The organism is Rhizobium sp. M1, from assembly GCF_002531805.1.
Classification (GTDB): Bacteria; Pseudomonadota; Alphaproteobacteria; order Rhizobiales; family Rhizobiaceae; genus Rhizobium; species Rhizobium etli_C.
Genome location: NZ_NWSW01000003.1, coordinates 286,668 through 341,639 on the forward strand (window position 1 = coordinate 286,668; position 54,972 = coordinate 341,639).

Annotated in this window: 59 protein-coding genes and 1 pseudogene (2 of these 60 running past the window's edge); 22 read left to right on the forward strand and 38 right to left on the reverse strand. The window is 63.2% G+C overall.

Annotated features, from left to right (window positions below):
• The 3 genes from CO655_RS05295 to CO655_RS05305 all read right to left on the reverse strand — a co-directional run.
• Nucleotides 1-73, reverse strand: the 5' end (the start) of a protein-coding gene (locus CO655_RS05295; RefSeq protein WP_097664025.1) for an FAD-containing oxidoreductase. 1,289 nt of this gene lie to the left of the window's left edge; 73 of the gene's 1,362 nt are visible here — the first part of the coding sequence; its start codon is at nt 71-73; the stop codon falls past the left edge of the window.
• Nucleotides 70-531, reverse strand: a complete 462-nt coding sequence (locus CO655_RS05300) for a DUF4126 family protein (RefSeq protein ID WP_097664026.1) — start codon at nt 529-531, stop codon at nt 70-72. Before CO655_RS05300 ends, CO655_RS05295 begins: the two co-directional genes overlap by 4 nt.
• Before the next feature lie 91 nt (nt 532-622).
• Nucleotides 623-1,810 (reverse strand): acyl-CoA dehydrogenase, encoded by a 1,188-nt coding sequence (locus tag CO655_RS05305; protein WP_097664027.1) that lies wholly within the window; start codon nt 1,808-1,810, stop codon nt 623-625.
• A 172-nt stretch (nt 1,811-1,982) separates the two neighbouring features.
• On the opposite strand from CO655_RS05305, the gene CO655_RS05310 reads away from it, so the two are divergent.
• Nucleotides 1,983-2,321, forward strand: a complete 339-nt coding sequence (locus CO655_RS05310; protein WP_097582174.1) for a cupin domain-containing protein — start codon at nt 1,983-1,985, stop codon at nt 2,319-2,321.
• Here the strand turns inward: CO655_RS05310 and CO655_RS05315 are convergent, their stop codons facing one another.
• The gene (locus CO655_RS05315) at nt 2,322-3,275 is read right to left on the reverse strand and encodes a LysR family transcriptional regulator (protein WP_097664082.1); all 954 of its coding nucleotides are present in this window, start codon (nt 3,273-3,275) and stop codon (nt 2,322-2,324) included. It abuts the gene before it with no gap.
• A 252-nt stretch (nt 3,276-3,527) separates the two neighbouring features.
• Here CO655_RS05315 and CO655_RS05320 point away from each other — a divergent pair, with 252 nt between their 5' ends.
• The 8 genes from CO655_RS05320 (at nt 3,528) to mmsB (ending at nt 11,295) form a co-directional block, all read left to right on the forward strand.
• Complete coding sequence (locus CO655_RS05320; protein WP_010028714.1) at nt 3,528-3,767, forward strand: hypothetical protein; 240 nt, start codon at nt 3,528-3,530, stop codon at nt 3,765-3,767.
• 332 nt (nt 3,768-4,099) lie between these two features.
• Nucleotides 4,100-5,305 carry an ABC transporter substrate-binding protein gene (locus CO655_RS05325; RefSeq protein WP_097608549.1) on the forward strand — a complete coding sequence of 402 codons (1,206 nt, stop codon included), beginning with the start codon at nt 4,100-4,102 and terminating at the stop codon, nt 5,303-5,305.
• A gap of 5 nt (nt 5,306-5,310) precedes the next feature.
• On the forward strand, nt 5,311-6,093 hold the full coding sequence (locus CO655_RS05330; RefSeq protein ID WP_097608550.1) for an ABC transporter ATP-binding protein: 783 nt from the start codon (nt 5,311-5,313) through the stop codon (nt 6,091-6,093).
• On the forward strand, nt 6,093-6,794 hold the full coding sequence (locus CO655_RS05335; RefSeq protein ID WP_097608551.1) for an ABC transporter ATP-binding protein: 702 nt from the start codon (nt 6,093-6,095) through the stop codon (nt 6,792-6,794). Before CO655_RS05330 ends, CO655_RS05335 begins: the two co-directional genes overlap by 1 nt.
• Nucleotides 6,795-6,798: 4 nt before the next feature.
• Nucleotides 6,799-7,686 carry a branched-chain amino acid ABC transporter permease gene (locus CO655_RS05340; RefSeq protein WP_097664028.1) on the forward strand — a complete coding sequence of 296 codons (888 nt, stop codon included), beginning with the start codon at nt 6,799-6,801 and terminating at the stop codon, nt 7,684-7,686.
• A gap of 1 nt (nt 7,687) precedes the next feature.
• Complete coding sequence (locus CO655_RS05345; RefSeq protein ID WP_097608553.1) at nt 7,688-8,677, forward strand: branched-chain amino acid ABC transporter permease; 990 nt, start codon at nt 7,688-7,690, stop codon at nt 8,675-8,677.
• Between the two features lie 131 nt (nt 8,678-8,808).
• Nucleotides 8,809-10,404 (forward strand): GMC family oxidoreductase, encoded by a 1,596-nt coding sequence (locus tag CO655_RS05350; RefSeq protein WP_097608554.1) that lies wholly within the window; start codon nt 8,809-8,811, stop codon nt 10,402-10,404.
• Between the two features lie 9 nt (nt 10,405-10,413).
• A complete protein-coding gene (gene mmsB, locus CO655_RS05355; RefSeq protein ID WP_097608555.1) occupies nt 10,414-11,295 on the forward strand; it encodes a 3-hydroxyisobutyrate dehydrogenase in 882 nt (293 codons plus the stop codon).
• Between the two features lie 270 nt (nt 11,296-11,565).
• Here the strand turns inward: mmsB and fhuB are convergent, their stop codons facing one another.
• From fhuB to CO655_RS05420, 13 genes are all read right to left on the reverse strand, one after another.
• Nucleotides 11,566-13,560: a Fe(3+)-hydroxamate ABC transporter permease FhuB gene (fhuB, locus tag CO655_RS05360; protein ID WP_245423758.1), complete on the reverse strand. Its 1,995-nt coding sequence runs from the start codon at nt 13,558-13,560 to the stop codon at nt 11,566-11,568.
• The gene (locus CO655_RS05365; RefSeq protein WP_097664030.1) at nt 13,544-14,428 is read right to left on the reverse strand and encodes an ABC transporter substrate-binding protein; all 885 of its coding nucleotides are present in this window, start codon (nt 14,426-14,428) and stop codon (nt 13,544-13,546) included. The genes fhuB and CO655_RS05365 overlap by 17 nt, the downstream gene beginning before the upstream one ends.
• A 2-nt stretch (nt 14,429-14,430) precedes the next feature.
• Nucleotides 14,431-15,210, reverse strand: coding sequence for an ATP-binding cassette domain-containing protein (locus CO655_RS05370; RefSeq protein WP_097664031.1), 780 nt, complete (start codon nt 15,208-15,210; stop codon nt 14,431-14,433).
• A gap of 95 nt (nt 15,211-15,305) precedes the next feature.
• Nucleotides 15,306-17,465 (reverse strand): TonB-dependent siderophore receptor, encoded by a 2,160-nt coding sequence (locus tag CO655_RS05375; protein ID WP_097664032.1) that lies wholly within the window; start codon nt 17,463-17,465, stop codon nt 15,306-15,308.
• 161 nt (nt 17,466-17,626) lie between these two features.
• Nucleotides 17,627-18,511, reverse strand: a complete 885-nt coding sequence (locus tag CO655_RS05380) for an AraC family transcriptional regulator (protein WP_097664083.1) — start codon at nt 18,509-18,511, stop codon at nt 17,627-17,629.
• 130 nt (nt 18,512-18,641) lie between these two features.
• Nucleotides 18,642-19,400 (reverse strand): fumarylacetoacetate hydrolase family protein, encoded by a 759-nt coding sequence (locus tag CO655_RS05385; RefSeq protein ID WP_097664033.1) that lies wholly within the window; start codon nt 19,398-19,400, stop codon nt 18,642-18,644.
• Between the two features lie 88 nt (nt 19,401-19,488).
• Nucleotides 19,489-20,868, reverse strand: coding sequence for an FGGY-family carbohydrate kinase (locus CO655_RS05390; RefSeq protein WP_097664034.1), 1,380 nt, complete (start codon nt 20,866-20,868; stop codon nt 19,489-19,491).
• Nucleotides 20,865-21,185, reverse strand: coding sequence for an L-rhamnose mutarotase (gene rhaM, locus CO655_RS05395; protein ID WP_097608561.1), 321 nt, complete (start codon nt 21,183-21,185; stop codon nt 20,865-20,867). The genes CO655_RS05390 and rhaM overlap by 4 nt, the downstream gene beginning before the upstream one ends.
• Entirely contained in the window at nt 21,182-22,192 is a 1,011-nt protein-coding gene (locus CO655_RS05400; RefSeq protein WP_097608562.1) for an ABC transporter permease, read from the reverse strand. The genes rhaM and CO655_RS05400 overlap by 4 nt, the downstream gene beginning before the upstream one ends.
• Nucleotides 22,189-23,190 carry an ABC transporter permease gene (locus tag CO655_RS05405; RefSeq protein ID WP_097664036.1) on the reverse strand — a complete coding sequence of 334 codons (1,002 nt, stop codon included), beginning with the start codon at nt 23,188-23,190 and terminating at the stop codon, nt 22,189-22,191. The genes CO655_RS05400 and CO655_RS05405 overlap by 4 nt, the downstream gene beginning before the upstream one ends.
• Nucleotides 23,191-23,199: 9 nt before the next feature.
• The gene (locus CO655_RS05410; protein ID WP_245423759.1) at nt 23,200-24,696 is read right to left on the reverse strand and encodes a sugar ABC transporter ATP-binding protein; all 1,497 of its coding nucleotides are present in this window, start codon (nt 24,694-24,696) and stop codon (nt 23,200-23,202) included.
• A 196-nt stretch (nt 24,697-24,892) separates the two neighbouring features.
• On the reverse strand, nt 24,893-25,888 hold the full coding sequence (gene rhaS / locus CO655_RS05415; protein ID WP_097582193.1) for a rhamnose ABC transporter substrate-binding protein: 996 nt from the start codon (nt 25,886-25,888) through the stop codon (nt 24,893-24,895).
• A gap of 46 nt (nt 25,889-25,934) precedes the next feature.
• Complete coding sequence (locus CO655_RS05420; protein ID WP_010027273.1) at nt 25,935-26,747, reverse strand: DeoR/GlpR family DNA-binding transcription regulator; 813 nt, start codon at nt 26,745-26,747, stop codon at nt 25,935-25,937.
• 198 nt (nt 26,748-26,945) lie between these two features.
• Here CO655_RS05420 and CO655_RS05425 point away from each other — a divergent pair, with 198 nt between their 5' ends.
• Nucleotides 26,946-29,042, forward strand: coding sequence for a bifunctional rhamnulose-1-phosphate aldolase/short-chain dehydrogenase (locus CO655_RS05425; protein WP_097664038.1), 2,097 nt, complete (start codon nt 26,946-26,948; stop codon nt 29,040-29,042).
• On the opposite strand, the gene CO655_RS05430 is transcribed toward CO655_RS05425, so the two are convergent.
• Entirely contained in the window at nt 29,043-29,201 is a 159-nt protein-coding gene (locus tag CO655_RS05430) for a YqaE/Pmp3 family membrane protein (protein ID WP_088689959.1), read from the reverse strand.
• 79 nt (nt 29,202-29,280) lie between these two features.
• Between CO655_RS05430 and rhaI the strand changes: the two genes are divergently transcribed.
• A complete protein-coding gene (gene rhaI / locus CO655_RS05435; RefSeq protein WP_097664039.1) occupies nt 29,281-30,573 on the forward strand; it encodes an L-rhamnose catabolism isomerase in 1,293 nt (430 codons plus the stop codon).
• 64 nt (nt 30,574-30,637) lie between these two features.
• Here rhaI and CO655_RS05440 read toward each other — a convergent pair whose 3' ends face one another.
• The gene (locus CO655_RS05440; protein WP_004675835.1) at nt 30,638-31,096 is read right to left on the reverse strand and encodes a carboxymuconolactone decarboxylase family protein; all 459 of its coding nucleotides are present in this window, start codon (nt 31,094-31,096) and stop codon (nt 30,638-30,640) included.
• Between the two features lie 108 nt (nt 31,097-31,204).
• Here CO655_RS05440 and CO655_RS05445 point away from each other — a divergent pair, with 108 nt between their 5' ends.
• Both CO655_RS05445 and CO655_RS05450 read left to right on the forward strand, forming a co-directional pair.
• A complete protein-coding gene (locus CO655_RS05445) occupies nt 31,205-32,071 on the forward strand; it encodes a sigma-70 family RNA polymerase sigma factor (RefSeq protein ID WP_097664040.1) in 867 nt (288 codons plus the stop codon).
• A 246-nt stretch (nt 32,072-32,317) separates the two neighbouring features.
• The gene (locus tag CO655_RS05450; RefSeq protein ID WP_097664041.1) at nt 32,318-33,526 is read left to right on the forward strand and encodes an amidohydrolase/deacetylase family metallohydrolase; all 1,209 of its coding nucleotides are present in this window, start codon (nt 32,318-32,320) and stop codon (nt 33,524-33,526) included.
• Between the two features lie 20 nt (nt 33,527-33,546).
• Here CO655_RS05450 and CO655_RS05455 read toward each other — a convergent pair whose 3' ends face one another.
• The 4 genes from CO655_RS05455 to CO655_RS05470 form a co-directional block, all read right to left on the reverse strand.
• A complete protein-coding gene (locus CO655_RS05455) occupies nt 33,547-33,993 on the reverse strand; it encodes a type II toxin-antitoxin system VapC family toxin (RefSeq protein WP_097664042.1) in 447 nt (148 codons plus the stop codon).
• Nucleotides 33,990-34,244, reverse strand: a complete 255-nt coding sequence (locus CO655_RS05460; protein ID WP_097664043.1) for a plasmid stabilization protein — start codon at nt 34,242-34,244, stop codon at nt 33,990-33,992. Before CO655_RS05460 ends, CO655_RS05455 begins: the two co-directional genes overlap by 4 nt.
• 71 nt (nt 34,245-34,315) lie before the next feature.
• The gene (locus tag CO655_RS05465) at nt 34,316-35,149 is read right to left on the reverse strand and encodes an IclR family transcriptional regulator (RefSeq protein ID WP_097664044.1); all 834 of its coding nucleotides are present in this window, start codon (nt 35,147-35,149) and stop codon (nt 34,316-34,318) included.
• A gap of 128 nt (nt 35,150-35,277) precedes the next feature.
• On the reverse strand, nt 35,278-35,706 hold the full coding sequence (locus CO655_RS05470) for a hypothetical protein (RefSeq protein WP_097664045.1): 429 nt from the start codon (nt 35,704-35,706) through the stop codon (nt 35,278-35,280).
• A gap of 236 nt (nt 35,707-35,942) precedes the next feature.
• Between CO655_RS05470 and CO655_RS05475 the strand changes: the two genes are divergently transcribed.
• Together CO655_RS05475 and CO655_RS34250 are read left to right on the forward strand one after the other, a co-directional pair.
• Nucleotides 35,943-36,800 (forward strand): SDR family oxidoreductase, encoded by an 858-nt coding sequence (locus CO655_RS05475; protein WP_097608628.1) that lies wholly within the window; start codon nt 35,943-35,945, stop codon nt 36,798-36,800.
• Nucleotides 36,800-36,923 (forward strand): annotated as a pseudogene (locus CO655_RS34250) (transcriptional regulator); the annotation flags it as partial. The gene CO655_RS05475 and the pseudogene CO655_RS34250, both read left to right, overlap by 1 nt.
• 53 nt (nt 36,924-36,976) lie before the next feature.
• Here CO655_RS34250 and CO655_RS05485 read toward each other — a convergent pair.
• Nucleotides 36,977-37,192: a hypothetical protein gene (locus CO655_RS05485; protein ID WP_097588444.1), complete on the reverse strand. Its 216-nt coding sequence runs from the start codon at nt 37,190-37,192 to the stop codon at nt 36,977-36,979.
• A gap of 128 nt (nt 37,193-37,320) precedes the next feature.
• On the opposite strand from CO655_RS05485, the gene CO655_RS05490 reads away from it, so the two are divergent.
• Both CO655_RS05490 and CO655_RS05495 read left to right on the forward strand, forming a co-directional pair.
• Nucleotides 37,321-37,941: a TetR/AcrR family transcriptional regulator gene (locus CO655_RS05490; RefSeq protein WP_097608574.1), complete on the forward strand. Its 621-nt coding sequence runs from the start codon at nt 37,321-37,323 to the stop codon at nt 37,939-37,941.
• Nucleotides 37,942-38,007: 66 nt separating this feature from the next.
• Nucleotides 38,008-38,205 (forward strand): hypothetical protein, encoded by a 198-nt coding sequence (locus CO655_RS05495; RefSeq protein WP_010028403.1) that lies wholly within the window; start codon nt 38,008-38,010, stop codon nt 38,203-38,205.
• Here the strand turns inward: CO655_RS05495 and CO655_RS05500 are convergent.
• Both CO655_RS05500 and CO655_RS05505 read right to left on the reverse strand, forming a co-directional pair.
• Nucleotides 38,189-38,626, reverse strand: coding sequence for a DUF1810 domain-containing protein (locus tag CO655_RS05500; protein WP_097608575.1), 438 nt, complete (start codon nt 38,624-38,626; stop codon nt 38,189-38,191). The genes CO655_RS05495 and CO655_RS05500 overlap by 17 nt on opposite strands.
• Before the next feature lie 90 nt (nt 38,627-38,716).
• Nucleotides 38,717-38,995: a hypothetical protein gene (locus CO655_RS05505; protein WP_097582211.1), complete on the reverse strand. Its 279-nt coding sequence runs from the start codon at nt 38,993-38,995 to the stop codon at nt 38,717-38,719.
• A gap of 271 nt (nt 38,996-39,266) precedes the next feature.
• Here CO655_RS05505 and CO655_RS05510 point away from each other — a divergent pair, with 271 nt between their 5' ends.
• Both CO655_RS05510 and CO655_RS05515 read left to right on the forward strand, forming a co-directional pair.
• Entirely contained in the window at nt 39,267-40,637 is a 1,371-nt protein-coding gene (locus tag CO655_RS05510) for an amidase (RefSeq protein WP_097664046.1), read from the forward strand.
• Between the two features lie 61 nt (nt 40,638-40,698).
• A complete protein-coding gene (locus CO655_RS05515) occupies nt 40,699-41,562 on the forward strand; it encodes a TIM barrel protein (protein ID WP_097664047.1) in 864 nt (287 codons plus the stop codon).
• Between the two features lie 9 nt (nt 41,563-41,571).
• Here the strand turns inward: CO655_RS05515 and betC are convergent, their stop codons facing one another.
• Nucleotides 41,572-43,086: a choline-sulfatase gene (gene betC / locus CO655_RS05520; RefSeq protein ID WP_097664048.1), complete on the reverse strand. Its 1,515-nt coding sequence runs from the start codon at nt 43,084-43,086 to the stop codon at nt 41,572-41,574.
• A gap of 97 nt (nt 43,087-43,183) precedes the next feature.
• Between betC and CO655_RS05525 the strand changes: the two genes are divergently transcribed.
• From CO655_RS05525 to CO655_RS05535, 3 genes are all read left to right on the forward strand, one after another.
• The gene (locus tag CO655_RS05525) at nt 43,184-44,089 is read left to right on the forward strand and encodes a LysR family transcriptional regulator (RefSeq protein ID WP_097608579.1); all 906 of its coding nucleotides are present in this window, start codon (nt 43,184-43,186) and stop codon (nt 44,087-44,089) included.
• A gap of 90 nt (nt 44,090-44,179) precedes the next feature.
• Nucleotides 44,180-44,380 (forward strand): hypothetical protein, encoded by a 201-nt coding sequence (locus tag CO655_RS05530; protein WP_010032807.1) that lies wholly within the window; start codon nt 44,180-44,182, stop codon nt 44,378-44,380.
• Nucleotides 44,381-44,442: 62 nt separating this feature from the next.
• On the forward strand, nt 44,443-45,237 hold the full coding sequence (locus tag CO655_RS05535; RefSeq protein WP_097608580.1) for an aldolase/citrate lyase family protein: 795 nt from the start codon (nt 44,443-44,445) through the stop codon (nt 45,235-45,237).
• 6 nt (nt 45,238-45,243) lie between these two features.
• Here the strand turns inward: CO655_RS05535 and CO655_RS05540 are convergent, their stop codons facing one another.
• The 11 genes from CO655_RS05540 to thiM all read right to left on the reverse strand — a co-directional run.
• Complete coding sequence (locus CO655_RS05540; RefSeq protein ID WP_097664049.1) at nt 45,244-45,924, reverse strand: hypothetical protein; 681 nt, start codon at nt 45,922-45,924, stop codon at nt 45,244-45,246.
• A 69-nt stretch (nt 45,925-45,993) separates the two neighbouring features.
• Nucleotides 45,994-46,893: an ATP-binding cassette domain-containing protein gene (locus CO655_RS05545; RefSeq protein WP_097664050.1), complete on the reverse strand. Its 900-nt coding sequence runs from the start codon at nt 46,891-46,893 to the stop codon at nt 45,994-45,996.
• On the reverse strand, nt 46,890-47,693 hold the full coding sequence (locus tag CO655_RS05550; RefSeq protein ID WP_097664051.1) for an ABC transporter ATP-binding protein: 804 nt from the start codon (nt 47,691-47,693) through the stop codon (nt 46,890-46,892). The genes CO655_RS05545 and CO655_RS05550 overlap by 4 nt, the downstream gene beginning before the upstream one ends.
• Nucleotides 47,690-48,568 carry an ABC transporter permease gene (locus CO655_RS05555; RefSeq protein ID WP_097664052.1) on the reverse strand — a complete coding sequence of 293 codons (879 nt, stop codon included), beginning with the start codon at nt 48,566-48,568 and terminating at the stop codon, nt 47,690-47,692. The genes CO655_RS05550 and CO655_RS05555 overlap by 4 nt, the downstream gene beginning before the upstream one ends.
• A 1-nt stretch (nt 48,569) precedes the next feature.
• A complete protein-coding gene (locus tag CO655_RS05560) occupies nt 48,570-49,547 on the reverse strand; it encodes an ABC transporter permease (RefSeq protein ID WP_097608585.1) in 978 nt (325 codons plus the stop codon).
• A gap of 58 nt (nt 49,548-49,605) precedes the next feature.
• A complete protein-coding gene (locus CO655_RS05565) occupies nt 49,606-51,252 on the reverse strand; it encodes an ABC transporter substrate-binding protein (protein WP_097664053.1) in 1,647 nt (548 codons plus the stop codon).
• Between the two features lie 43 nt (nt 51,253-51,295).
• Nucleotides 51,296-52,318: a glycoside hydrolase family 3 N-terminal domain-containing protein gene (locus CO655_RS05570; RefSeq protein ID WP_097664054.1), complete on the reverse strand. Its 1,023-nt coding sequence runs from the start codon at nt 52,316-52,318 to the stop codon at nt 51,296-51,298.
• Nucleotides 52,319-52,342: 24 nt separating this feature from the next.
• Nucleotides 52,343-52,822, reverse strand: coding sequence for a GNAT family N-acetyltransferase (locus tag CO655_RS05575; protein WP_097582232.1), 480 nt, complete (start codon nt 52,820-52,822; stop codon nt 52,343-52,345).
• A gap of 223 nt (nt 52,823-53,045) precedes the next feature.
• Nucleotides 53,046-53,879 (reverse strand): bifunctional hydroxymethylpyrimidine kinase/phosphomethylpyrimidine kinase, encoded by an 834-nt coding sequence (gene thiD, locus CO655_RS05580; protein ID WP_097664055.1) that lies wholly within the window; start codon nt 53,877-53,879, stop codon nt 53,046-53,048.
• The gene (gene thiE / locus CO655_RS05585; RefSeq protein WP_097664056.1) at nt 53,876-54,511 is read right to left on the reverse strand and encodes a thiamine phosphate synthase; all 636 of its coding nucleotides are present in this window, start codon (nt 54,509-54,511) and stop codon (nt 53,876-53,878) included. Before thiE ends, thiD begins: the two co-directional genes overlap by 4 nt.
• Nucleotides 54,508-54,972, reverse strand: the 3' portion of a protein-coding gene (thiM, locus tag CO655_RS05590; protein WP_097664057.1) for a hydroxyethylthiazole kinase. It continues 339 nt past the right edge of the window; the window shows 465 of its 804 coding nt (coding positions 340-804); its start codon lies off the right edge, out of view; the stop codon is at nt 54,508-54,510. Before thiM ends, thiE begins: the two co-directional genes overlap by 4 nt.

A 54,972-nucleotide genomic window follows, 5' to 3' on the forward strand; every position in this document is an offset into this window, starting at 1 on the left:
TTTCGACCATGCGGGCGGCGAGGAACGGGCCGGCCTGGCCGGCGCCGATGACGATGGCGTCGAAGCTTTTCATGACATGGCCACCACGATCAGCGCCGCGCCGACGACGGCGACGGCATCCTCGATGAGGGCGGCCGGCAGGTCCTTGCCGAAGGAGGCGGCGAGCCTGGCGCGGACGGCGGCACCGCCATAGGTGCCGATGACGGCGCCGATCACGCCGGCGATCAGCCCGCCGAAGAGCAGGCCGCTGGCGGCGCCGATTGTCGCCCCGGCGAGCGCCCCGGTGACGATACGGGCGGAAAACTGCACCGGCACCTTGCGTGACGGCGTCGAGGGCAGCTGATCGGTGATCAGCTCGACGATGGCGAAAACCGTGAAGATCCACGGCGTCCAGCGGTAACCCATGAAGGCAAGCGGCGTTTGCGAGACGTCGAACCAGCCGAGTGCTGCGCCCCAGGCGACGGCAGCGGGCGCGGTCATGGCGCGCAGGCCGGAGATGACACCGATCAGCAATGCAAGAAGCAGAAACATGCGCGATCCCCCTCATTGCCGGCGTCGTGCCGCGAGAGGGAAGGTTGCATATTGTCAGGCGCGTGGCAATTCGCCTTGCCGCGCCGGGAGTTTAGTTCGCGAAGGCGGCGATGCCGGTGATCGCCCGGCCGATGATCAGCGCGTGGATGTCGTGCGTGCCCTCATAGGTGTTGACCACTTCGAGGTTGACGAGATGGCGGGCGATGCCGAATTCGTCGGAGATGCCGTTGCCGCCGAGCATGTCGCGGGCCGCGCGCGCGATCTCCAGCGCCTTGCCGCAGCTGTTGCGCTTGAGGATCGAGGTCAGCTCCACCGGCGGATGGCCTTCCTCCTTCATGCGGCCGAGCCGCAGGCAGCCCTGCAGGCCGAGCGAGATCTCCGCCGCCATGTCGGCGAGCTTCCTCTGGATCAGCTGATTGGCGGCAAGCGGCCGGCCGAACTGCTTGCGCTCGAGCGTGTACTGCCGTGCCCTGGCATAACAATCCTCGGCGGCCCCGAGCGCGCCCCAGGCAATGCCGAAACGGGCCGAGTTGAGGCAGGTGAACGGCCCCTTGAGGCCGGTGACGCCGGGCAGAAGATTTTCCTCCGGCACGAAGACTGCGTCCATCACCACTTCGCCGGTGATCGAGGCGCGCAGGCCGACCTTGCCGTGGATGGCCGGGGCCGAAAGCCCCTTCCAGCCCTTTTCGAGGATGAAGCCGCGGATGAGGCCGTCCTCGGTCTTGGCCCAGACGACGAAGACATCGGCGATCGGTGCATTCGAGATCCAGGTCTTCGAGCCGGTGAGGCTGTAGCCGCCGTCGACCTTCTTGGCGCGGGTCGCCATCGAGCCGGGATCGGAGCCATGATCGGGCTCGGTCAGGCCGAAGCAGCCGATCCATTCGCCGCTGGCAAGCTTCGGCAGGTATTTCTGCTTCTGCGCCTCAGACCCGAAGGTTTCGATCGGCACCATGACCAGCGAGGACTGCACGCTCATCATCGACCGGTAGCCGCTGTCGACCCGTTCGACCTCGCGGGCGATCAGCCCGTAGGCGGTGTAACCGAGGCCGGCGCCGCCGTAATCGGGGGAAATCGTCGGACCGAGCAGGCCGAGTTCACCCATTTCGCGGAAGATTGCGGGATCGGTCTTTTCATGGCGGAAGGCGTCGAGGACGCGGGGCGCGAGCTTTTGCTGCGCGTAGGCATGGGCGGTATCCTGCACCATGCGCTCCTCGTTGGTCAGCTGCTCCACCAGGCGGAACGGATCGGCCCAGTCGAAAACCTCGCGCGTCTGCTGCATGGCGGCGTCTCCTCACCCACGATTCAGGCTTCCTCGCTCAAGGTCGCATAGACCCGCCAGCCGACCGCGTCAACAGAAGCCAGCCTATCGAAAATACGGGGCGCGCCATCTTTTCAAAAGCGTCGGCATGCTCCACTTTGCCCGCGTTCGATTCTGGAACGAGGAGGCGGAAATGACGTCAAGCGATCTGTTCGTATCGGCCGAAGGCGCCGAATGGGTCAATCCGGAGCCCGGCGTTACCAGGCGCATCATGACCTATCTGCCGGAGATGATGATGGTGGAGGTGGTGTTCGAAAGCGGCGCTGTCGGTGCGGCCCATTCGCATCCGCATATCCAGGCAAGTTATGTCGCCGAGGGCAGTTTCGAGGTGACGATCGACGGGCGGACCGAGGTGCTGCGGCAGGGCGGCAGCTTCATCGTGCCGCCCAATCTTGTCCATGGCGTCAAGGCGCTGGAAAAGGGCCGGCTGATCGATGCCTTCACGCCGCACCGGGCCGAGTTCCTCAAATAGTCACGTTTCGGCGTCCGATCGGCGCGCCGGGCCGGCGGCGGTGACATAGGGCGGCACGAAGCGCGCATCCTTGCCGCGCACCGCCTCACGCAGGAAGTCGATGACGGCGCGTACGCGCGGCGCCTGTTTCAGGTCGCGATGGCAGGTGATCCAGTACTGGCGCTTGAGGTCGATTTCCGCGGGCAGCACCCGCACCAGCTCGGGATAACGGCTGGCGAAGAAATAGGGCAGGATGCAGAGGCCGAGGCCGTTTCGCGTGGCGGTCAGCTGCGCGAAGATGCTGGAGCTCTGGAACTGCGGCTTGATGCGCGGATGCACATCGCTGAGGTAATCCAGGCCCGGCGCGAAAATCATCTCCTCGATATAGCTGACGAAGGGATGCTCAAGCAGATCGTCGCGGCAGGTAATCGCCGGCGCCTTCGCCAGATAGTCTCGAGAGCCGTAAATCTGCAGATGATAGTCGGTCAGCTTCTCGGCGAAATAGGGCCCGCCCTTCGGCTCGTCGAGCACGACGGACAGATCGGCCTCCTTGCGCGACAGCGACATGATCTGCTGGATCGTCACCAGTTCGAGCGACAGATGCGGATGCTGGGCGGCAAACCGATGCAGCACGGTGGCGAAGAAGAAATTGGCAAAACCTTCCGGGGCGCTCAGGCGCACCAGGCCGCGCTGCGCCATCGAGCCGTCAGCGAGGTCGGCGCGCAGCCGCTCGGTCTCCTGCTCCATTTTCTCGGCCGTCTCGACGAAGCGCGTGCCCATGGCCGTCAACACATAACCGCGCGGATTGCGCTCGAACAGCTTGACCTTGAGGGTGAATTCCAGCCGGTCGATGCGCCGCGAAACGGTGGCATGGCTGGAGCGCAGCTGGCGGGCGGCCGTCGACAGCTGCCCGGTGCGGGCGACGGCGAGAAAAAACTGCAGATCGTCCCAGGTAAACTGCGGTGGATTGTTCATCGCCATTTCTTTCGTTCAACAACCAATAACGCATAGCATGGTCTTGCGCTATTGAAACAATTCATTGTTTTTATTTGCGTTTTAACATCAGGTAAAGAATGGAGGAATCGCGGGCGGAAGATCCCGGCGAAGGCTGGGCCTTGATGAATTCGAGACGACGCCGGTGAGAAACGGGTGATGCCTCGGCGGGGGTGCTTTCAGCCATTATGCGCGAATGCTACACGGCCGCGTTTGCATTTTGAGGAACTATTGATGAAAAAATTGGTTCGCCTGCTGCTGACGATCGCGATCGCATTCGTCGTCGTCATCGGTTTTCGCTGGTATCGCTACGTTACCAACACCGACAGCCCCTATGACGAAGTCGGCATCACGCTCAACACATCCATGCCGGGCCCGCTGAATGCCTGGGGCTGCGCCAAGCTCAAGGAAACCTTCAGCGGCGCCTTGCCTCCCCACGGCTGCGCAGCCGAGAATGGGACGCAATGGAAATAACGGCAGGCTGAAACGCGCCGAATGTGCCGGAGGCGAAGGATCAACGGATGATTGGTCCTTCGTCGAACGCTGCCAGCCCTGCACAACCGTCGAAACTGCCCTAGTTCTAGCGCTGAACGCTCACTCTTTGCTCTCCCGAGGCCTGGATCGACATTGTGCAGCTCTCTTTCTGTGCAAAAATGAACAGATACTGTTTGGAATTAGTTATAAACCACCCGTTGCCTCGGGGGGGAAATTCCATGATCGTAAGACAAGGGCCGCTTGTTCTGAGGAGTGCGACCGGCCAAATTTGAACAGATCGGTAATCTGGCTAATCTCTGGGAGGAGAGAATATGCGAAAGAATCTCATTGCATCAGTTGCGTTTTTGCTCGCCAGCAGCACAGCGGTGCTCGCGCAGAGCGCGACTGACGGCAAGGTCAAGATCGGCATTCTGAACGACCAGTCGGGCGTCTATGCCGACTTTGGCGGCAAGTCTTCCGTCGAAGCCGCCAAGATGGCGGTCGAGGATTTCGGCGGCAAGGTGCTTGATGTGCCGGTCGAGATCGTCGATGCCGATCACCAGAACAAGCCGGATATCGCCTCCAACATCGCCCGCCAGTGGTACGACACCGAGCAGGTGGACGCGATCATGGAACTGACGACCTCGTCGGTGGCGCTCGCCGTGCAGGCGATCGGCAAGGAAAAGAAGAAGATCGACATCGTCACCGGTGCGGCGACGACGGATCTGACCGGCAAGGCCTGCTCGCCCTACGGCTTCCATTGGGCCTACGACACGCATGCGCTCGCCGTCGGTACCGGCGGCGCGCTCGTCAAGCAGGGTGGCGACAGCTGGTTCTTCCTGACCGCCGACTATGCCTTCGGCTATTCGCTGGAGCAGCAGACCAGCGAATACGTCAAGGCGAGCGGCGGCACGGTCGTCGGCGCCGTCCGTCATCCGCTGTCGACCCAGGACTTCTCGTCCTTCCTGCTGCAGGCGCAATCGTCCGGCGCCAAGGTGATCGGCCTTGCCAATGCCGGCCTCGATACCGCGAACGCCATCAAGCAGGCGGCTGAATTCGGCATCACCCAGGGCGGCCAGCATCTGGCGGCGCTGCTCTTCACGCTTGCCGAAGTCCATGGCCTCGGGCTTGAAGCAGCGCAGGGCCTGACGCTGACGGAAGGCTATTACTGGAACCGCGACGACGAAAGCCGCGCCTTCGCCAAAAAGTTCTTCGCCCGCACCGGCAAGATGCCGAACATGGTCCATACCGGCACCTATTCGGCGGTGACGCAATATCTGAAGGCGATACAGAAGGCCGGCACCGACGAGACGGAAGCCGTCGCCAAGCTGCTGCATGAAATGCCGGTCGACGACGTCTTCGGCCGCGGCGGCACGGTCGGCGCCAACGGCCGCATGATCCACGACATGTACCTGCTGCAGGTCAAGAAGCCGGCCGACAGCAAGGAGCCGTGGGATTACTTCAACGTGCTCGCCACCATTCCCGGCAAGGAAGCCTATATCGATCCCGCCAAGAGCGGCTGCGATCTGGTGAAGTGAGCACAATGGCGGTTTCCGCGATTGAAACGCAGGGAAAGCCGCGGGTGGTATTGTCCGCCCGCGGCCTGCGCCGCGATTTCGGCGGCTTCACGGCCGTCAAGAACGTCGATCTCGACGTCCACGACGCCAGCGTGCATGCGCTGATCGGTCCGAACGGTGCCGGCAAGACGACGGTCTTCAACCTGCTGACCAAGTTCCTGCAGCCGACCGCAGGCACGATCACGCTGATGGGCACCGACATAACAGGGACGGCACCCGACAGGGTGGCGCGCATGGGACTGGTGCGCTCCTTCCAGATCTCGGCGGTCTTCCCGCATCTCTCCGTTCTCGACAATGTGCGGGTGGCGTTGCAGCGGCCGAACAATCTTTCCACCCAGTTCTGGCGGCCGCTTTCGGCGCTCGACCGGCTGAACGAGCGCGCCGAGCAGCTGCTCGCCAGCGTCGGGCTTTCCAAGGAGCGCGATCATATCGCCGCCGATCTTTCCTATGGCCGCAAGCGCGTGCTGGAGATCGCCACCACGCTGGCGCTCGACCCGAAGGTGCTGCTGCTCGACGAGCCGATGGCCGGCATGGGGCTTGAGGACGTCGGCGTCGTCTCGGCGATCATCCGCGACGTCGCCCGCGACCGGGCGGTGCTGATGGTCGAGCACAATCTCTCGGTCGTCGCCAATATCTGCCAGCATGTGACGGTGCTGCAGCGCGGCGAGATTCTGGCCGAGGGCGATTATGCCACTGTCAGCCAGGACGAGCGCGTGCGCGTCGCCTATATGGGCACGGAGGAGCATTGATGGCCGCTCTCCTTGAAGTCCAGGGACTGAACGCCTGGTACGGCGAAAGCCATGTCCTGCACGGCGTCGACATGCGGGTGGCCGAAGGCGAGACGATCACCATTCTCGGCCGCAACGGCGTCGGCAAGACGACGACGCTGCGCACCATCACCGGCATCGTGCGCGCCCGCAAGGGCAGGATCAGCTTTGCCGGCAGCGATATGATGCAGGTGCCGCTGCACAAGACGGCGCATCGCGGCATCGGCTTCGTGCCGGAGGAGCGCGGCATCTTTTCGACGCTCACTGTTTCGGAAAACCTGCTGCTGCCGCCTGTCGTGGCCAAGGGCGGCATGACGCTCGACGAGATCTACGAACTCTTCCCCAATCTCTACGAGCGCCGCACCAGCCCCGGCACCAAGCTCTCAGGCGGCGAGCAGCAGATGCTGGCGATCGCCCGAATCCTGCGCACCGGCGTCCGGCTGCTCATTCTCGACGAACCGACGGAAGGGCTTGCTCCCGTCATCGTCCAGCGCATCGGCGAGGTGCTGCAGACGCTGAAAGGACGCGGCATGACGATCCTGCTCGTCGAACAGAACTTCCGCTTCGCCAGCCGTATTGCCGATCGCTTCTATCTGATGGATCATGGGCAGATGGTGTCGGAATTCCCGGTCGGCGAACTGCCGCAGCGCATGGATACGCTGCACAAGGTTCTGGGAGTGTGACCAGATGACGATGATCTTCGGCATTCCCCTGCAGGCGCTGCTCGGCCAGCTGTTGATCGGCCTGATCAACGGCTCGTTCTATGCGCTGCTCAGCCTCGGCCTCGCCATCATCTTCGGCCTGCTCCGGGTGATCAACTTCGCCCATGGCGCACAGTACATGCTCGGCGCCTTCGTCGCCTATCTGCTGTTGACCTATGCCGGCATCGGCTATTGGCCGTCGCTGATCCTGGCGCCCGTCATCGTCGGCCTTGCCGGTGCGATCATCGAGCGGCTGTTCCTGCGCCGGCTCTACGATCTCGATCCGCTCTACGGCCTGCTCTTCACCTTCGGGCTGGCGCTCGCCGTCGAAGGCACCTTCCGCTATCTCTACGGCTCGTCCGGCCAGCCCTATGCAACGCCGCCCGCCCTTGCCGGCGGGGCCAATCTCGGCTTCATGTTCCTGCCGATCTATCGCGGCTGGGTGGTCGTCGTCTCGCTCGTTATCTGCCTCGGCACATGGCTGCTGATCGAGAAGACCAAGCTCGGCGCCTATCTCAGGGCCGCCACGGAGAACGCCGTGCTGGTGCAGGTCTTCGGCGTCAACGTGCCGATGCTCCTGACCTTCACCTACGCGCTCGGCGCCGGCCTTGCGGCCTTTGCCGGCGTGCTGGCCGCGCCGATCTACCAGGTCTCGCCGCTGATGGGCTCGAACATGATCATCGTCGTCTTCGCCGTGGTCGTCGTCGGCGGCATGGGGTCGATCATGGGCGCGATCGTGACCGGTTATATGCTCGGCATCGCCGAGGGCCTGACCAAGGTCTTCTATCCCGAAGCTTCCAACACCGTGATCTTCGTCATCATGGCGATCGTGCTTCTCATCAGGCCCGCGGGCCTCTTCGGCCGGGATGCTTGACATGGCTGACATCACTGAAACCATCCGAACGGAAAAAAGCCGGACCGCCTTTTCGGTGCAGGCGGGCTTCCTGCTTGCGGGGCTGGTGTTCCTGCTGCTGGCGCCGTTCTTCTTCTATCCGATCTTCCTGATGAAGCTGCTCTGCTTCGCGCTCTTTGCCTGTGCCTTCAATCTGCTGCTCGGCTATACCGGCCTGCTGTCCTTCGGCCATGCCACCTTCTTCGGGGGGGCGGCCTATTTCACCGCCTATACGGTGAAATCATGGGGGCTGCCGCCGGAACTCGGCATCCTGATCGGCGTGGCGGGCGCGGCATTCCTTGGGCTGGTCATGGGCTTCTTCGCCATCCGCCGCCAGGGCATCTATTTCGCGATGATCACGCTGGCCTTGTCGCAGATGTTCTTTTTCTTCTGCCTGCAAGCGGAGTTCACCGAAGGCGAGGACGGCATCCAGTCGGTGCCGCGCGGCCATCTCTTCGGCTTCATCGATCTGAACGACTCGACCAATATGTATTATTTCGTGCTGGCCGTTTTCCTCATCGGCATCCTGATCATCTGGCGCTTCATCAATTCGCCGTTCGGCATGATCCTGAAATCGATCCGTGAAAATGAAAATCGCGCCACTTCGCTCGGCTACTCCGTGGCGCGCTACAAGCTCGGCGCCTTCGTCATGTCGGCAGCGCTGGCGGGGCTGGCGGGCGCGATGAAATCGCTGGTCTTCCAGTTCGCGACCCTGACCGACGTCGCCTGGCAGATGTCGGGCGAGGTGATCCTGATGACGCTGCTCGGCGGTATCGGAACGCTGGTCGGACCGCTCTTCGGCGCGGGGCTTGTCGTGGCGCTGCAAAATTATCTCGCCACGTCGGAATTCCCGGTGACGATCATCACCGGCGTCGTCTTCATGATCTGCGTGCTGATCTTCCGCCGCGGCATCATCGGCGAATTCTACGCTTCGCGGCTCGGGCGGAAACTGGGCTTCGTCTATCGCCGCTGAACGGGCGGACCTCTCTTTCCCAGGAACGATTTCCTTCCCGGCAAAGAGATTGGCGGCGGCAATGCGACTCTCCCTCTCCCCGTCCCGCGGGGAGAGGGAGGCAGGGGCATCTGGGGCTTCGTGCAGGGCACATGGATCGTTACGACTACATCATCATCGGGGCAGGCAGCGCCGGCTGTGTGCTTGCCAACCGGCTTTCTGCCGACGGCAAGAGCAGGGTGCTGCTGCTCGAAGCCGGCGGCAGCGACAATTACCACTGGATTCATATCCCGGTCGGCTATCTCTATTGCATCAACAATCCGCGCACCGACTGGTGCTTCACCACGGCGCCGGAAACCGGATTGAACGGCCGGGCGCTAAGCTATCCGCGCGGCAAGGTGCTCGGCGGCTGCTCGTCGATCAACGGCATGATCTATATGCGCGGCCAGGCGCGCGACTACGATCTCTGGCGGCAGATGGGCTGCACCGGCTGGGGCTGGGACGATATCCTGCCGTTCTTTCGCAAATCCGAGGATTTTTATCGCGGCGCCGACGAGATGCATGGGGCCGGCGGCGAATGGCGCATCGAGAAGGCGCGCGTGCGCTGGGCCGTGCTCGACGCCTTCCAGCAGGCGGCGAGAGAAGCCGGCATTCCGGAGACGGCGGATTTCAACCGCGGCAGCAATGAAGGTTCCGGCTATTTCGACGTCAACCAGCGTTCCGGCATTCGCTGGAACACCTCGAAAGCCTTCCTGCGCCCGGCGCGCAAGCGCTCCAACCTGACCGTGCTGACCAAGGCGCAGGTCCGGCGGCTGCTGGTGGAGGAGGGGGCCGTCGCCGGCGTTGAATTCCAGCACGACGGCGTGGCGAAACGCGCTTATGCCGCCCGAGAAACCATCCTTTCGGCCGGTTCGATCGGCTCGCCGCATATTCTCGAACTCTCCGGCATCGGCCGGGGCGATGTGCTGCAGCGGGCGGGCGTCGATGTCGTCACCGAGGTCAAGGGTGTTGGCGAGAACCTGCAGGACCATCTGCAGCTGCGCCTGGCCTATAAGGTGACCGGCGTTCCGACACTGAACGAGAAGGCGACGAAGCTGATCGGCAAGGCAGCGATCGGGCTCGAATATCTCGTCCGCCGTTCCGGGCCGATGGCGATGGCGCCGAGCCAGCTCGGCATCTTCACCCGTTCCGGGCCGGACCGGGAGACGCCGGATTTGCAATATCACGTGCAGCCGGTGTCGCTGGAGAAGTTCGGCGATCCCGTCCACCCTTTCCCGGCGATCACGGCGAGCGTCTGCAATCTGCGGCCGGAGAGCCGGGGTTCGGTGCACCTGTCGAGCCCGGATTTTGCCGCCCAGCCGACGATCAGCCCGAAATACCTCTCGACGCAGCGCGATCGTGACATAGCTGTCCGTTCGATACGGTTGACGCGCAAGATCGTCGCGCAGCCGTCCTTCGCGAGGTTCAAGCCGGAGGAGTTCAAGCCGGGCCCCAGCTATCAGACCGAGGCCGATCTGGAGCGGGCGGCGGGCGATATCGGCACGACGATCTTCCATCCGGTCGGCACCTGCCGCATGGGCGCCGACAGGGACAGCGTCGTCGATCCGCGGCTGAGGTTCCGGGCGCTCGGCAAGCTCAGGATCGCCGATGCCTCGGTGATGCCGTCGATCACCTCGGGCAACACCAATTCGCCGACGATCATGATCGCCGAAAAGGCGGCGGCGATGATCCTCGAAGACAATCGATAGGAGAAGACCATGGCAAGGATCGCATTCATCGGGCTTGGCAATATGGGCGGGCCGATGGCGGCCAATCTCGTCAAGAGGGGTCACGAGGTTCTCGGTTTCGATCTCGCGGCCTCGGTGCTGAAGGCGGCGGAGGCGAGCGGCGTCAAGCCGGCAAGCCATGCCAGCCAGGCGGTCAAGGACGCGGAGATCGTCATCACAATGCTGCCGCAGGGCCGGCACGTGCTGACGGCCTGGACCGATATCCTGCAGACGGCGGCGCAGGACACGCTGGTGATCGATTGCTCCACCATCGATGTCGACAGCAGCCGCAAGGCGCATGAGATGGCCAAGGCCGCAGGCTGCCTGTCGCTCGACGCGCCCGTCTCCGGCGGCACCGGCGGGGCGAGCGCCGGCACGTTGACCTTCATGGCGGGCGGCTCGGACGAGGCCTTCGCCAAGGCGAAGCCGATCCTCGAGGCCATGGGCAAGAGGATCGTCCATTGCGGCGAGGCGGGCGCCGGCCAGGCGGCAAAGATCTGCAACAACATGATATTAGGCATCTCGATGGTCGGCGTCTGCGAAGCCTTCGTGCTCGCCGAAAAACTCGGCCTCTCGCACCAGGCGCTGTTCGATGTCGCCTCGACCTCGTCAGGCCAGTGCTGGTCGATCAATACCTATTGCCCGGTGCCGGGACCGGTGCCGACCTCGCCCGCCAACAACGGCTACAAACCGGGTTTTGCCGCAGCGCTGATGCTGAAGGATCTCAAGCTATCGCAGGAGGCGGCACTGGCGAGCGGCGCGTCGACGCCGATGGGTGCCGAGGCGGCCCAGCTTTTTGCGCTGTTCGAGAAGCAGGGCAATGGCGGACGGGACTTTTCGGCGATCATCGAGATGTTCCGCGAAAAGGCGTAAGCGCTGACGGCGCGCCCTATATTGGCCAGCCTATGCCGAGGGACCAAGGCGCCGCCACGATTCCCTTCTCCCCAGCGGGGAGAAGATGCCGGCAGGCAGATGAGGGGGTAAGCGGCAAAGCCGCGAATGCGCTGAGCGCAAGCGAAGGGCAGCATGGAGGGTGTACCGCGTGGCCCCCTCATCCGACCCTTCGGGCCACCTTCTCCCCGCTGGGGAGAAGAGGGAGCAAGCAGCGACCTGCGGCATCCGATACCGTAATCCCGTCAGCCATCATCGCTGAACTTCCTTCCGCGACAGCAGCCAGACGAGATAGGGGCCGCCGATCAGCGCGGCGAAGAGGCCGACCGGCACCTGGTAGGGATAGATGACGACGCGTGACAGCCAGTCCGCCGCGGTCAGCACGCCGGCGCCGAAGATGAGGCTCGCCGCAAGCTGGTGGCCCGGCGCGCGGAAGCCGGCAAGGCGGGCAAGATGTGGCGCGATGAGGCCGGTGAGGCTGAGCGGGCCGACAAGGAACGAAGCGATCGCCGTCATCAGTGCGGCGAGGATGGCGAGCACCAGCCGGCTTGCCCCGACAGGAAGGCCGACAGCGCGACCGAGGCCTGCTCCGAGCGGCAGGATCGTCAGCCAGCGGCTGAGAAAGGGCAGGGGTGCGGTCAGCACGGCGAGCGAGAGGATGGCCGTCCAGGCTTCGAAGGCGCCGGCGCGGTTGGTCGAGCCGGACAGCCAGGTGAGCAGGATATAGCCGCGCATATCGCCCTGGGCGAGCACCATCGTCACGATCGCCATGGCAAAGGCGCCGATGCCGACGCCGGCAAGCAGCATGCGTTCCGGCGAGAACCCCGCGCGGGCGGAAATGGCGATCATGGCGAGGAAGGCTGCCAGTGCGCCGATCGCCATGGAAAGCAGCATGGTGACGGGTGAGGGGAAGCCGAAGAGGAAGAGCGCCACGGTGATGCCTGCGCCGGCGCCGCCGCTGACGCCCAGCACTTCGGGGCTGGCGATCGGATTGCCGGTCATCCTTTGCATGATGAAGCCGGCCGCCGCCAGCATGGCGCCGGCGCCGGCGGCCACCATCGTGCGCGGCAGGCGGAAGGGCAGGAGGTCGGCAAACAGCGCGCCGGTCGCCACATGCCAGCCGTTATCGGCCGGGCCGAAAGTGAGAACGACGGCAAAGAGCAGGAGGAGGGCCGTGAAGAGCAAAGCAAGCGCCCGGATCGGCTTTGCGAGCCTGTTCAGCATTTCGGCCGGCCGGGCGGCAATGGCTGAAACGGAGTGCACGCGCGGCAGCAGAAAGAGCAGCAGCGGGCCGCCGAGCAGGGCGGTTGCGGCGCCCGTGGGCGCGAGATCGGTAAAACCGGGGCCGAGGACCTGGGTGAGGCAATCGGTCAGGAAGAGCAGGCCGGCGCCCGTCAGCGGCGCGGCCACCATCAGCCGGCCGGAGCTGCGCGTGCCGGCAAGCCTTGCGATCGCGGGTGCGGCGAGCCCGAGAAAACCGATGATGCCGACCTCTGAGGTCACCGAGGCGGCGAGCCAGACGGCGAGGGTGACGATCGCCAGGCGGGTCGAATGCAGGGCGAGGCCGAGGCCCCTGGCGCCGCTGTCGTCGAGCGCGAGGATGCGCAGCGGCCGCACCAAGAGCAAAGCGGCGGCAAAGCCGACGATGAGTCGGGGGCCGAGCGACAGGACGCCGTTCCAATCCTGCTGGCTGAGCGAACCGGCGCCCCAGATATAGATCGACATGGCATATTCGCCGCGCGAAAGAACCAGCGTGACGCTGAGCGCCGAGGCGATCAGGCTGACGATCATGCCGGAAAGCGCCACCGTCACTGGGTCGAGCCCGCGCCGCCAGCTCAGAGCCAGCACGATGGCGACGGCCGCGATGCCGCCGCCAAAGGCGATCATCTCGCGCGGTAAACCGATGAGCAGAGGCGAGACGCTCATGGCCGCCGTCATTGCCAGTTCCGCGCCGGCGGCGATGCCGAGCGTCGAGGCGTCGGCGATCGGATTGCGCAGCACACGCTGCAGCAATGCGCCGGAAAGGCCGAGTGCGGCGCCGGCGATCAGGGCCAGCGCGGCGCGGGGCATGATGCCGTGCCAGAACAGCATCCCATTCAGCGCGGCTGCATCGGCAGCGCCGTGCGGGACCTCGGGGCGCGTGCCGATGAGGAGCGCGAAGGCGACAATGCAGAGCGTGGCGAAGATGATGCCGATGACAGGCGCGCCCGCGCGTCGTGCGGGCCTGGCGCTAACCATTCCATGCATGGGCGAGCCCCTCCGCCAACAGATCGGCAAAGCGGCCGGCGGCCGGCAGCGCGCCATAGGGATTGATCGAGCCGAGCATCAGCACGCGCTTTTCGCGCACGGCCGGCAAGGCATTCCAGAAGCCGCTGCTGGAGAGCGCAGCGAGAGCATCGGCCGGATGCGGGGGAATCATGACGATCCAGGCGTCGGGCATCGATGCCAATGTCTCAATGCCGATGGGGGCCGCCGCCGAGTAGCTGGTCGCACCCTGCCAGGCATTGGTCAGGCCGACGCGTTTCAGCACTTCGCCGAACATGCTGTCGGCGCCGAAGACGCGGAAATGCCTGGCGTCGCCGAGATTGATCGGGATGACCGGCCGCCCGTCGCCGGCGGTAAAGAGAGAGCGGTGGCGGTCGAGCCGGGCTGAAAGCGCCTCGGTCAACTGCCTGGCGGCGGGAAGCTGCAGGCGCTCGCCGAGTGCAAGCGTTACCTGCTCGGCCAGCGCGAAGGGGCTTTCGCCGGGCTTGTAGATCGCATGGCTTTCCACCGGCGCAATCAGGCGCATGCGCTCGTCGGCCCAGGCATAGAAGTTCGAATTGAAGATCAGCTCCGGTCGTGCAAACCGCAGCACCTCGAAATTCGGCGTGCCGCGCAGGCCGAGATCGGCCACCGCCGCCGGCACGTCAGGTTTGACGGCGACCTCGCGGAACTGCCGCAATTCGGTTGCCGCAACGACGTCGGCGCCGATGGCCAGCAGGGTTTCGAGCAGCGCCCAGTCGAGTGTGGCGACGCGCACGCCCTCTGCTGCCCGCACCGGCGCGGAGGCGGAGAGCGAGGCCGCCGCACCGGCCAGAAATTGCCTGCGGGAGAAGTAAGCCAGAAAGGCCATGCCTATAACAGATAGCTCACCGGTTCGTTGCGAACCGGATGCGGAAAGACGCCCATGCCGACGCCGAAAATCGACTGCAACGTCTCGGTCTGCATGATCTCGGCGGGCGTGCCTTCGGCGGTGATCCGGCCGCGGTTGAGCGCAATGATGGCATCGCAATAGCGCGCGGCCAGATTGATGTCGTGCAGGACGACGATGACGGTCAGCCCGCGTTCGTGACTGAGTTCCTTGACCAGCGAGAGAACGCTGGCCTGATGCGCGAGATCGAGTGCGGAGGTCGGCTCGTCGAGCAGCAGGCAGCGGGCGTCCTGGGCGAGCATCATGGCGATCCAGGCGCGCTGGCGCTCGCCGCCGGACATGTTGGCGACGAGGCGATCGGCGAAATCCTCGAGTTCGGTGCGGACGATCGCCTCCTCGACCTTGTTGCGATCGGTCGCGGTGAAGCGGCCGAGCGTGCCGTGCCAGGGGAAACGGCCGAGCGCGATCAGCTCGCGCACGGTCATCCCGTCGGTCGCCGGCGTGAATTGCGGCATATAGGCGACGTGCCGGGCAAATTCGCGGGCGCCCCAGTCGGCCGCCGGTTTGCCGCCGAAGGCGACGGCGCCGGATTTCGGCGCGACCTGGCGGGCGATGATCTTCAAAAGCGTGCTCTTGCCGGACCCGTTCGGCCCAACCAGCCCGTAGATGCGGCCCTGCGCAAGCGTCAGATCGATGCCGTGCAGAATGGATTTCGGCCCGACGGCATAGTCGATTTCCGACAGGGCAAGAAAAGGCGAAGGCATGGTCTGCTCCAGGTTGGTCGCTGCAAACGGGTTGGGGAGGGGCTCGCCCTCCCTTTCTCCGCAGGTTCCTGCAAAACTAAACTCAGATTGTCAACTTACCACTTTCTGCTGAGCTTGAAGGTGACGGTACGGGCATCGCCGTAACCGCAGACGGTCAGGCCGCCGCAACCCTTGACGTATTCCTTGTCGAAGAGGTTGGTGACGTTGAGCGCGGCGCCCCAGTTTTCCCGCTCGTAGCGGATCGCCGCGTCGACGAGGGTGGCGGCCGGCACCTTTTCGGTATTGGCCTCATCGGCCCAGGACCAGCCCTGATGGCGCACACCGGCGCCGAAGCTCATGCCCTCGAAAGCTCCCGCCGTCAGCGTATAGTCGACCCAGAGCGAGGCCGTCACCTTCGGGACGATATAGGGTGAATTGCCGACGAGCGCCGGGTTGGCCTCATTCTCCGTCACTTCCATGTCCGTATAGGCAAGCGAAGCGAGAAGCTTCCAGTTCTCGTTGATATTGACCTTGCCTTCGAGTTCGGCGCCGCGCGAGACGACTTCGCCGAGCTGGCTCTGGGCGAAGGTGGCCGGATTGGTGACCGTGTTGTTGCGCTTGGTGATGTGGAAGACCGAGGCAGTCAGCGAGCCGTCGATGAAGCTCGGCTCATATTTGATGCCGCCTTCGAACTGCTCGCCTTCCTCCGGCTTCAGCGCGCCGGATACGCCGGTGCCGATCAGCGGGTTGAAGAAGGTCGCGGCGCTGACATAGGGTGTCAGGCCGTTGTCGAACTCATAGGCAAGGCCGATGCGTCCGCTGACGGCGCTGTCGTTGGTGCTGAAGGTCGTGCCGATCACGGCATCCTGGTTGATGTCGACATAATCGTAACGGCCGTTCAGCGTCAGCAGCCAGCCGTCACCGAAATGGATGCGGTCCTGGGCATAGACGCCGATCTGGTCCTTGGTGACGATGCCGTCGGCATAGACGAAATTGGCGCCCTGCGTCGTGCCGTAGACGGGATCGGTGGCGCTGATCGAATTGGAGCCGCAGCAGGCCTGCCAATTGTCGAGACGGTAATAGGTGTAATCAAGCCCGACGAGAAGATTGTGCGTGGTGCCGCCGATGTCGGTTTCTCCTTCGAGCCGGTTGTCGATCGAGAAGGTGTCGACGCCCGAGCGACCCTCGAAACCGATGCGCGCCAGCTGATAATCCGGACCCGTCGGCACGCCGCCGACCCAGCCGTTCAGGTAGGGACCGATTTCATGCTTGTCGAGCCGGCCGTAGCGGGCGCTCTGCGAGAACTTGATGCCGTTGTCGAACTCATGCTCGAATTCGTAACCGATCATCTTCTGCACATAGCTGCCGTCGTCGAGGTCGGGCTCGCCATAAAAGGCGTCGCGGTCGATCTTGCCGAACGGCGCATCCTCGACGGTGCCGACATAGGGGAAGAAGCCGTTGCCGGTATGCACCTGATCGAGGCCGGCGAGGCTGCCCCAGACCGTCAGGCTGGTGGCGTCATCCGGCGAAATGGTCAGCTGCGGCATGATGAAGCCGCGGAAATCCTCGGAAAAATCCGAATAATTGTCGCCGCCCGCAACCTTGCCGGTGATGCGGTAGCTCATCGCTCCGCTGGCGCCGATCTTGTCGGAGACATCGAAGCCGGTGAAGGCGTTGCCGTTGCTGTTGATGCCGATCTCCGTATAGAAGAGCGGCTCGTCGAGCGGGCGCTTGCGGACGAGATTGACGATGCCGCCGGGATTGGCGCCGCCGTAAAGCACCGAAGCCGGGCCCTTCAGCACTTCGACGCGCTCCAGCATGAAGGGATCGAGCTGGAACCCGCCGAAGCCGTAGCTGAAAAGCGTCAGATTGTCGAAGAAGACACCGGTCTGGCCGGCGTCGAAGCCGCGGATATAGAACCAGTCGGTGTCGCCGTCATTGCCAAAGGGCTGCGAGGTGACACCCGGCGTATAGAGCAACGCCTCGTCGATCTTGTTGGTGATGCCGCGATCGTCCATTTCCTCAGTGCCGACGACGGAGACGGACTGCGGGATTTCATTGAGCGGCGTATCGCTCTTCGAGCCGGCGGAGGAGTTCTTGGCGACATAGCCCTTGACGGGGCTGGTCGCGGTGTCGCCACTGCCCTGGATGACGATCGGTTCGAGCTCCGTCGACGTTGCCTCCTGTGCCGCGGCGGCGCCCGCCATCAGGCCGGCGATCGCAACGCCTGCCAACAGATTTAGCTTGAAATTGCGACCCCTGGTCTGCCCGCGCATGTCTTGTCTACCCCACTCGTGCCGCGACGCTGGCGCGGCGAAGCCTTAATAAGGTGAGCGTTTAACTCAATTTTACCGGCTCGGCTTGTCCGGATCGGGGAAATTTGAACGTTTTTGGGCAATTCTCCGGCTCGCAAACAATTGCCCGATGACCGTTGCAATTAGGCAAGCTGGGCCTTTTTCCAGCTCGCCGGCGTGCTGCCGACATGCTTGCGGAAGACGCGGGTGAAATGCGCCTGATCGGCAAAGCCGGTTTCGGCGGCGATCGCGGTCAAGGCATATTCGCTCTCGACGAGCAGCCGCTTGGCCCTATCGAGCCGGGCATTGGTCTGCCACTGGTGCGGCGCGATGCCGGTCGAAGCCTTGAAGGCATGGCTGAAATGCGATTGCGACAGGCCGGTCAGGCCGGCGAGTTCCTCGAGGCGGATGTTGCGCAGGCAGTTTTGCTCGATGAAGTCGGTGGCGCGGCGAAGCTGCCAGGAGGCGAGCTTGCTGCGTTTGCGCGGCACCGCCTTGGAAAGCTTCAGCACATCGATGATCAGCGCCAGCGCGAGGCCGTCGCCATAGAGATCGTGCAGCGGCTCCGGATTGAGGCATTCGGCCGCGACCAGCTGCGCCAGCGCCAGCAGGCGCTCATCGGAGAAGAGAAGCTGCGGACTTCCGAGACGACGCGGGTCGATATCCTCCATCAGCCGGCGGCTGATCGTGTCGGCGTCGAAATGGACGTCGAGGTGGCGCACCGAATGCACGCCGGTCAGATCGGCCCAGACTTCCATGCCGGCCGGCACATAGGAGATCGGCCGCTTTTCCGCATCCTGAACGGCGCCCTCGGCCTTCGGCGACAGCTTGATGCGCGAATTGCCCGGTCCCCGTTTGTCGAGCATTATGAACAGCCGCGGATCCCGCGAGACATAATAGCCGCCGGCATAAGCGGCGCATTCGACGTCCCAGACATCGGCGACGATGCCGTTCCATTGGCGGCGATGCACGCCGCCAATGACGGAGAAGCCCTGGATCTTGTTCTGCATCCGCGGTTGAAACGTCATTTCCATTTCCGCCTCCGGCCAAGCGGCCGGAGATAAACCTTCAATTAATACTCAAGTTTATTACAGCAGGCGGAACCGGATGACAATCACCGAATGAGGTCCAGATCCGGGAACGGCAAGCCGCGATCGATCAGGGCTTCGCCACCGCGAAACGGAGCTGGCTGTCGCCGAGGAGGATATCGATCTCGCCTGGCTCCGTCAGTTCGATCGCGCCGCTCAACGTGCCCGTGGTGATCAGCGCGCCTGCCTTCAGCGATGTCTCAGGGCGCAGGCCGTCATTGGCGTAATCGACGAGCCAGGTGAGAACGTCGCCCTTCGGATGCTGCGCCGGACCATCATAGATCGTGCGGCCGGCATGGGTGACCTTGAGCGGCGTGCCGGCGGCGGTATCGACAACACTTTTGTCGAGCTTCGGGCCAAGCACATAGCCGCTATTGCCGAGGCGGTCTGATGTAAACAGCAGAAAGGAAATGCTGCCGCTTTCCCTGACGGCGCTGACCAGCAGCTCGGCGCCGAGATGGGCAGCGGAGATCGCCTCGACCACTTCGGCGCGGCTATAGGCAGTCCCGGTGCGGATCGGCAGATCCTTGCCGAGACGCACGGCGATCTCGGTCTCGAACTTCATGCCCGGATACCAGGGGATGCTCGCGCCCGAGGCGGCTTCGGCATAGGGATGCAGCGGACCGGTGACCGCCTGACCCTGCGGCGAGACCGTCACCTTCCAGGCATTGCTGGAAATACCGTCCGCCGCTGTCAGGAAATTCTGCGCCTCCATCGCCTGATGCAGATCGGCCGGCAGCGTGAAAGTGCCGGTTTCCTCCTGTCGGCCGGCTTGGCGCAGGCCGTGCAGTCTGGCGGCAAGGGCGCGTGGATCGAATGCCTCTGTCATGCTGTCTCCTCAAGCTGATTTTCGAGGTGGCACACTAACGGCAAGACAGCAACGAACAAGGGCGTTCTTGAGCCGTATTTAGGAAAGCTTACTCCATCGCCGCGTACCAGCGATCGCGATAGGCGGAAAGCCCCGCGATTTCGGCCGGCGGAACATGCGTCTCGGCGCCGGATACCGGCTGGATGCCGGTGAGAAGGGCGGCACCCTGGCTGGTGCCGGTCGAGCCGGGAAGAGCGAGGACCGCGCGGCCGGCAAGGGCGGCCAGCAGCTTCAGATAGGTCTCATTGAGGGCAAAAGGCCCTTCGACGATGACCAGGCCTTTGGCGCCGATCAGTCCGAGGCAGGCATCGGTCATCAAAGCGAGATAGAGGCAGGCGGCGGCATGCAGCTCCTCGCGGCTCGCCTCTTCCGCGCCAATCCAGCGGCTGGTCTTTCCGGGAAAAGGTCCGGAACCGGAGGTGACGTTGGGCAGCAGCATCATGCCCTTTTCGATGACAGGGCCGATCGCCGCCTGGGCCGCCTTTTCATCGACAGGGCCGATTTCGGCCGACAGGATTTCGAATTCCCGCCCGCCCATGAAACGCGAGGAGGGGACGGCCCGGCCATAGGCATCGACATTGGCGAGCGCATCGCGTTTGGCATCGAGGTGATCGAGATCGCCGCCGACGCCGAAATTGATCACCCAGGTGCCGGTGGAGACAACGGCGAAGGGGGCCTCGCGATGGACGAGATGCGGCAGCAGCGAGGCATTGGAATCGTGAATGCCGCAATAGACCGGCACGGGGGCTGCGAGCCCAAGCTTCGCGGCAATCCCCGGCAGCACCGGGCCGAGCGCATCGAAGGCGGAGCGGATCGGCGCCATCAGCGCGCGGATGCCGAGCCTGTCGACGAGCGAGGAATAGTCGCCCGCCTTCGGATTCCAGAGGTCGGTGTGGCAGCCGAGCGAGGTCAGCTCGTTGGCGGCGACACCCGTCAGCCGCCCCGTCCAATATTGCGCATAGGTGAGGATGGTCGCCACCTCAGCGAACGCCTCGGGAAAGGCGGTTCTCTGGTAATGCAGCTGGGCGCCGACATTGAGGCCCATCGAAAGGCGCGGCGAGAAGGTCTCGTCGAAGGAGGGGCGCAAGGCCGTATAGGCATCGCGGATCGCTTCGGGATATTCGTGTTCGTAGTCGATCACAGGCATGGCGAGCTGACCGTGCCGATCGAGCAGCGCCGCGGCGGCGCCATGGGTCGTGATTGAAATGGCGTCGAAACCGGGTTCCCGCGCCAGCGTCTTCAGGGCATCGAGCGCGAAGGACCAGAGAGCCTCTATATCGTAATGCGGGTAGGGGCCGGTCTTGATCGTAACGTTCGGCCGCTTCAGGACGGCGATCTCGGCGCCCGTTCCGCTGTCGAGCACGACGACCTTGGCGTTGGTCTTGCCGATGTCGAGAACGGCGATGCGGCGATAGGAGCTGGCGGTCATGGCATATGGAAAAGGGTGACGAGGTCGCTTTGAACCGGCGAATTGTCCGGGTTCGTCGCCATGATATCGGCCATGTGCGCCCACCATTTCTTCATGACGGGATGTTCCGGCAGGCTCGCCATCGTGTGGTCCTTCGGCCGCGTCAGCACGCCGAACAGCGTGTTGGTGTCGCGGTCGAGATGGATGGAATAGTCGCTGGCGCCCGACTGGTGCAGGAGATCGATCAGCTCCGGCCAGATCTCGTCGTGCCGCTTGCGATATTCGGCTTCCATGCCGGGGTTGAGCTGCATCTTGAAGGCGTGTTTTTCCAATGTCATCGGGAACTCATGAGCTTGATGCGGCGGGCGATGATCGGGATGGCGATGGTGATGATAAGCAGAAGGCCGATGAAGATCGACATGACGATGCCGGGCACATTCAACAGGCCGAGGCCGAAGGTGACGAGGCCCATGACGAAGGCGGCGATGACGACGCCGCCGATCCTGCCGGAGCCGCCGAGGATCGAGATGCCGCCGAGCACGACCATGGTGACGACCTCGAGTTCCCAGCCCTGGGCGATCGAAGGCCGGGTCGAGCCGAGGCGCGAGGTCAGGCAGACGGCGGCGACACCGCTCATGATGCCGGTCAGCAGGAAGAGGATGAATTTGACGCGCTCGACCGGGATGCCGGAGAAGCGGGCGGCAAAATCATTGTTGCCGATCGCATAGACCTGCCGGCCGAAATTCGTCGCATGCAGCAGGATGGCGAAGAGGATCGCCACGACGATGAAGAGCACGAATTCGAAGGAGAACACCCAGACGACATAACCCTGGCCGAAATAGGCGAAATCGGCGGGGTATTTGCCATAGGCCTGGTCGCCGAGCACGATATAGGAAATGCCGCGGAAAAGGCTCATCGTACCAATGGTGACGACGATCGACGGCAGTTTCAGCACCGAGACGAGCACGCCGTTGAAGATACCGCAGGCAAGGCCGGTGCCAATGCCGATCAGCACAAGACCGGGCGTGCCGATGCCGGCTTGAGCTGCCGCTCCCATCGCCGTCGAGGCGAGCGCGATGATGGCAGCAACCGAGAGGTCGATCTCGCCCGAGATGACGAGCAGCGCCATGGCGAAGGCAATCATCGCCTTTTCGGTGAAGTTGAAGGTCGCGTCCGAGAGGTTCCAGGCATCGAGGAAATAGGGCGAAGCCAGCGAATTGAAAATGAAGATCAGGACGGCGACGCCAAAGAGCAGCACTTCCCAGCTTGCGATGATGCGGCGGAAAGGCGTGCCGAGGCGGTCGGGGATGACCCGCTTTTCGGACGGCGTGGAAACGGCGCTCATGCTGCGGCCTCCGTTGTCGTGTCGGCTGCGGCGCGGTCGCGCAGGATGATGCGGCCGCGGTTGCGCTCGCGTCGGGCGTTGAAGGCGACGGCGAGGATGATGACGGTGCCTGATATCGCCATTTGGGTGAAGGGTGAAATACCGATGACCGGCAGGGCATTCTTGATGACGCCGAGGAAGAGTGCGCCGAGGACCGTGCCGGCGACCGAGCCGACGCCGCCCGCAATCGAAATACCGCCGATGACGCAGGCGGCAACACTGTCGAGTTCGAAGCCGTTGGCGATATCGACATAGGCGACAGCATAACGCGACACCCAGAGATAGCTCGCGAGACCCGCCAGGGCACCCGAGAGGACGAAGGCTAGGAATTTCGTCCGGCCCGTATCGATGCCGGCATAGACCGCCGCGGTCGGATTGCCGCCGGTCGCATAGGCGGAGCGGCCGAACTGGCTGTAGCGCAGCAGCATGTACATCAGCGCGACGATGATGATCGCGACCCAGCTCAGCACCGGCAGGCCGAGGATCGGTGTGCGGGGGACGGCGAGGAAGGTCGGCGTCATCTGGTGCGCGTTGACCCAGGCGCCGCCCGAAAGCACGAAGGCCATGCCGCGATAGATGGTGAGCGTGCCGAGCGTCACGACGATCGGCGGGATTTCGAGACGCCAGACGAGGAAGCCGTTGATCGTGCCGAGTGCCGCGCCGATGATGATCGCGGCGAGGATGAGAACGACGAGCGGCAGGCCCGGATATGCGGCATTCATCATCGCGATCGCCATGCCTGTGAAGGCGAGATTGGCGGCGACCGACAGGTCGATCGATTTCGTCAGGATCACCGTCATCTGCGCCAGCGCCAGGATGATCAGGATGGAGGTATCGTTGAAGATGCCGGCGAGATTGTCCGGCGTTGCGAAATCGGCTGCCCGCGTCGAGAAGATCGCGATCATCACGACGATGATGAGGAACAGCAGGGTTTCGCGTTTTCTGATCAGTCTTGCCATGCTTCTACCTCATGCATTGCCGGTGGCGGCGCGCACCAGCGCTTCCGGCGACAGTTCGGCGCGTTCGAAAATTCCGGCCGAGAGGCCTTCCTTCATGACGAGGACACGGTCGGACATGCCGATGATCTCCGGCAGTTCGGACGAGACCATGATGATCGACAGGCCTTCGGCGGCGAGTTCGCTGATGAAGCCGTGCACGGCCGCCTTCGAGCCGATGTCGATGCCCTTGGTCGGTTCGTCGAGAATGATGACCTTCGGCGCCGTCGCCAGCCATTTGCCGATGACAACCTTCTGCTGGTTGCCGCCCGACAGCGTGCCGACCGGCACGGAAAGCGCGGCAGCGCGCAGATCCAGCCGCTCGGCATATTTGCGGGCCAGCGCGAATTCGTTCGCAGCCCGGAGGAAGCCGCGGCGCGAGGTGCGGGCGAGCGACGGCAGCGTCATGTTCTGGAAGATCGGCATCGGCAGCGCCAGGCCATGGCGGCCGCGCTCTTCCGGCACATAGACGATGCCGGCGCGGATCGCGTCCTGCGGCGAATGGATGGTGATCTCGCGCCCTTCGAGCATCATCGTGCCGGAAAGCGGCTTGGTGATACCGAAGAGCGATTGCGACAGTTCCGAGCGGCCGGCGCCGATGAGGCCGTACACGCCGAGAATCTCACCCTTGCGCAGGGTGAAGGAAATGTCGCGGAATTCGGTGCGGTGGCTGTAGTTGCGGATCTCCAGCACCGGGCCACCGATGGCAACATCGATCTTCGGAAAGACGTTCTCGACGTCGCGGCCGACCATCATGCGGACGATCTCGTCCTGCGGCGTGTCCTTGAGCCGCCCCTGGCCGACGGCGCGACCGTCGCGGAAGACGACGAAATCGTCGGCGATCTCATAAAGCTCGTCGAACTTGTGGCTGATGAAGAGGATCGCCTTGCCCTGGTCCTTCAGGCCCCGGACGATGCGGAACAGATCGTCGATCTCCTTGCGGGAAAGGGCGGCGGTCGGTTCGTCCATGATGACGATGCGGGCCTCGATCGACAGCGCGCGGGCAATCGCCACCAGGTGACGCTGCGCAATGGAGAGGTCCTTCAGCCGGATGGTCGGATCGATATTGCTTTCGAGCGCGGTCAACAGTGTCTTCGAGCGGCTGTTCATCGCCTGCCAGTCGATGGTGCGCAGGCGCGTGCGCGGCGCATGGCCGAGGAAGATGTTTTCGGCAACCGTCAGTTCGTCGAAAAGCACTGTTTCCTGATGGATGGCGGTGACCCCGGCATCGATCGCAGCCTGGGCGCTGGCAAAACTCGTCGGCCGGCCGTCGACCAGGATCTCGCCTTCGTTCGGCCGGTAGATGCCGGTCAGGATCTTGACGAGCGTCGATTTGCCGGCGCCGTTTTCGCCGATCAGTGCGGTCACTGTGCCGGGATGAAGGGCGATGCTGACATTGTCGAGCGCCTTCACGCCGGGAAAGATCTGGGAGATGCCGCGCATTTCCAGAATGGCGGGCGCGTCTGGCATGGGGCTCGTTTCGTGCTTTTGCGTTGCGGCGTGCATCATTCGTTTCACCTTGAAAACCCCTCCCCAACCCCTCCCCACAAGGGGGAGGGGCTTGACCCACCGCGATGCCGAGGCTCGCGATGGGCGGGGGCGTTGCTTCAGATTATCTCCCCCCTTGTGGGGGAGATGGCCGGCAGGCCAGAAGGGGTCTTAACGATCAGAAGACCTTGGAGAACTGGTCGATGTTCGAAGCATTGTAGACGAAGGGATCGGCCATGGCGGCTTCGCCGTTGTCGCCGACCTTGATCTTGCCCATGCGGCCGGCATTGATCTCGCTGCCCGGCTTGCCGTCGGTCTCGCCCTTGACGAGGCGATAGGCGATCTGGGTTGCGGAATAGCCGAGATCGATCGGGTTCCAGATGGCGAATTCCTTCGTGGCGCCCGACTTGATGGCGCCGGCCATTTCGGACGGCAGGCCGAGACCGGTGACGTAGACCTTGCCGACAAGGCCCTTGTCTTCGACGACCTTGGAAGCGGCGAGAACGCCGACCGTCGTCGGAGCGACGATGACCTTGACGTTCGGGTTCGACTTCAAGAGGCCTTCGGCTTCACGATAGGACTTGTCCGAGAGGTCGTCGCCGTAAACCGTGGTGACGAGGTTAAGGCCCGGGAAGTCCTTGAGCTGCTTCTTCATCTGGTCGATCCAGATGTTCTGGTTGGTCGAGGTGGTCGTTGCCGACAGGATGGCGAAGTCACCCTTGCCGCCTTCCAGATGATCCTTGGCGAGCGTCAGGCACATCTTGCCGATCAGCTCGTTGGACGAGGGGTTGAGCTGCAGGATGCGGCCTTCCGGTGCGACGCCGGAATCCCAGGAGATGACCTTGATGCCGCGCTGGGTCGCCTTCTTCAGCGCCGGAACGAGCGCGTCCGGATCGTTGGCCGAAACGGCGATGGCGTCGACGCCCTGGGCGATCAGCGAGTTGATGACTTCGATCTGGCCTTCGGCCGTCGTCGACGTCGGACCGGTGTAGATGACCTCGACGCCGCCGAGTTCCTTGGCGGCTTCCTGGGCGCCCTTGTTGGCGGCGTCGAAAAAGCCGTTGCCGAGCGACTTCACGACGAGGCCGATCTTGATGTCCGCGGCGGTTGCCGTGCCGGCCATCATGGCGACGGCGAGCGCGACGCCGAGCGCAAGTGTCTTTGCGAGTTTCATGTGCTTTCCTCCCTTAAAGATTAGACTTCCACACCTCGGCGGCGCCTCATGCGACCGACGAGGAATCCTCCCTCACAGCCTGGGTCACCGGGCTTGCGACAACGAGCCGGACGCCGGCATTCTCGACCATGCGCGCCGCCTCTTCCGAAATCCCGTCATCGGTGATGACCACGGAAACGCGGTCGAGCGCGCAGAGAATGAGGCTCGACCGGCGATTGAATTTGCTCGAATCGACCATGACGACGAGTTCGTCGGCCTGATGCATCAGCTTCTGCTCGCTCTGGATGATGAGGGCATCCGCCTCCATGATGCCGAGCGGGCCGACGCCCTGTGCGCCGATGAACATTCGCCGCGCATAAAAATTGCGGATCGCGTCATTGTCGAAAGGCGATAGGATCAGGCTCTGTTCGCGGTAGATCGCACCGCCCGGCACCGTCACCGTGTTTTTGGAATGCTTCACCAGATGTTCGGCGATGGCGAAAGAGTTGGTCATGACCTGCAGGCGATGGCCGGCCATATAATGCACCATCTGGAAGGTCGTCGTGCCGCCATTGATGATGATGGCGTCGCCGGCTTCGCAGAGATCGACGGCGGCGCGTGCAATTGCGCGCTTTTTATCGATGTTGACTGATTCTGAAACCCGGAAGGGTCGGCCGGCAAGATTGCCGAGCTGCGGCGGGTGCACGGCTTCCGCACCACCGCGGACCCGGCGGATCTTGCCCTGCACATGAAGAGCCGCAATATCGCGCCGGATGGTCGCTTCGGAAGCTTCCGTAAGCTCGGAGATGTCCTGGATCGTAACGACGGACTTTTCCTGAACGGCGCTTAAGATGATGCGATGGCGTTCGCGTTCGTGCATTGGGCTCCTCCTCTTGTCATATTTATTTCGTATCCGTTAAAGGCTGTCAATCACAAACGATCATAAATTTTCATATTGCGATGCAGCATAATCGATTTTGATCGTTTTCGATTGACAAGCGCACTTTTGATGCGCGATACCGTGAGCGAAAGGGCGTGCTGATTGCGGCCCCCGACAAGCCTGATATGGGAGGATGATATGGCGGCGAACGTCCGGCTTCTGGAAAACCGGTGGGATGATGGTTACGCGGCGGGCCTCGACGAGCCCGGCAAGCTGCTCTATCGCTCCAACCTGCTCGGTGCCGACAAGCGCATCACCAATTACGGCGGCGGCAACACCTCGGCGAAGGTGATGGAAACCGATCCGCTTGATGGCGGCAAGGTCAAGGTGCTCTGGGTCAAGGGCTCGGGCGGCGACGTCGGCACGATCAAGCTCGATGGTTTCGCCACGCTCTACCAGGACAAGCTGGAATCGCTGAAATCCATCTATAAGGGTGTCGAGGACGAAGACCGCATGGTCGGCTTCCTGCCGCATTGCACCTTCAACCTCAACGGCCGCGCCGCCTCGATCGACACGCCGCTGCACGGTTTCGTGCCTTTCACCCATGTCGATCACATGCATCCCGATGCGATCATCGCCATTGCCGCGTCGAAGAATTCGAAAGAATTGACGCAGCAGATCTTCGGCAACGAGATCGGCTGGCTGCCCTGGCGCCGTCCGGGCTTCCAGCTCGGCCTCGATCTCGAAGCCTTCGTCAAGGCCAACCCGAACGCCAAAGGCGTCGTGCTCGAAAGCCACGGCCTCTTCACCTGGGCGAATGATGCCAAGGCCTGCTACGAGCTGACGCTCGAGATCATCAACAAGGCGATCGTCTGGTTTGCCGAAAAGACCGAAGGCAAGACGATTTTCGGCGGCGCGGTTTCCGAGAGCCTGCCGGTTGCCGAACGCCGCGCCATCGCCGCCCGGCTGATGCCGGAGATTCGCGGCCGCATCGGCAAGCAGGAGCGCAAGCTCGGGCATTTCGACGATCAGGACGCCGTGCTCGAATTCGTCAATTCCAGGGATCTGCGCCCGCTCGGCGCGCTCGGCACCAGCTGCCCGGATCATTTCCTGCGCACCAAGATCCGGCCGCTGATCGTCGATTTCGATCCCGCCAAGCCGGATGTCGACGCGATCATTGCCGGTCTCGACCAGGCGCTGGAAGATTACCGCGCCGACTACGCCCGCTATTACAACGACTGCAAGCATGACAATTCGCCCGCCATGCGCGACGCCAATCCGGTGATTTTCCTCGTTCCCGGCGTCGGCATGCTGTCCTTTGCCCGCGACAAGGCGACATCACGCATCGCCAGCGAATTCTACGTCAACGCCATCAACGTCATGCGTGGTGCCTCGACGGTATCGGAATATCAGGGCCTGCCGGAGCAGGAGGCATTCGATATCGAATACTGGCTGCTCGAAGAGGCCAAGCTGCAGCGCATGCCGAAGCCGAAGAGCCTGGCCGGCCGGGTGGCCTTCGTCACCGGCGGCGCCGGCGGCATCGGCCGGGCGACGGCCGCGCGCCTCGTCGGCGAGGGCGCCTGTGTGGTGCTCGCCGATATCGACCAGGCGGCGCTCGAATCGACCGAAGCCGATTTCGTGAAGAAATATGGCGCCGATGCCGTGCGTACCGTGAAGCTCGACGTTACCAAGGAAGACGCCGTTATCGCCTCCTTCGCCGAGTCCTGCGTCGAATTCGGCGGCATCGATATTCTCATTTCGAATGCCGGTATCGCCTCTTCGGCGCCGATCGAAACGACCGAGCTGTCGACGTGGAACCGCAACATCGACATTCTGGCGACCGGTTACTTCCTCGTCTCGCGTGAGGCCTTCCGGCTGTTCCGCCGGCAGGCGCTCGGCGGCAACGTCGTCTTCATTGCCTCGAAGAACGGGCTTGCCGCTTCGCCGAATGCGTCCGCCTATTGCACGGCGAAGGCCGCCGAGATCCATCTCGCCCGCTGCCTGGCGCTGGAAGGCGCGGATGCCGGCATCCGCGTCAACACCGTCAATCCGGATGCGGTCCTGCGCGGCTCCAAGATCTGGAGCGGCGAATGGCGCGAACAGCGTGCGGCTTCCTCGAAGATCGAAGTGGACGACCTGGAGGAGCATTACCGCAAGCGTTCCATGCTGAAGCTCAACGTGTTCCCGGAAGACATCGCCGAAGCGGTTTACTTCCTGGCATCCGATCTCTCGGCCAAGTCGACCGGCAACATCATCAACGTCGATGCCGGCAACGTGCAGAGTTTTACGCGCTAACTATTTTCGGAGGATCACCCATATTGCGTGGATGATCCCCGGCACATAGCCGCAAAGCGTCAGCAATATGTTGAGCCAGAAATGCAGGCCGATCCCGACCTGCAGGAATACGCCAAGGGGCGGCAGGATGATCGCAAGAAGAATGCGGACGATGTCCATCGTAGCTCCTGAGTTTTGAAGACATACAAGCGTTAGAACGCAAACCACGGTTCGGTGGTTCGCGACGTGGGAGGAAACAATGGCTGAATTCAGGATTGCGCCGGATCTGGTGGCGAGCGAAAATGAAAAGCGGGTGGCGGCACTGAAAGCCGATTACGACGCATTGGGTGCGACGCTCGATCGGCGCGGCGTCGATATCGAAGCAATCACCCGCAAGGTTGCGGAATTTTTCGTCGCCGTTCCGTCCTGGGGTGTTGGCACCGGCGGCACGCGCTTTGCGCGTTTTCCCGGAACCGGCGAGCCGCGTGGCATCTTCGACAAGCTCGACGATTGCGCCGTCATCAACCAGCTGACGCAGGCGACGCCGAACGTCTCGCTGCATATTCCCTGGGACAAGGCGGATGCACGGGAATTGAAGGCCAAGGGCGATGCGCTCGGCCTCGGCTTCGACGCAATGAATTCGAACACTTTTTCCGATGCGCCGGGACAGGCCCATTCCTACAAATACGGTTCGCTCAGCCATACGGATGCGGCAACGCGGGCGCAGGCGGTCGAGCACAATCTCGAATGCATCGAGATCGGCAAGACGATCGGCTCGAAGGCGCTGACGGTGTGGATCGGCGACGGCTCGAACTTTCCCGGCCAGAGCAATTTTACCAGGGCGTTCGAGCGTTACCTCGCCTCGATGGCTGACATTTACAAGGCGCTGCCCGACGATTGGAAGCTCTTCACCGAGCACAAGATGTACGAGCCGGCCTTCTATTCGACGATCGTGCAGGATTGGGGCACCAACTACCTGATCGCCCAGACGCTCGGCCCCAAGGCTCATTGCCTGGTCGATCTCGGCCATCATGCGCCGAACACCAATATCGAAATGATCGTCGCCCGGCTGATCCAGTTCGGTAAGCTCGGCGGCTTCCACTTCAACGATTCGAAATATGGCGATGACGATCTCGACGCCGGCGCGATCGATCCCTACCGGCTGTTCCTCGTCTTCAACGAGCTGGTCGATGCCGAACAGCGTGGGGTCAACGACTTCAACCCGGCCCATATGATCGACCAGTCGCACAATGTCACCGATCCGATCGAGAGCCTGATCAACAGCGCCAACGAAATCCGCCGCGCCTATGCGCAGGCGCTGATCGTCGACCGCAAGGCGCTCGAGGGTTACCAGCAGGACAATGACGCGCTGATGGCGTCGGAAACGCTGAAGCGCGCCTATCGAGCCGATGTCGAGCCGATCCTCGCCGAAGCCCGGCGCCGGGCCGGCGGCGCCATCGACCCGATCGCCGCCTACCGCGCCAGCGGCTACCGCAACAAGGTGGCGGCCGAACGCCCGGCTTCCGTTGCCGGCGGCGGCGGTATCATCTGAATTGCAAAGCTGAAAATAAAAGGATGACCGGCAGCGCGGATGACGCGCTGCCGGTCATTGCCGTTTACGGCTTCCAAGCGCCGGCGATCTGGCGGGTGGCGATGTTCAGCCGGTTCCAGACATTGATGTTGGCGATGGCGACGACGAGGGCTGCGAGGCTTCTGCCGTCGTAATGCCGGGTCGCTTCGTCCCAGATCTCGTCCGGCACCGGGTCGGCGCGGTCGCTGGTGCGGGTCACCGCCTCGGTCAGCGCAAGGGCTGCCCGTTCGGCATCGCTGAAATAGGGCGTGTCACGCCAGGCGCTGACGGCAAAGAGCCTTTCATCCGTCTCGCCGAGCTTCTTTGCGATCCTGGGATGCCCGTCGATGCAAACGCTGCAGCCATTGATCTGGCTGGCGCGCAGATTGACGAGTTCGAGCAGCTTCGGTGAAAGGCCGGCCTCCGCCGGCACTTTGCCGAGCGCTGTCAGCGCCTGCATGGCCGCGGGAAGGACGAGGGCGGGATTTCCCATTCTCTCCTGCATGATATGTCTCCTTGCTGTGTTTGCTCTTCGACGATCCGCCGGCGCTGTCACACCGGCCAGGTTTCATTCGTCATGGCCTTGACGCAACGCAGCGGAGGAATGTGACACATGGACGAGAAAAAATGGCTGGCCGATGAATTCGAAGCGAACCGGGGGCATCTCAGGGCTGCGGCCTATCGGATGCTCGGTTCGCGCAGCGAGGCGGAGGATGCCGTTCAGGAGGCCTGGCTGCGGCTGAGCCGCACCGATGCGACCGGGATCGGCAATCTCGGCGGTTGGCTGACGACGGTCGTGGCGCGGATCTGCCTCGACATGCTGCGCGCCCGCAAGAGCCGGCGCGAGGAGCCACTGGAGATGCCCCTGCATGCGACGGTCGCTGATCCGGGCGGGGATCCCGAAAGCGAAGCAGCCTTCGCCGATTCCGTCGGTCTGGCGCTGCTCGTGGTGCTGCAGACGCTGGCGCCGGCCGAACGTGTCGCCTTCGTGCTGCACGACATGTTCGATCTGCCGTTCGATGAGATCGCGCCGATCATCGGCCGTTCCTCCGCCGCCACCCGGCAGCTCGCAAGCCGCGCCCGCCGCCGCGTCCAGGGCATGGACGAAGCGCCGGAGGTCGATCTTGGCCGCAAGCGGGCGATCGCCGAGGCCTTTCTGGCGGCGTCCCGCAACAGCGATCTGGAGGCGCTGCTTGCGGTGCTTGCCCCCGACGTCGTCTTCCGGCCGGATGCGACGGCCGCCCGATACGGTATCGGCGCCATGCGCGGCGCGACCGACGTCGCTGCGGCCTTCAAGGGCCGGGCGCAGGCGGCGGAAATGGCCATCGTCGACGGCAAGCTGGGCTTTGTCGTGCACATTGACGGCCAGATCCGCGTCGCGGTGACGCTGACGATCGACGAGAACAGCATCGTCGCGATCGATGCCGTCGCCGACCCGGATCAGTTGGAGCGGCTCGACTTTTCGATCCTGCGGGATTGAACAAAACGCGGTTCTTTGAAACCCGCGCGCTTCCGAAGAGGCGCGCCGCGTCCGATTGCTGACCGCCAGCGGAGCGTCATTTTTCTTGACAGCGATGCCTCCGGCTTTATTCTATTATAAGGCCTCATGTATCATAATTATGGAATTGCCGCGATGTGATGCAGATGGCGCCGTCTCCCACCTTCCCCATTTGCCTCTCATCGTGACCTGCAGACAGGTTTCGAGACCTCGAAAGGAAAGCATATCATGTCCGGCGACCAGGCGAAGAAGCCGCTTCTCCTCACCAATGTCAAACCGGTGGCTTTCGGTGCCGGCGCAGGCGAGGGGGTGATCGACATTCTCGTCGATGCCGAAGGCAGGATCACCGAGATCGGGCCGTCGCTCGCGGTCTCTCAAGATGTCACCCGCATCGACGGCAAGGGTGCCTTCGTCTCGCCCGGCTGGATCGACCTGCATGTGCATATCTGGCATGGCGGCACCGACATTTCGATCCGCCCCTCCGAATGCGGTCTCGAGCGCGGCGTGACGACGCTTGTCGATGCCGGGTCGGCCGGCGAGGCGAATTTCCACGGTTTCCGCGAATATATCATCGAGCCCTCGCGCGAGCGTATCAAGGCCTTCCTGAACCTCGGCTCGATCGGTCTTGTCGCCTGCAACCGTGTCGCCGAACTCAGGGATATCAGAGATATCGATCTCGACCGCATTCTCGAGGTCTATGCCGAAAACAGCGAACACATCGTCGGCATCAAGGTGCGCGCCAGCCACGTCATCACCGGCTCCTGGGGTGTGACCCCCGTCAAGCTCGGCAAGAAGATCGCCAAGATCCTCAAAGTGCCGATGATGGTGCATGTCGGCGAGCCGCCGGCGCTCTATGATGAAGTGCTCGAAATCCTCGGTCCCGGCGACGTCGTCACCCACTGCTTCAACGGCAAGGCCGGTTCGAGCATCATGGAGGACGAGGATCTCTTCAATCTCGCCGAGCGCTGCGCTTCCGAAGGCATCCGCCTAGACATCGGCCATGGCGGCGCCTCCTTCTCCTTCAAGGTCGCCGAGGCGGCGATCGCCCGCGGCCTGTTGCCGTTTTCGATCTCGACCGACCTGCACGGTCATTCGATGAATTTTCCGGTCTGGGATCTGGCGACGACGATGTCGAAGCTGCTCAGCGTCGGCATGCCCTTCGACAAGGTGGTTGAGGCCGTCACCCATGCGCCGGCATCGGTCATCAAGCTGCCGATGGAGAACCGGCTTTCGGTCGGCGCGCAAGCGGAATTCACCGTTTTCGACCTCATCGATTCCGAGCTCGAAGCGACGGATTCCAACGGCGATCTCTCGGTCTTGAACAAGCTGTTCGAGCCGCGCTATGCGGTGATGGGCGCCGAGGCCTTCACCGCCAGCCGCTACCTGCCGCGAGCGCGCAAGCTCGTGCGGCATAGCCATGGTTATTCCTACCGGTAGGATATACGGCGCCGGATTGATCAGAAATCCGTCCGAAAGGCGTGAGGTGCTTGGTGGTTCCAGGGATTTACGACAGTAAGTCCCGCGGCTTCAAAGGGGCTGACGTCGCGTGTTGCGACCATAAACCCCTTCGAAGCGGCGATGGCGGCGATATATCCGTCCGGAGTTGGAAATCCTTTGCCGCCCGCACGAGCCCTGACGGCAAGATCGGCATAGTGTCGGGCCGCTTCCGCGTCGAATGACAACACGCGATCCTGAAACAGTTCGAGTATACCGCCGAGTGTTTCGGTTAGAGCCGTCTTGCGCCGACCGTCCGGCAGCGCGCCGATGCCAAACAGCAACTCGGCCAACGTCACACTCGACAAATACAAGGTTTCAGCGACCTGCTCGTTCAGCCATGACCGCACAGCCGAATGGGGGGTTGGTTTCATCGCCTCGGAAAGAACGTTCGTATCCAGAACGATCATTCAAACCTCAATGGCTCCGCCGGCGCCTTGTCGCGTAGCTGGTCGAGCCCTTCGAAATCATCATTGGACAGCCCTGACTGTCGACCGATTTCCGCCAAGGCATCCCCCATGCGCATACGCTGCTCGGGTTTCACCGCATTTTCCAGGATGTCACGGACCTCCGCCTCGGTGCTGCGGCCGTGTATCGCCGCCCGCAGACGCAATGCGCGATGCACCTCATCGGGCACATTTCGAACTGTCAGAATGGCCATATTCAAACTCCGAATACGCTGTCAATGACAGCAATATAGCCATTATGCAGTCATGTCGCAATCAGGAGGCGCTAGCGGTTGCGCCAGCCCATCAGTTTTTCGATCTGCTCCGCCGAATTGCGCACATGCGCGGTATAGTGGTTCTCGTCGGAGAAGGCTTTCTGCTCCGGCAGCACGATGGAAATGGTGGCGACGCAGTGGCCGTCGCGGTCGCAGATCGGTGAGGCGATGCAGGCAACCGCATAATCCGATTCGCCTGCCTGGATCGACAGGCGCGCCTCAAAGGCCTTGGCGGCGGCTTCCGATAGCGTGCTTGGATCGATCTCGGCGCGGCCGGTCGGCGACGAGCGGGCGCAGCGCTTGAACAGCTCGATGCGCTCCTGCTCCGGCAGATGGCCGACGAGCAGGCGGCCGGATGCTGTCCAGTTCAGCGGCACCCGGGTGCCGACGCGGGATGCCACCTGGAAGTGGCTCGGGCCATCGGCCATGGCAAGCACCAGCATATAATCGCCGTCGCGGCCGCAGACCTGCACGGTTTCGCCGGCCTGGCGGCAGAGATCATGCATCTCGTGGGTGGCGATGCTCATGAAATCAAGCGACCGGGCATAGGCGAGGCCATAGTGATAAAGCCGCGCACCGAGCCAGATCGAACCATCAGCCTGACGTGTCAGCATGTTCTTCTCGACCAGATCGTCGACGATGACGTAAACGGTCGAAAGCGGCGCCTTCACCGCCTTGGCGATGGCATAGACGCCGGCCGGCGATCCCGTCTCATAGAGATGATCGATCACCTGAAGCGCCCGGTCGATGCCGCTGACGCGCGCGCGGCGCGCACCCTTGCCGGCGGCTTCGTCGGCATGGCCCTCATCTTCGGAGTAAACTGCGGGTGATGTCTTTCCGTCCAATTCATGCACCTCGTTAACACTGCGATCATGTTACATTACTATGGCATAGCGGTCGCTGTGGCAAATCGCAACATCTTGTAGGTTGATCGTGCGGGCGGGTGCGCCAGCGATGGAAGCCCTGGGGAAACTCATGGATTATTCTTCAGCCACCGCCATCCCCGCAGCCCACTGATCATAAGAAGACTCGTCAGCACTTGCATCAGCGACATTGTTAGAAATGCCGCAGTCATTTCAGGTTCGTATCCGTTTCGCACGAATATCCAAGCCCACAAAACCCTACCCAAGGCATGCAGCAAAACCATCGCAACCGAGAATGGCAACAACCCCAGCTTGCCGCTGCGTATGCGCAGGCCCGTCAAGATTAACAAAGCTCCGACGAGGATTTCGATGCCAGAGCGCAAATCAAAAATTTGGGATTCTAAATAGGGGCTCAGAACATAGGAAATGCCCAGCAGAAAAGTGGGTAACCCGGCCATTCTGGTCACATAAATAGCGCTCTCTCTGTCCCTGACACGTGGCCATAAGCCATGAGGCTGCACTGATCCGTCAGTTGTCATTTCGGTGTCTCATTGGGCAATGCGTGTAATGCCTCGCCATTACAACCATGCTTGAGGTCTGTCGAGGAGGATTCTGAATTCGGGCGCGATGGCGCTCGAAATCGGACGCCGTCCCGATGGCGACGAGAACTGATGTCTCGACGTGAGGTCATTTGAATCCGAAAACGATGCAGTCGTAATCCCGCTTGGAACAACAAGCCGCAGCCTGAGTTTGACCCCGAACCCAGGAGGTCATGATGACGAATTATCCGACACCGCCTTTCCCGTCCCAGAAACAGCCCATGCCCGGTTTTACCGCACAGATGGATCCCGTTCCCGATCATGGCGAGAAAAGCTATCGCGGTTCCGACCGGTTGAAGGGTAAGCGGGCGATCATCACCGGCGGCGATAGCGGCATCGGCCGGGCGGTGGCGATCGCCTATGCCAGGGAGGGCGCCGACTTGGTGATTTCCTACCTGGACGAGGATGAGGATGCCGACGAGACGAAGCGGCTCGTCGAACAGGCCGGACGCAAGGCCGTGCTCGTCAGCGGCGATATCCAGGATCCGGCTCATTGCCGGCAGATAGTCGACACGGCGGTCAAGGAGCTCGGCGGTATCGACATTCTCGTCAACAATGCCGCGCATCAGGCAAGCTTCAAGAGCATCGACGAGATCAGCGACGAGGAGTGGGAACTGACCTTCAAGGTCAACATCCACGCGATGTTCTACCTGACCAAGGCTGCCGTCCCCCATATGAAGCCCGGCAGCGCCATCATCAATACGGCCTCGATCAACTCCGACAGTCCGAATCCGACATTGCTCGCCTATGCGACGACCAAGGGGGCGATCCAGAATTTCACCGCCGGCCTCGCCCAGCTGCTGGCCGAGAAAGGCATTCGCGCCAACGCCGTGGCGCCGGGGCCGATCTGGACGCCGCTCATTCCCTCAACGCTTCCTGAGGAAAGCGTCAGCAATTTCGGCAAGCAGGTGCCGATGAAACGGCCGGGCCAGCCGGCCGAGCTCGCAACAGCCTACGTGATGCTGGCCGATCCTTTGTCCAGCTATGTCTCCGGCACGACAATCGCGGTCACCGGCGGCAAGCCGATCCTGTGATGCAGGTCGGACGGAATTGGCGGTTCCGGGCTCGATCCGGCGGCGACATCGGCAGTGGCGGCGACGCTCAGGGCGCTTTCCGGCCACTACGACCAAGCAGCAAGGGCCGCCGCCTCTTTATGACGACAGCCCTTGTCGGGGGCAGGGAGAGATCCCCCGGTATTCAGAAAGTTGTTTCAGCCGAAGCAGGGCATCGCCGGCAGGTTGGCGCGGCTTGCGAGTGCTCCGATCATTTTGCCGACCGGCGTCGGGCGCGGTTCGCGGTTGCCGGCGGCCGTCTCCAGGAGTTGCTTGAAATCTTCAAGCTTCACGCCGTCGGCGCGCAATACCATGGCGATCAGGGGGTCGCGGAGGGCTTCGGATATCGTCAGGTCGTCTCTGGTCTTTCTCATGGCTTGTCCTCCTTTCGTGGGCGGTCGCCCGTGTTCCACTTTGCGCCGCCAAGCCCTCGGCATTGACTTTGGCGGTCTGTGGTGTTACCGGTAAGTAACAATACAGTTGTTACCGATCGGTCACATTGATGTCAAGGACTTCGTCCGCAAAAAAATCAGAAACTTCGAGTGAAATCTCCGCCGTTCTAGAAGATCGCATCCCTCCGCGGGAGCGCATCGTCTCGACCGCCTCGGAGCTTTTCCGCGAACACGGCATTCGCGGCATCGGCGTCGATGCCATCGCCGATGCGGCGTCGACCAACAAGATGACGCTTTACCGGCATTTCGGCTCGAAGGACGAGCTCGTCTGCGAGACGCTGCGCCGCGCCTCCGAAAAGGCGGATGCCATCTGGCGGGATCTCGAGGCGGCCCATCCCGGCGATCCCGGCGCCCAGCTGGACGCCTGGGTCGAGATGCGGGCGCAGTGTCTGAACGGCGAGCCCGCCGGCTGCGATCTCGCCAATGCCGCCATAGAACTCAAGGGCGAGGGCCATCCTGCCCACGAGATGATCGAGAGGCACAAGGCCGAACAGCGCGATCGTCTGGCTGCGCTCTGTTCCGCAGCCGGTGCGCGCGAACCTCAACTTCTTGCCGATACGCTGACGCTGCTGCTCGAAGGCGCGCGCGTCAGCCGCCAGGCGATGGGTGCTGCCAGCTGTTGTGGTCATTTCGCCAAGGCCTGCAGGGCGGCGATCGCCTCTTTCACCTGACCCTCCGGGGAACCTTACCGCCTCCATGCCGTTTTTCCATCACCGGAAGGCGATGTGGAGGCAGAGATGAACTACGTCTATCTCAAGCGCCTATATGCCAAACGCGCCGAGCTTGAAGCCAAGCTGGAGCTTCACGATGCGCGCTATTGTTTCGGCGAGGAAGAGGTCGATGACGGCACCGACAGCGATCTGCGTCAGCGATTGAGCGAGGTCTCCGACGAGATCGCCGCCCTGGAGAACAGAGCGGCTACTCCCTGGCGCTGAGGATCTCCATCGTCCGCTCGTCGAATTGTCCGTCATAAAAACGCGCGATCGCCCGGTGGAAGGGCGAGCCGTGATCGCTGATCGCAGCAAACAGCGTCATCGATGAGCGCAGCTTGAAGTCATCGGGCGAGCCGAGGATGTCGTGCGCCGATCGGCCCTCGACCGATAAAATCGCCTCGACGCAGCGCAGCAGCCGGCCTGAAAGAATGGGGTGGGCGAGATAGGCGGCGGCTTCCTCGGCCGAACGGATCGCATATTTTTCCGCCATCGCCGACGTGCCGAGACCTGATATCTGCGGGAAGATGAACCACATCCAGTGGGACGTCTTGCGCCCGGCCTGCAGCTCGGAGAGCGCCTGTTGGTAGATGCCGTTCTGGGCTTCGACGAAACGGTCGAGGTTAAAGTCGATATCACCGGCCATGGTTCTTTCCCTTTTCCTGCTGTCTTTGCAGCCTGGGCCAAGGGGCTCCATGCCCGGCGAACTTATCTGCCCGGCGAAGGGGCCGGGCTGTCAGCAGACCCTTTCAGCGTAGGGGCTGCTGTCGCGGCAATGGCCGTAAGCCGGATGATGCGGCGGATTATCGCCGGCGGGGGCGGCAATAGCCGATGTCGTCATCGGATCGGTATTGCCGGAAGAATATGCGGCAAAACCCGCAAAGCTCAAGACAAGCAATGCGCCGACAATGACAACGCGCTCAAAGCCCGACAGTTTCTGGGCACTGACATGTTCCGCATAATCGCGCTCACCGGCGCCGGCCGTTTCGTCCTCTTTCACGTGGACGGTCACCATATCCCGGTGACGGCTTAAAGTTTCACAATCTGCCATTCTAATTACTCCTGCAACACATGCAGAGTCGCGTCCCGAGGGTAAACCCTCACCCTCGTGCCGAATCCTACTCCAAATGCGAGCATCATGTGTGTCTTCAATCGCGGCAATTGAAGGGGCGATCTGCAAACGCAGTGTTCAAAAAATCGAACTAATGCATGCAAAATATCGTGAAGCTCTGGCTCATCGAAATGATCCGCGGTAATCCGGAGGGATATTTCGTCTGGATGGTCCCATGAGCAAATCCTTCGGCGCCATGTCGGTCGCCCAGCTTTCCGTCCTCATTCAGGGCGGCGCAGCCGATCCGGTCGATGTGGCCGAGGCCGTCTTCGACGCCATCGCGAATTACGCCGACAAGGCCGTCTTCACCATGCTGCTTGAAGACCGGGCGATGGAAGAAGCGCGCGCGTCTTCCGAACGGCTGCGGCAAGGGCGCTCGCTCGGACTGCTGGACGGTATTCCGATCGCCTGGAAAGATCTTTTCGACATCGAAGGCCGGACGACGACGGCGGGTTCGCGCGTCCTGGCAGGGGATGCGCCGGCCGAGCGGGATGCGGCCGTCGTCGCTTTGCTGAGGAATGCCGGCATGATCGCCATCGGCTGCACCAATATGAGCGAGTTCGCCTTCTCCGGCCTCGGCATCAATCCGCATTACGGCACGCCGGTCAATCCGCGAAGCGCCGACCGTCCGCGCATCCCCGGCGGCTCCTCCTCCGGCGCCGGTGTGGCCGTCGCCGCTGGACTGGTCCCGGTCGCGATGGGCACGGATACCGGCGGGTCGGTGCGTATTCCCGCCGCCCTCAACGGCATCGTCGGCTACAAGGCGACACGCGGCCGCCATGCCATGGACGGTGTCTATCCGCTGGCGAAAAGCCTGGATTCGTTGGGGCCGCTCTGCCGCACCGTCAAGGATGCGGTCTGGATCGATGCGGCGATGTGCGGCCTGACCGCGCCCGAGGTCGCTGAGCGTTCCTTGCAGGGGCTGGAATTGCTCGTGCCTGAAAACATCGTCTTCGATGGGGCCGAACCGGGTGTCGTCGTCGCCTTCGAGGCAGCCCTGGAGCGCCTTCAAAGGGCAGGTGTTCGGGTTTTGCGCATCACCATCCCCGCTTTCGACGCAATCATCGATCTGCTGACGACGTACGGCCCGCTGGTGACTGCGCAAGCCTATGCCCTTCATCAGGACCGGCTGGCGGGGCCGGAAGCGGACCGCATGGATCATCGCGTCGTCATGCGCACCCGCTTGGGAGCGAGGACGACGGCGCCGCATTACATGGCGCTTCTCGAAGCCCGCCGCCGCCTCATTGCCGATGTCGACCGCTTCGTCGGCGACCGCCTGATCGCCTTTCCGACCGTCGCGCATGTGGCGCCGCCGATCGCGCCGCTGGAACAGGATGACGAGCTCTTCTTCGCCACGAACAACAAGACGTTGCGCAATACGATGTTCGGCAATTTTCTCGACTGGTGCGGTGTGTCGGTGCCTTGCGGCACGGGCGAGGCGGGCATGCCCGTCGGCCTGCTGCTTTCGGCCACCGCCCGTCGCGACGAGGCATTGCTGGGAACGGCGCTTGCCGCGGAGGCAGTCATCCGCGGCGATTTTGACTGAGTTCGCGATTGATTTCGATTTTGTGCCACTGACTGGCGCGAGAGGAATTGGAGGAGGGAACATGCAGCATTTGCAAAACGGACGTTTCGCGGTTTCGACATGGTCGCTGCATCGCTTGCTCGGCCCGGTCCACGCCTATAGCCCCGACCCCCCCGACAAGAGCGCGGCGCCGAAGGAACCCTACGGCCCCGGCGGCGCGGCGCTGATCGACGTGCCGGCGATGCTGGCGGCGCGCGGCGTCAACCGGCTGGAAATCTGCTCCTTCCATCTGCCGAGCCTCGATGCCGCCTATATCGGCGAACTCAGCGATGCGATGGCGGCCTCGAACGTGCTGTTCCAGACGCTGCTTGTCGAGGACGGCGATCCGAGCCATGCCGGGACGGCCGAGCGCGACATCGGCTGGATGGCGGAGTGGATCGGCATCGCGGCGGCACTCGGGGCGCAGAGAATGCGCGTCATCGCCGGCAAGCAGAAGCCGAGCGAGGAAAATCTCGGCCGTGCGGCCCGCCACCTCAACTGGCTGGCCGAGAAGGCGGAAGGCAGCGGCGTGCGCATCGTCGTCGAGAACTGGTTCGACCTCTTACCGTCGCCAGTCGAAATGAACTGGCTGCTCGACCGGCTGGATGGCAAGGTCGGTCTCAACGGCGACCTCGGCAACTGGTCAGCCCCCGCCAAATATGACGGTCTGGCCGATATCATGCGGCGGGCGGAAATCTGCCACGCCAAGGCCGACTACAATGCCGGCGGCCTCGATGCGGAGGATTACCGCAAGTGCCTGGAGATGTGCGAAAGGGCCGGTTATGCCGGTCCCTTCACGCTGATCTATGATTCGCCCTTCTTCGCCGACGAATGGGACGGCATCCTGCTGCAAAAGACCTTCATCGAGGATTTTTTGCGCGAGGCTCCGGCCCGCCGGACGGCCTAGAACCGTCTGCTATTCCTGGCGCGGGAACCGCTGGCTTTCCTCCAGCACGTTCAGATCCATGTGGTTGCGCATATAGCGCTCCGATGCTTTCTGCAGCGGCTGATAGTCCCATGGATAATAGGCGCCGTTGCGCAGCGCCGCGTAGACCACCCAGCGGCGGGCCTGGCTTTCGCGCACGGCCGCGTCGAAAGCGGCAAGGTTCCAGCGCCGGCCCGCCTGTTCGATGAGCCGCGCCAGCGTCTCGGCATGCGCCGGATTTCCCGTGAGATCGTCGAGCTCCTGCGGATCGGCCTCAAGATCGAACAGCATCGGCGGGTCCTTCTCGCAGAGCGAGAGCTTGTAGCGCCCGTCCCTGAGGCAGACGAGCGGCGCTTCCGAGCCTTCCGCGGCATATTCCATCGGTACCGGGCCACGGCTGCCGGTGCCCTTCGCAAGGGCTGCAAGATCTTGGCCTTCGGTCCATGGCTTCAATGACGCGATATCGATTCCGGCAAGCCCGGCAAGCGTCGGCGTTACGTCAAGGGTGGAGACGGGCTGATCGATGCGCTTCGGCGTCCAGCCGGGGGCTGAGATCATCAGCGGCACCCGCGCCGAACCTTCGAAGAAGTTCATCTTGAACCAGAGGCCGCGATCGCCAAGCATGTCGCCGTGGTCGGACACGAAGAGGATGATGGTGTTCTCGGCCATGCGGCTGCGTTCCAGGGCGCCGAGAAGCTCGCCGATCTTTTCGTCGACATAGGAGATATTGGCGAAATAGCCGCGTCTTGCCCGCCTGATCTGCTCGCCGCTGATGTCGAACGCATCGTGCTCGCAGGCTTTCATCAGGCGCTGAGAATGAGGATCCTGCCGCTCGAAGGGGATCGCCGCGACCGCCGGGTCGAGTGCCGGGCAGTCCTCATAGAGATCCCAGAATTTGCGGCGCGCGACATAGGGGTCGTGCGGATGGGTGAAGCTGACGGTCAGACACCAGGGGCGTTCGTCGTGACCGCGCGAGAGATCGAAGAGCTTGCGGGTGGCGTGATAGGCGACCTCGTCGTCATATTCCATCTGATTGGTGATCTCGGCAATGCCGGCGCCGGTGACCGAACCGAGATTGTGGTACCACCAGTCGATGCGCTCGCCGGGCTTGGTATAATCAGGTGTCCAGCCGAAATCGGCCGGATAGATGTCCGTCGTCAGCCGTTCCTCGAAACCGTGAAGCTGGTCGGGGCCGACGAAATGCATCTTGCCCGACAGCGCCGTCTGGTATCCGGCCGCGCGTAGATGGTGCGCATAGGTCGGAATGTCGGAGGCAAATTCAGCCGCGTTGTCATAGACGCGCGTCCGGCTCGGCAACTGTCCCGACATGAAGGACGCCCGTGCCGGCGCGCAGAGCGGGCTTGCCGTATAGCTATTGGCGAAACGCACAGAGCGGCTTGCCAGTGATTTCAGATGCGGCGCGTGAAGAAAATCGGCGGGACCATCGGGAAAGAAGGTTCCGTTCAACTGGTCCACCATCAGGATGAGGATGTTCGGGCGTGCCATGTCGTTCCTCCTTTTTGCTATTTGATGATTTTATTGAAGCGCCTAATATGACGGCTGTAAAGACAGCTTTTTTCGATGGCTGCTCAAAGGTATTTTTATGTCAGATCACCCACCTGAGCTTGGATGGATGCGGCTGTTCGTCGAGGTCGCGCGGCTCGGGAGCTTTTCGGCGGCTGCAACGCTTCTCGGGCTGACCCAGCCGGCCGTCAGCTACCAGATCCGCCGGCTGGAACAGCAGTTCGGCGTCAGCCTGCTGCGCCGCCAGCATCGTGGCGTCGAATTGACCGCCGAAGGCGAGCGGCTTCTGGACATCGCCGCCAGGGCGGTCGGCGATATCGATGCGCTCGCCCGCAGTTTTCGCCTCGAAGCCCAGAGGCCGATCGTCAGGCTCAGAACCGACTATGCTTTCTCGGCGCTTTGGCTGATCCCGCGCATGGATGGCTTTCGCCTGCTGCACCCGGAAACGGACATACAGATCGTCGCGACGCAGAGGCTTGCGGTCGGGTTTCGCGACGAGGCCGACGTCGCGGTCGTGTTCGGGACGCGGGCGGAATTCGGTGCCGTGGGCACGCTTCTGCTGCCGGAGAGGGTCGTGCCCGTCTGCACGCGGGGGTTCCTCGATCGCAACGGACCCTTCGACGATCCAGGACAATTGGCCGGAGCGAGGCTGATCCATCTCGACGCGCCGCTGCCATCGCCCTGGTTCGACTGGCGCACATATTTTGGTGAATTCTCCGTCCTGCGCGGCGCCCACGCCGACCGCGGTGATATCAGCTTCAACACCTATTCGTTGGTCGTTCAGGCGGCGCTGAGCGAGCAGGGCGTGGCGCTCGGCTGGATGGGGCTCGTCGACACGCTCCTTTCGGCGGGCATGCTGCTGGAAGCCGGCCCGTCGCTGGAGGCGCGAGACCGCGGTTACTGGCTGGTGCCTCCGCGATCTCCGAACGTCCACAGCGAGAGGCTCAGCACCTGGCTGTCGGATGAGGTGGAGAAGAATGATTAGCAGCGGTTGCATTTCTCTTCGGAAGAAGCCTTGTCATCGGCGATGGCGATCGACATTGTGGGCCGAATCCATAGCGGAGGTGACTGAAGCATGCGAACCATCGGATATGTCGTCGGCCTGCTTATGGTCGTGTTCGGCTTGATCTGGATCGGGCAGGGAAGCGGCTATTTTCCCTATCCGGCATCGAGTTTCATGATTGCCCAAAAGATCTGGATGCTCTGGGGCGCCATTCTGGCGGCGGCGGGCATCGTCGTGATGGTCAGCATCTCGCGGCTTCGCCGCAGAGGATGAATTGCTGCTGCCGATTGGCGGCAACCCGGCCGCTGGCGGCCTGTCGAAATGAGGAGAATGGCATGAGCGCAGCTGAAATCGACGGTTTTGCCGACCGTATCAGGAAGCACCAGGCCGGTATGATCTCGGCCTGGGTCGGCATCCCCGACGCGATGCTCGTCAATCATCTGGCGCAGGAAGCTTTCGACGCCGTCGTGCTCGATATGCAGCATGGCATGTGGGATATGCAGTCGGCGGCAAATGCCGTTGCTCAGGCCCGTCTTGCCGGCAAACCGGCCATCGCGCGCATTCCGGTCGGCGATTTCGCCTCCGCCTCGCGGCTGCTCGATGCTGGGGCCTCCGGCATCATCGCGCCGATGATCAATTCCGCCGAGGATGCGCGAGCCCTGGTCCGGACGACGAAATATCCGCCCCTCGGCGAGCGCAGCTGGGGACCGTCCCTGGCGTTGAACCATAGCGGCTTGTCGCCGGACGCCTATCTGAAGACTGCCAACGAGCTCACCGTCGCCATCGCCATGATCGAGACCCGCGCCGCGCTCGATGCTATCGACGGCATTCTTGGCGTAACCGGTATCGACGGTATTTTCGTCGGCCCCGCCGACCTTTCGATCGCCCTGTCGAACGGCGATCAGGTGGCGCCGAATGCGGCCGAGATCGACAGCGCCATGCAGCACGCGGTTGCGCGCTGCCGCGCCCACGGCAAATTCGCCTGCGCCTATGCCGGCGATGGCGAGCGGGCCGGCGAGCTGTTGAAGTTCGGCTTTGATCTGGTCATCGCCGGCGCCGAGACCATACAGCTGCGCGCCGGCGCCCGCCGCGCCATCAATGCCGCCCGCAGGATCGCCTCCGGCAGCTGATCTTCGTCAGCGGGCCGGCTTGATCGCCAGCCAGATGACGTGGCGGGCGCCGCCGCGTTTGCCGTTGGCGCGGGTGTTGACCGCTTCGACGGAAAAGCCGCTGTCCCTGAGGCGGCGGGTGAAATCAGGATCCGGCCCGGATGACCAGACGGCAAGCACGCCGCCGGGGCGCAGCGCGTCGCGGGCGGCGCGCAGGCCGGCGAAATCGTAGAGCCGGTCGTTGGATTTGCGGGTCAGCCCATCCGGTCCATTGTCGACGTCGAGCAGGATCGCGTCATAGGCGCTCTTGCCGGCGCGGATCGCCTCGCCGACATCGCCCTGATGGATGCCGACGCGGGGATCGTCGAGGCAGCCCTTGAACACCTCGGCCATCGGCCCGCGCGCCCAGGTGACGACGGCCGGCACCAGTTCGGCGACGGTGACGCCGGCATCATCGGGAAGGACGGTAAGAGCGGCGCGCAGGGTGAAACCCATGCCGAGCCCGCCGATCAGCACCCTCGGCTTCGCATGCGTTTTGATCCGCTCCCAGGAGAGGGTCGCCAGCGCCTCTTCCGAGCCGCTGAGGCGGCTGTTCATCAGCTCGTTGGCGCCGAGCATGATCGAGAACTCGCTGCCGCGCTGCTTCAGGCGCAACTCGCCGCCTTCGCCGGGAATGGTCGCGGAATCGAGTTGAATCCAGGGCAGCATGACAGTTTCGCCTCAAATGAAGAAAGGCTCCCCTAGCACAGGGAGACGAGCGAAACCAGCAAACCGGCGTCAGATCATTCGCATGAAATGACCCGGCTCCGCTTCGACGACATCGTCCTGCGGGGCGGCCGAACGGCGGCGGATATCCTCGACCTCGTCGGGCCTCAGCCGCGCCTTCGGATCTTCGAAACGGACGTCTGGATCGGGCACGGCCGAGAGCAGCAGCCTGGTATAGGGATGCAGCGGATTGTCGATCACTCGGGCGGTGCTGCCCCATTCGACGATCTGGCCGGCATACATCACGGCGATGTCCTCGGCGACATAACGGGCGGTGGCGATATCATGGGTGATGTAGAGCAGGCCGAGATTCATCTCCCGCTTCATCTCGTTCAAAAGGTTGAGCACGCCGAGGCGCACCGAGACGTCGAGCATCGAGGTCGGTTCGTCCGCGACGATCACCTCCGGCTTGACGGCAAGGGCGCGGGCGATGTTGACGCGCTGGCGCTGGCCGCCGGAGAGTTCATGCGGATATTTCGGCGCGACGAGATCGGGATCGAGCCTGACGCGCTCCAACAGTTCGCGGATGGTGGCGTCGATATCAGTCCCCTTGATATCAGGGCGATGCAGCTTCAGCGGGCGTCGAAGATGGTGAGCGATGGTGTGGGCGGGATTCAGCGAGGCGAACGGATCCTGGAAGATCATCTGCACCGAGCGGCGGTAGCGGGCGATTTCGGCGGAATTCGCCGTTTCGACCGGCCGGCCTTTGTAGAGGACGCGGCCAGATGTCGGCAGATATTCGCGCATCGCCATGCGGGCACAAGTGGTCTTGCCGCTGCCGGATTCGCCGACGAGCGCCAGCGCCCGGCCAGCGCGCAGCGAAAAGGAGATCGAGCGGGCAGCATGAACGGCGGACGCGCCGTGGCCGAAGGTCTTTGTCACCGTGTCGAGCGCAAGGATGGCCTCGCTCATAGCCGTACGCCTCCATGAAGCGAGGGGAAGGAGGCCCAGAGCTTCTTCGTATAGTCGTGCGCCGGCGTCCGGTAGATCGCCTCGGCGCTGTTCTGCTCCACCAGCCTACCGGACAGCATAATGCCGATGCGGTCGCAGAACTGCACCATCAGCCCGAGATCGTGGGTGATGAACAGCACGGAGAAGCCGAAGCGGCGGCGCAATTCGTTGATCCGCTGCAGGATTTCGCGCTGGACGACGACGTCGAGCGCGGTCGTCGGCTCGTCCATGACGACGAGTTTCGGATCGAGCGCCATGCAGATGGCGATGACGATGCGCTGGCGCATGCCGCCGGAAAACTGATGCGGATAATCGCGCATGCGATCCGGCGCGATGTCGACGAGCGTCAGCATCTCGGCGGTCCGCTCGCGGGCTTGCGTGCGGCTCATGCCTTTATGGGTGCGCAGCAGGTCGTAGAATTGCGCCTCGATGCGCAGCACCGGGTTCAGCGAATTCATGGCGCTCTGGAAAACCATGGCGACCTCGCCCCAGCGGAAGGCGGCAAGCGCCCGCTGGTCGAGATCGAGTACGTCGCGGCCGTCGAGCAGGATGCGGCTCTCCTTGCGGATCAGCGCCGGCGGCTTGTGCAGGCGGCTGATGGCGAAGGCGATGGTGCTCTTGCCGCAACCGGATTCGCCTGCAAGGCCGAAGACCTCGCCGGGCGCGACGTCGAAATTGACGTCGTCGACGGCGCGGAAATCCTTCTCTTCGCCGATATAATCGATGGTGAGGTTCCTCACCGAAAGCAGCGGTTGCGTCACAGGCGGCCCTCCCCGGAACGGACGAGCAGCGACCAGCGCTTCAGATGATTGCCGGTGCGCAGCCGCGGATTGGCGATCTCGTCGACGGCGAAATTCAGGAGCGACATGCCGATGCCGAGGAGGGCGAGCGCGAAGCAGGGGGTGAGAATATCCCACCAGGCGCCGACCGAAAGGGCCGAAGCCTTCTGCGCGTTGTAGAGCATGGTGCCCCAGGAGATCGCCCGGGGATCGCCGAGGCCGAGGAATTCCAGCGTCGCCTCGGTGATGATCGCGAAGATGACGCTGCCGATGAAATTGATGCCGACGATGGAGATCACATTGGGGAAGATCTCGAATGTCATGATCCGCCATTGCGGCTCGCCCATCATCTCGGCGGATTTGACGAAATCCTTCTGCTTGACCGAGAGCGTCTCGGCGCGGGTGACGCGGGCGCCCCAGGCCCAGGAGGTGGCACCGAGGATCAGGGCGATGACGACGGGGCTTGCCTGGCCGATGAAGGCGGCGAGCACCAGCAGCAGCGGCAGGTTGGGAACGACCAGCACCATATTGGTGAAGAAGCTGATGACCTCGTCGGTCTTGCCGCCGCGATAGCCGGAAATGATGCCGAGCGCGGTGCCGACAAGGGTGATCAGCAGGCCGGCGCCGAAGCCGACGGCCAGCGAGGTGCGGGCGCCGTAGATCAGCCGGGCAAAGACGTCCTGGCCGATGCGGGTCGTGCCGAGGATATGGTCGAGCGACGGCGGCTGGTGCGGCCGCCCGGTGCGGGCGGCGGGGTCGTATTGGGTCAGCAGCGGCGCTGCGATCGCGACGATGACGATGAAAGCGATGATGACGAGGCCGGTGAGCGCCTTGCGGTTTCGAAGCAGGGTCTTCATCTCACGCTCCCTTCAGCCGCGGGTCGAGCATGACATAGCTGACGTCGACGATGAAATTGGCGATCAGCATGGTGGCGGTCATGATCAGCAGCTGGCCCTGGATGACCGGATAATCGCGGGCGAGGATCGCCTGGTAGAGAATGTTGCCGAGGCCGGGATAGTTGTAGACGACCTCGGTCACCAGCGAGCCGCCGAGGATGGTGCCGATGGCGATGGCAAGGCTGGAAACGGTCGGCAGCAGGGCGTTGCGCGCCGCATACCAGAGCATCACATGCCGGTCGGACAGGCCCTTGGCGCGGGCCATGACGATATAATCCTCACCGAGCAGGTTGATCATGTTGTTGCGCATGGTGACGGTGAAGCCGCCGATCAGCACGGTGCAGAGGGTCACCATCGGCAGGATGCCGTGATAGGCGACGCTGCCGAGATACTGCAGGCTGAAGGCCGGATCGAGCGAGGGATCGGCGGCATAGCCGTTCGGGAACCAGCCGAGGGTGAAACCGAAGATGAAAAGCACGATCAGCGAGGTGACGACGGCCGGCACCGAGGTGGCGAAGATCGCACCGACGGAGACGACGACATCGAACCTGCTGCCGCGGCGCCAGGCGGCAAGGATGCCGAGCAAGGTGCCGAGCGCAAAGCTGACGATCGTCGCCGTCCCCATCAGGGCGACGGTCCAGACCAGGGCATGGCCGAGCACCGAGGTGACCGGCAGCGGGAAATACTTGATCGAGCGGCCGAGATCGCCCGTGAAGATGCTGCCGAGATAGGTGAGATATTGCTGCCAGAGCGGCCCATCGACGAAGCCGAAGGTGAGCTTCAGCGCCTGCAGGCTTTCCGGCGGCAATTCGGTGCCGGCGCTCGAAAACATGATCTGCACGGGATCGCCCGGCATCAGCCGCGGCAGGAAGAAATTGATCGTCGCTGCCGCGATGAAGGCTGCCATGTAGAAGACGAGGCGGCGAAGCAGGAAAGCCATGGGAACTCCGTCGTGGCGGGAGCGGCGTTGAACGCCACCGCTCCCGGGATCAATGCCTTTACTTGGCTGGCTCGAGCGCGAGCAGGTTCAAGAGGCGTGCCGGGTTCGTCCGCGAGATCGACGGATTGACGAAGGGATTTTCCTTGGTCGACCAGCCGGTGAAGCGCTTGGTGTTGTACTGATACCAGTTCGGATTGTTGAACACCGGAATCATCGGCATGTTTTCGGCGACGATGCGTTGCGCCTTGTTCATCGTTTCCTTCTGCTTGGCGAGATCCGCGGTATGGGTGAACTCGGTGACGAGTTTCTCGACCTCAGGATTGAACCAGCGCTGCGCGGTAAAGCGGGTCTTGCCCTTGTCCGAAGCGCTGAAGGCGCGCTTGTAGGGGTAGTAGGGCGAGGCCGAAGCCGGCAGGCTGTTGATCGCCGCATCGAAGCTGCCGTTGATGAGGTTGCCGGTCCAGACGGCTTCTTCGGGCGTTTCGATCTTGGCATCGATGCCGACCGCCTGCATGCCTTCGACGGCGATGTTGACAGTATCGACCCAGTCGGTCCAGGAGTTCGGGACAATGATCGAGAAGGAGATCTTGCTGCCGTCGGGATTGTCGCGGAAGCCGTCGCCGTCCTTGTCCTTGTAGCCGGCCTCGTCGAGCAGCGCCTTGGCGGCGTCGGCGTCATAGGTGGCGAACTTGCCGAAATCGGCCTTGACCGACGGATCCGCCCAGCTCTTGTAAAGCTCGCCCATCAGGCCGGGATCTTCGTTCAGCGTCGGGTAGCCATAGCCGGCGACGTCGATCATCGTCTTGCGGTCGAGCGCCATCGACACGGCACGGCGGAATTTCAGGTCGTTGAAGGCCTTCTTGTTGTTCTCGTTCGCGGTTTCCAGGTTGAACAGGAAGGCGACCATGCTGCTCGGCGAATACCAGTAGTGGAAATGCGCCGGGTCCTTGGAGACATAGACATTGTCGATATCGGGAATGAAGGAGACGCCCCAGTCGAGCGTGCCGTCGGCCGTTGCCGTCAGCATCTGATTGTTGTCGGCAAGCTGCGGGAAACGGATGCAATCGACCTTCAGATGCGCGTTGTCCCAATAGTGCGGGTTGCGGCACTGGTCGTAGGTCTGGCCGGTGAAACGCGGGACCTCGGTCAACGGGCCGCTGCCGACCGGGTTTTCGTTGGCGAAGGTGACTGGGTCGGCGACATCCTTCCAGACATGTTCGGGGACGATCGGCAGCTGCGAGATCTGCTCGGCGGCGAGCGAACTCGGATTGGCGAGCGTGAAGCGCACGGTCTGGGCATCGACGGCCTGGACGTCGGTAACGAAGGTCCAGATGCTGACGAAATCGAGCGCCGGGAATTTCTTCAGGTAGTCATAGGTGAACTTGACGTCGGCTGAGGTCAACGGCTTGCCGTCCGACCATTTCAGGTTCGGACGCAGCTTGAACTCGATGCTCTTCAGGTCGTCGGAAAGCTTGAAGCTTTCGGCCAGACGGTAGACCGGCTTGTTGCTGTCGAAGCGATTGAAAATAACAAGCGGCTCATAGATGAAATCGAGCGTCGACTGGCGCGCCGAGGTCTGGTTGAACGGGTTGAAGTTGCGAACCCAGGTCGTCGCCGGTTCGATATTGGCCGTCAGGATCGTCTGCGCCATGGCAGATCCCGAAAGCAGCGTCAGCCCGGCGGCGGCAAGAAGATATTTTTTCATGTTTTATTCCCCTTCTTTTATACGGTGAGAGTTGGCGCGCCAGTCAGGAGACCAGCGCGCTTGCAAATATGTCTTCGACCTCGGCATGGGCGGCCCGATAGTCGATCTTGAGATTGCCGAGACGGGCCTTGCCGGCGGCGATCCGCTGCAGTGCGGCGTCGGTCAACGGGCGCGCCGCCTTGGCGGCTGCTTCGCTTTCCCTGATATCGCCATGGCTGTGGAGCGCGATGTCGAAGCCGGCGTCGAGCACCTGTTTGACGCGTTCCGGCAGGGTACCGGAGAGCGATTCCATGAAGATGCAGTCGGAGATCAGCACGCCCCCGTAACCCAAGTCCTTGCGGATGACGTCGTGCATGATCGGTGAGACGGAGGCCGGCAATTCCCTGTCGTAGGCGGAGTAGACGACATGGGCGACCATGGCCCAGGGTGTGTCCTTCAATGCGACGAAGGGTTTGAAATCCGTCGTGGTCAGCGTTTCTCGGCTGGCGTCGACGACCGGCCGCTCCTTGTGGGAGTCGAGCGTCGCCCGGCCATGGCCGGGAATATGCTTCATCACAGGCATGTTGCCGGTCTCGAGCAGGCCGTCGACCACCTCGCGGCCGAGGGCGGCGATGACATCGGGATCCGGGCCGAAGGAGCGGGCGCCGATGACCGCGCTCGTCGTCTCGAAGACGAGGTCGAGAACGGGCGAGCAGCCGCTCGAAAGGCCGAGTTCCGTCATCATCGCGCCCATGGCCTGGGAGGAAAGGCGCAATGCTTTTCTGCCGAGATCGAAATCGCGGCGCGCGAGCTCGGCGAACTGGCCGGAGCTGCGGAAGAGCGGCCAGGGACCAGCATCGAGGTGCTGGACGCGGCCGCCCTCCTGGTCGGTGAAGACGGGGGCGTCGTCGCGGCCGACGGCTTCGCGAAAGCGTTCGATCAGCCGCTTCGTCTGCTCCGGCTCGCGCTGATTGCGCCGGCCGACGAAGAGGCCGAGCGGATTGGTCTCGCGAAGCAGCGCGAATTCCTCATCCGAAAGAACCGGATTGGGAAGGCCGACGAAAAGGGCGAGTGGGGTCGAGGACAAGTCTAGTGCTCCGGTATCAGATGGTCATTTCGGCATGCTTCTCAGCATGCCTTCGTAAATGCCCTTGTCGGGGGCCTGGATGGTGATGGCGCCTGCGGTCCTGGCGTAAAAATCGACCGGACCGGCATCGCCGATGAAGGCATAGGCATGGCCGAGCCTCTTCATCGTCTCAAGACAGGCGGAAAACAGCGCGAGCCCGATGCCCTTGCCGCGGGCTTGCGGGTCAACGCCGGTCGGGCCGAAGAAGCCGCGCGCCGTCGTGTCGTAGCAGGCAAAGCCTTGAAGCGTTCCGCCTTCGATCGCGATCAGGCAGGCGACCGGCTGGCGGGAGAAGGCGACCGAGACCTCGCTTGCCCAGTTCTCGCTGAAGTGTTCGCGAACCCAGTTGACGACGAGATGCAGCTCCGGGGGGAGGGCCGGGCGGATGGAGGCGCCGACATCATCGGCTTTCTGTTTCAGGTCGGCGAGCCGCGCGGAATATAGGCTCACAAGCAGGTCTGGCACCTGTCATTCCTCCTCTTATTCCGTTATTGCGGAACATATCCCCTTTTAATGTCATAGACTTGGCCATCTCACCCGTCTTGTCAACAGGCTATTTCAAATCGCGCCTCGCGGCCGTCGACCCGCGGCCGCGGTTTCAATGCAAGGTGGCGCAATGCAAAAACGGCCCGGGAGGCGGGGCCGTTTTCCATCGTGGTCGCGATGTCTCCGTCTCTGTGAAGGGACCCTATTCGGCGTCTTTCCAAAGCGCATGAAAATGCTGCACCGGCCCGTGGCCTGAGCCGACGGTAAGGTGTCCGGCCGCCGCGACCGCGCCGGCAAGGTAATCCTTGGCGATGGCGACCGCTTCTCGCGCCGAGGCGCCCTTGGCAAGCTCGGCCGCCAGCGCGCTCGACAGCGTGCAGCCGGTGCCGTGCGTGTTCTTGGTCGGCACCCGCTGGGCTTCGAACCAGTGCAGGCCATCGGCGGCGGCCAGCACGTCGGGGCTCTCGTCGCTGTCGAGATGGCCGCCCTTGACCAGCACCGCGGCCGGGCCGAGGGCGCGCAGCCGTTCGGCCTGCACCGCCATCTCAGCCCGGTTCGTCGCGACCGGCTGGTGCAGCAGCGCGGCGGCCTCCGGCAGGTTCGGGGTCAGCAGCGTGGCAAGCGGTAGTAGCCGGAGGGTCAGCACGTCGACCGCTTCGGGCGCGAGCAGGGCGGCCCCGCCTTTGGCGATCATGACCGGATCGAGGACGACTGGAATGCCGCGTCCGTTGGCCGTTGCTGCGGCCAGAGCTTTAGAAAGTGCGGCGGCGACGGCGTCGGCGATGGCGGCATTGGCGATCATGCCGATCTTGACGGCATCGACGCGCACATCGGCAAAGACGGCATCGACCTGGTCGGCGACGAATGGAGGCGGGACCAGATGCACGCCGGTGACGCCCTGGGTGTTCTGCGCCGTCAGTGCGGTCAGCACCGCCATGCCGTAGACGCCGCGGGCGGAAAAGGCCTTGAGATCGGCCTGGATGCCGGCGCCGCCAGAAGGATCGGAACCGGCGATGGAGAGGACGTTGCGGATCATGCGGGGACCTTTCGGATTTCTGCGGCTATGCGGCGCGTGGCGGCTTCCGGATCCGGCGTGCCGCAGATGGCGGAGACGACGGCAAGCCCTCTGGCGCCGGCAGCAAACACTTCGGCGACATGGTCAGCCTTGAGGCCGCCGATGGCAACGGATGGCACCGGCGAAGCCTTCACCAGCCTGGCAAGCCCGTCAAAGCCGATCGGCTGCTTGTGGTCGGCCTTGGTCGGCGTCGCAAACACCGGTCCGACGCCGGCATAATCGACGAGATCGGCATCGACGGCGGCGGCGAGCGCCTCGGTCTCGACCGAGAGACCGAGGATCATCTCGGGGCCGATCATGCTCCGCGCGGTGAGCGCGTTCATATCCTCCTGGCCGATATGCAGGCCGTCTGCGCCGATGGCGATGGCAGCCTCGACATCGTCATTGACGACGAGGAGCGCGCCGGTGCCAACGAGCGCCTGCTTCAAGGCATGGCCGGTCTCGATCATGCGTGCCGTGCCGGCCTGTTTGTCGCGCAGCTGCACCATCGTCGCGCCGCCGGCAACGGCAAGGCGGGCGGTCTCGACCATGCCGGTCCCGGCGCAGAGATCGGGGTCGAGGACGAGATAGAGCGAAAGGTCGAAAGTCTTCATGCAGCCGATATCCTTGCCCTGGCATCGAGCGTTTCACCGTCGAGCGCGGCCAGCGCATCGAGGAAACGCCAGGAAAAGGAACCGGGGCCGGCCGCTCCGAGTGCGGCATCCTCGCCGGCAACCGCGAAGGTTGCGAGTGCTGCGACCGTCGCGCCGAACGTATCCTCGGGCACTGCGGCGGCGAAGGCGCCGACCAGGCAGGTGAGCGAGCAGCCGAGCGCGGTGACCTGCGGCATCAGGACAGATCCGCCTTTGATGCGCACCGCCCGGGCGCCATCGGTCACGAAATCGACCGCGCCGGTGACGGCGACGATGGCCTGTTGCCGCTCCGCAAGCCGACGGGCCGAACCCTCCGCCTGCTCGACGGGATCGCGGCTGTCGACGCCCTGGCCGCGGCTCTCTCCGCCGGCAAGCGCGATGATCTCGGAAGCGTTGCCGCGGATGATCGTCGGCGTGAGCGC

Coding starts and splice junctions, on each gene's coding strand:
- CO655_RS05300 (WP_097664026.1), bottom strand. CDS start 531: ATGTTTCTGCTTCTTGCATTGCTGATCGGTGTCATCTCCGGCCTGCGC.
- CO655_RS05305 (WP_097664027.1), bottom strand. CDS start 1,810: ATGCAGCAGACGCGCGAGGTTTTCGACTGGGCCGATCCGTTCCGCCTG.
- CO655_RS05310 (WP_097582174.1), top strand. CDS start 1,983: ATGACGTCAAGCGATCTGTTCGTATCGGCCGAAGGCGCCGAATGGGTC.
- CO655_RS05315 (WP_097664082.1), bottom strand. CDS start 3,275: ATGAACAATCCACCGCAGTTTACCTGGGACGATCTGCAGTTTTTTCTC.
- CO655_RS05320 (WP_010028714.1), top strand. CDS start 3,528: ATGAAAAAATTGGTTCGCCTGCTGCTGACGATCGCGATCGCATTCGTC.
- CO655_RS05325 (WP_097608549.1), top strand. CDS start 4,100: ATGCGAAAGAATCTCATTGCATCAGTTGCGTTTTTGCTCGCCAGCAGC.
- CO655_RS05330 (WP_097608550.1), top strand. CDS start 5,311: ATGGCGGTTTCCGCGATTGAAACGCAGGGAAAGCCGCGGGTGGTATTG.
- CO655_RS05335 (WP_097608551.1), top strand. CDS start 6,093: ATGGCCGCTCTCCTTGAAGTCCAGGGACTGAACGCCTGGTACGGCGAA.
- CO655_RS05340 (WP_097664028.1), top strand. CDS start 6,799: ATGACGATGATCTTCGGCATTCCCCTGCAGGCGCTGCTCGGCCAGCTG.
- CO655_RS05345 (WP_097608553.1), top strand. CDS start 7,688: ATGGCTGACATCACTGAAACCATCCGAACGGAAAAAAGCCGGACCGCC.
- CO655_RS05350 (WP_097608554.1), top strand. CDS start 8,809: ATGGATCGTTACGACTACATCATCATCGGGGCAGGCAGCGCCGGCTGT.
- mmsB (WP_097608555.1), top strand. CDS start 10,414: ATGGCAAGGATCGCATTCATCGGGCTTGGCAATATGGGCGGGCCGATG.
- fhuB (WP_245423758.1), bottom strand. CDS start 13,560: ATGCATGGAATGGTTAGCGCCAGGCCCGCACGACGCGCGGGCGCGCCT.
- CO655_RS05365 (WP_097664030.1), bottom strand. CDS start 14,428: ATGGCCTTTCTGGCTTACTTCTCCCGCAGGCAATTTCTGGCCGGTGCG.
- CO655_RS05370 (WP_097664031.1), bottom strand. CDS start 15,210: ATGCCTTCGCCTTTTCTTGCCCTGTCGGAAATCGACTATGCCGTCGGG.
- CO655_RS05375 (WP_097664032.1), bottom strand. CDS start 17,465: ATGCGCGGGCAGACCAGGGGTCGCAATTTCAAGCTAAATCTGTTGGCA.
- CO655_RS05380 (WP_097664083.1), bottom strand. CDS start 18,511: ATGACGTTTCAACCGCGGATGCAGAACAAGATCCAGGGCTTCTCCGTC.
- CO655_RS05385 (WP_097664033.1), bottom strand. CDS start 19,400: ATGACAGAGGCATTCGATCCACGCGCCCTTGCCGCCAGACTGCACGGC.
- CO655_RS05390 (WP_097664034.1), bottom strand. CDS start 20,868: ATGACCGCCAGCTCCTATCGCCGCATCGCCGTTCTCGACATCGGCAAG.
- rhaM (WP_097608561.1), bottom strand. CDS start 21,185: ATGACATTGGAAAAACACGCCTTCAAGATGCAGCTCAACCCCGGCATG.
- CO655_RS05400 (WP_097608562.1), bottom strand. CDS start 22,192: ATGAGCGCCGTTTCCACGCCGTCCGAAAAGCGGGTCATCCCCGACCGC.
- CO655_RS05405 (WP_097664036.1), bottom strand. CDS start 23,190: ATGGCAAGACTGATCAGAAAACGCGAAACCCTGCTGTTCCTCATCATC.
- CO655_RS05410 (WP_245423759.1), bottom strand. CDS start 24,696: ATGCCAGACGCGCCCGCCATTCTGGAAATGCGCGGCATCTCCCAGATC.
- rhaS (WP_097582193.1), bottom strand. CDS start 25,888: ATGAAACTCGCAAAGACACTTGCGCTCGGCGTCGCGCTCGCCGTCGCC.
- CO655_RS05420 (WP_010027273.1), bottom strand. CDS start 26,747: ATGCACGAACGCGAACGCCATCGCATCATCTTAAGCGCCGTTCAGGAA.
- CO655_RS05425 (WP_097664038.1), top strand. CDS start 26,946: ATGGCGGCGAACGTCCGGCTTCTGGAAAACCGGTGGGATGATGGTTAC.
- CO655_RS05430 (WP_088689959.1), bottom strand. CDS start 29,201: ATGGACATCGTCCGCATTCTTCTTGCGATCATCCTGCCGCCCCTTGGC.
- rhaI (WP_097664039.1), top strand. CDS start 29,281: ATGGCTGAATTCAGGATTGCGCCGGATCTGGTGGCGAGCGAAAATGAA.
- CO655_RS05440 (WP_004675835.1), bottom strand. CDS start 31,096: ATGCAGGAGAGAATGGGAAATCCCGCCCTCGTCCTTCCCGCGGCCATG.
- CO655_RS05445 (WP_097664040.1), top strand. CDS start 31,205: ATGGACGAGAAAAAATGGCTGGCCGATGAATTCGAAGCGAACCGGGGG.
- CO655_RS05450 (WP_097664041.1), top strand. CDS start 32,318: ATGTCCGGCGACCAGGCGAAGAAGCCGCTTCTCCTCACCAATGTCAAA.
- CO655_RS05455 (WP_097664042.1), bottom strand. CDS start 33,993: ATGATCGTTCTGGATACGAACGTTCTTTCCGAGGCGATGAAACCAACC.
- CO655_RS05460 (WP_097664043.1), bottom strand. CDS start 34,244: ATGGCCATTCTGACAGTTCGAAATGTGCCCGATGAGGTGCATCGCGCA.
- CO655_RS05470 (WP_097664045.1), bottom strand. CDS start 35,706: ATGACAACTGACGGATCAGTGCAGCCTCATGGCTTATGGCCACGTGTC.
- CO655_RS05475 (WP_097608628.1), top strand. CDS start 35,943: ATGACGAATTATCCGACACCGCCTTTCCCGTCCCAGAAACAGCCCATG.
- CO655_RS05485 (WP_097588444.1), bottom strand. CDS start 37,192: ATGAGAAAGACCAGAGACGACCTGACGATATCCGAAGCCCTCCGCGAC.
- CO655_RS05490 (WP_097608574.1), top strand. CDS start 37,321: ATGTCAAGGACTTCGTCCGCAAAAAAATCAGAAACTTCGAGTGAAATC.
- CO655_RS05495 (WP_010028403.1), top strand. CDS start 38,008: ATGAACTACGTCTATCTCAAGCGCCTATATGCCAAACGCGCCGAGCTT.
- CO655_RS05500 (WP_097608575.1), bottom strand. CDS start 38,626: ATGGCCGGTGATATCGACTTTAACCTCGACCGTTTCGTCGAAGCCCAG.
- CO655_RS05505 (WP_097582211.1), bottom strand. CDS start 38,995: ATGGTGACCGTCCACGTGAAAGAGGACGAAACGGCCGGCGCCGGTGAG.
- CO655_RS05510 (WP_097664046.1), top strand. CDS start 39,267: ATGAGCAAATCCTTCGGCGCCATGTCGGTCGCCCAGCTTTCCGTCCTC.
- CO655_RS05515 (WP_097664047.1), top strand. CDS start 40,699: ATGCAGCATTTGCAAAACGGACGTTTCGCGGTTTCGACATGGTCGCTG.
- betC (WP_097664048.1), bottom strand. CDS start 43,086: ATGGCACGCCCGAACATCCTCATCCTGATGGTGGACCAGTTGAACGGA.
- CO655_RS05525 (WP_097608579.1), top strand. CDS start 43,184: ATGTCAGATCACCCACCTGAGCTTGGATGGATGCGGCTGTTCGTCGAG.
- CO655_RS05530 (WP_010032807.1), top strand. CDS start 44,180: ATGCGAACCATCGGATATGTCGTCGGCCTGCTTATGGTCGTGTTCGGC.
- CO655_RS05535 (WP_097608580.1), top strand. CDS start 44,443: ATGAGCGCAGCTGAAATCGACGGTTTTGCCGACCGTATCAGGAAGCAC.
- CO655_RS05540 (WP_097664049.1), bottom strand. CDS start 45,924: ATGCTGCCCTGGATTCAACTCGATTCCGCGACCATTCCCGGCGAAGGC.
- CO655_RS05545 (WP_097664050.1), bottom strand. CDS start 46,893: ATGAGCGAGGCCATCCTTGCGCTCGACACGGTGACAAAGACCTTCGGC.
- CO655_RS05555 (WP_097664052.1), bottom strand. CDS start 48,568: ATGAAGACCCTGCTTCGAAACCGCAAGGCGCTCACCGGCCTCGTCATC.
- CO655_RS05560 (WP_097608585.1), bottom strand. CDS start 49,547: ATGGCTTTCCTGCTTCGCCGCCTCGTCTTCTACATGGCAGCCTTCATC.
- CO655_RS05565 (WP_097664053.1), bottom strand. CDS start 51,252: ATGAAAAAATATCTTCTTGCCGCCGCCGGGCTGACGCTGCTTTCGGGA.
- thiD (WP_097664055.1), bottom strand. CDS start 53,879: ATGATCCGCAACGTCCTCTCCATCGCCGGTTCCGATCCTTCTGGCGGC.
- thiE (WP_097664056.1), bottom strand. CDS start 54,511: ATGAAGACTTTCGACCTTTCGCTCTATCTCGTCCTCGACCCCGATCTC.